Consider the following 57,671-nt stretch of genomic DNA (forward strand, 5'->3'; position numbering starts at 1 on the left):
CCGGCCATAGCCCAAGTACGAAACCCAGCGGGACGGCGACGGCTAACGCCAACGTGAAACCAAGAGCCACTCGCCCCATGGAATAGAGCAGGTGCCATGCGATGCCGAGATTGTTGGGGTTATCACGATCCAACGCGTGCGCGATCAGCTCATAACCGCGCAGCGCAACGGCCCAGGGCGAAGGAATTGCGCTGGCCTGCTGCCCTGGTGCACTTTGGCCGGCGAGCCGCGCATACTCGGCGTCAGCGGCGCTGCCTGATCCCGACGTCGTCGTCGTGAACCACGCCCAGATGCAGATGAACCCAACAAAGATCGCGATTGATGCCACCCAGGGCTGCTGCAGCCGATGCAACATTTGCGTCAGCCGGACTTCTTGACCGAGGCCAGGTACTCCAGCGGCCTGCCGGAATCGAAATCCTTCCCGAGGATCTTCTCACTGCCGAACCCGACGACTGGAGGAGAGGCGCCCTGCTCACGCATGATGCGGGCAGCGTCTGTTGCGAGCATCACCCGTTCGGCGAGCGTCTTGTAGTCGACGTCCTCCTTCAGCATGTTCCAGCGTCTGAGTTGCGTCATCAGCCAAACGGCGGCTGAGTATTGCGGAAATGGCTGATAATCGACCCGGCGCGCATCCTTTTTGATCGTTCCGAGGCCGTCCGCGTAGGTGCCACCGAGGACCTGCTCGAGAACGATTTCAGGGGCGTTGAGGTATTGCGGTTCCGACAACACCTTCGCCATTCCAACGCGGTTCTCCGGCTTGGAGACATGGAGACTGGCGGCAATAATGGCGCGGTAGAAAGCCATAAACGTATTCGGGTTCTGCTGTATCCAGCTCTCGGACGCGGTGACAGAGCAACAAGGATGGCCGTCCCAGATCTCCTTCGAAATGAGATGGATGAATCCGGCCCCCTCGTAGACTGCGCGCTGGCCGCCCGGCTCACCACCGAAGAAGCCATCGATGCTCCCGACTCGAAGGCTCGCGACGTACTCGGTTGGAGGAACGATCCGATATTTGACATCCTGGTCCGGATCGAGGCCGGCCGCGGCTAGATAGTTGCGCAACTGCAGGGTCTGGTGACTCTGCTCGAATGGAACGGCGAAAGTAAACCCCTTCCAGTTCTTCGGGTCTCGATTGTCCTTGTGCTTGTTGGCGAGGACGAGAGAGTTTCCATTTTGATTGAGGATGGTAAGCACCTTGATCGATTGGACATTGCCACCAAGCCCTGCGGTCATCGTCAGCGGCACGGGCATCACCTGCTGTGAGACGTCCAGCTCTCCGTTGAGCATTTTGTCTCGAATCAAAGCGATTCCGGCGATCTTCTGCAGGCTGACCTCGAGGCCCTCCCTGCTGTAGCTCCCAAGCTTCTCGCCGTAGATGAGCGGAACGGCGCAGGTAATCGGCAAGAAGCCAACCGCAAGCTTTGTCTTCTCGAGAGGCTTGCGCTCCTGGGCAATCGCCTTGAGCGTCTCGATCGGGAGAATGCTCGAAAGCGCCCCGATGATCGCACCGGCGCCCACGGTCCGCAGCAATTCGCGTCGCAGGATGGGTTGCGGGAATAGACCATTGAGAAGCGCCTGCTCGACCCGGTCCGATACAGCAACCTCAAAGCTCGGCTGCGCCGGACTGTGATCGCAACACTCGCAGCCGAGGCCGTGATGACCAAATGCATCACTCATGTGCTTTGCTCCCCCTTCAGCGTTCCAATCAAAAATGGCGCGCGGCGCCGCCTGGACGAAGATTGGCGTATCGGTCGGCAAGCGGTACTTCGAAAATGTGCAAGGGCCTTCGCGGAAAAGTGATTACCTGCCCATGATCGGCGGCAAAGTGCCGCCGATAAGTTCAACTTCATCGGAATGCCGGCAGAGTACCTGGCTCGCCAAGATCCCAATAGAGCCCCGCCATGATAGCCAGCGCCTCACGCGCGAGCCCGGTCGGCAGGTGCTCGTCGGCTGCGTGCTGCCGGCATCCAGGATAGGCGTGGGGCACCCATAAAGTGGGCAAGTCCAGCAGGTTGGCAAAGATATCGTTCGGAAGTGACCCTGCGAAATTGGGCAACATCGCCGGCGCTTTCTGCGTCGTCCGGATGATCGAGGCTTGGGCCCATTTAGCCCAGGGGTCCTCAGGGTCGAGGCGCGTGGCAAGAAAAACACCATCGTCGGGACTTGGCGCCACCTCAACCATGTCGAGGCCCGACTTTGCGAGGTGGCGGCGAAGCGCCGGCAAAATGTCCTGGTGATCAACACCCACTACGAAGCGCAGCTGACAGCGCGCCCAGGCAGTCGGGGGAATGGCATTGACCGGCGCCTGCGGATTTCCGCAACTCATGGTGAGAATATCGAAAGAGCACCAGCCATACACCTGCTCTGCGGGGGTCAGGCCCGGTTCGCCCCAATCCGGATCAATCGGGGGTCCACCGGGCCCCGCATCAACGATACAGTCAGCAAGCGCCATCCGGACGGAATCGGGCAGCCCCCCTGGAAGCCATTCTGGGATCAGGATGCGACCGCTCGGAGAGACAATCGTCGCCAGGGCATGCGCGAGCTGGATTGCAGGATCGGAAAGCAGGCCCCCCCAATTGCCCGAATGATATGCGCTATCACGGGCTTTAATTGAGACGTCGAATGTGACGCATCCACGCGAACCCAGGAATATTGTAGGCCGATGCTCGGATAACCGCGGTCCGTCGGACGCCATGAAGAGATCTGCACGCAAAAGTCTGCTGTGCGTTGTGCACAATTCGCGGAGACCGGGCGAATCGACCTCTTCACCCATTTCGATTAAGTATTTCAGGTTGAAGCCTAGACGACCTCTCGTCTCGAGCACAGCACGGAGGCTGGCAATGTTGATGGCATGCTGTCCCTTGTTGTCGGCGGCACCACGTCCGTACCAGCGATCATCGAGCTTTGAGAGGCGCCAAGGCGACCTTCCCGCGGCTCACGATCCTTCCATTCCCCGAACCACATCGCCGTGCCCATATCCCAGCACCGTCAGCAATGATGGATCCTCGATGCGTTCTGCATAAAGGAATTGGGCTCCTCCAGCGGCCAAAACCTGGCAGTCGCAGCCGAGCTGTTCAAGCATGCAGCGGAGCTGGTCGAGATACTCGGCAAGCTGAAGCTTTCGCTCTGGGTTTTGACTCTCCGAAGGAATAGCGACGAGCTGCGAGAGCACGGTCTCGAAGTCTCCGCAATCCAAATGGCTTCTCGCACGCGAGATTGCGGCGTTCCGGCTCATTTCGGCTAGCTCCTTGCACGCCAAAGGGAGCTCAACGGGCGGCCGGAAACACGCGGGTATGCGCAGCCTCGATCTCAATGCGGACACGTTGACCGGATTGGAACAGCGGCCGTCCGGGGCTCACTGAAGTCCGCGCGGTCAATCGAATGGACCCCACCTGCACGAGCACGCTTTGGTTCGTGCCCGTGTAGGCAGATTCCAAAACCATCGCGGTGGCGCCCTCGTCGGGTGTCAGGCCGACATACTCCGGGCGAACAGCCAGCAACCCTCGGTCGTCCGACGTGAGCACCTGAGTGGCTTTCTGCATAACCTCAAGCCCGAGATCAGCGCTACGGGCACAGACCTCCCCTCCAGATTGCAGCAACTCGACCGGCAGAAAGTTCATCTCGCCGATGAAATCCGCGACAAATGCAGTCGCCGGCTGCTCGTATAGCTCACGCGGGGTCCCACACTGCTGTAAGCGGCCTCCCTCGAGAACGGCAACGCGATCGGCCATGGACAGCGCTTCCTCCTGGTCGTGGGTAACAAAAATGATGGTGCTACCAACCTCCTTATGGATCAGCTTGATCTCCATTTGGAGTTGCTGCCTGAGCTTGCGATCAAGGGCGCCGAGCGGTTCGTCCATGAGCAAAAGCGGCGGACGGAAGACGAGAGCGCGGGCCAAAGCGACACGCTGCTGCTGCCCTCCCGACAACTGGCTTGGAAGTCGCGCACCATACCCGTCAAGTGCAACGAGCTTCAGGGCTTTTGAAACTTCACGCTCGACGTCACCGCCACGCAGTCCCCGGCGCCGAAGCGGATAGGCAATGTTCTCAGCAATGGTCATATGGGGAAACAAGGCATAGCTCTGGAAAACCATGCCAAAGCCGCGACGATAGCTCGGAACATCATTGATTCGTACGCCATCGAGCAGGATATCGCCGGATGAGGACGCTTCGAACCCGGCGATCATCATCAGCAAAGTTGATTTCCCTGACCCGCTCGATCCAAGCAGGGCGACGAACTCTCCCGGCTCGACCGACAACGAGACGTCGTCGACCGCCGTGACCGGTCCAAACATTTTGGTCAACGACTTGACCGAGACGGAGCCCCGTTGACTGTGGGCCGTAGCTGCACCGGCCGTCGCCTTCTCGCTCACCGCTGCTATGCTGACGCTCATTTCGGCCCCGTCTCAAATATCTTGCGCGGTATCGAGGTCAATCGTTTTCCACCCGAACTAGTCACCACGACGGACTCGCTGAAGGCAAGACCGGCAGCGGACGTGTACATGTGAAAAACCATTCCCTCCTCAATGGCCCACTCCGAACGAGGCGTGAAACAGCGATATAGGTCGCTCGTGTGCTGGGAAACAAGCGGAGCGGTACCAAGCGTATACCCGGTGATATTGTCGTAGGTCTCGCGCAATCCCGCCGCGACAACGCCTTCCCGCACGATGCGGTCGACGTCAGCGGCAATCGCGCCAGGCCTGAGCGCTGCGATTTGGCGATCTTGGAGCTCGATCAGAGTCTGGGCTGCGGCGTGCTGCTCGGCGCTTGCTCGTCCGACGATGACCGATCGCATGATCCGGACCGTATAGAATCGCAAGCGCGGCAAGAGCTCGATATGAACGATATCGCCATCGACCAGCGGTCGCTCTGTGAGGAACCCATGCAGCGAATCCCAGCCTGATCCGACATTGAGAGGCCCAACAAAGCCATCGTCAAACCCAAGCTGATAGTAGGCTGCAGCGGCAGCTGCGGCGATATCACGTTGACTCTTGCCGCTTGCAACCTCCCTGACGGTCGTATCGAAGGCCGCATCCAAGAGTGAACCCGCCCGGGACATATGCGCGATCTCTTCGGCCGACTTGCATCGCCTGAGATCCCATCCCGATCGCTCAAGGTCACAAAACTCGGTGTCCGGCAAGAGCTTGCGAAGCGATTTTAGTCTTTGGATGGTGAAAGAGTTCGATTGAAATTCAGCGCCGATCCGAGCAGGCACCGAGCCCGCTTCCCGCAAGGTATTGGCCAGCACTGCCAGCGGGTCGTCCCAATCGTCAAAGCCCACAATCTTATCCAGCCACGTGCGTTGCCGCGCCGGCGGCATGTCAAGCTTGCGAACCAGCAGGAATGGCTCAGACAACGCCGGCACGATGCACGCCCGCCAGAGGTTCTCGGAGACCGTGTAGCCCGACAGCCAGGACATCATCTCGGGCTCGTCGAGGATGACGCAGTCAAGACGACGTTCCGCCATCAGCCGCCGGACAGCGTCACATCGACGCTTGTACTCCTCGATAGAGAATGTGAGATCGCGGCTCATGATCGATGCTCCGTTGCGATTGCGAAACATTGGTCCAGATTGTGTCGAGTGGACCGCTTCAGGAAAGGCGTCATTGGCTTTCTCGTTAGTGATGGAAATCGGACGCGCAGCTCACTCATCGCCTTCCTCACGGATGGACGCCTTCCTGCGGCCGACGACCCGGAACGACCGCGTTGACGAACAGGCGCAGGAGCAGCAGAAGCGCAAGCACGATGAGAAACAGAACGGCGATCACGGCGATCTGGGGACTGATTTCCAGACGGATATTGTCCCACATTCTCATGGGCAAGGGCGTCGCCGTAGGTCCGCTCAGGAATAGACCGAACACGACATCATCAAACCCTACGATGAAAGCAAAAATTGCTGCACTCGCTAGCGTCGGCAACAGCAATGGGAGCGTCACTGTTCTCAGCGTCACGAGAGGGCTCGAGCCCAAGCTCGCGGCGGCCAATTCGAGTGTGCGATTGAAGCGCTTGAGCCCTGCGATCATGACGACGACCGTATATGGCGCTCCAATGATCGTGTAGCTGAGGGCAAATGCCAGTGGATTGCCGATTAGCGAGGATCCTGCGAGAGCGAAGAACAAGGAAACCGCAATTACGACATGAGGAACGATCAGCGGGGAAATCAAAAGAAGATAGACAGGCACGCGCGCGGCGAACCGGTACCGCACAAGAGCGAAGGCAGCGGGAACACCAATGGCCACGCTTAGAAGAGCGGACAGTCCTGCCCACCTCAGGCTGAAGCTTAGAGCATCGAGCCATTGCGTATTTCTGAGCAGGCTTGAGAACCAGCGCAGCGAGTAGCCGGGCGGCGGAAAGGTGAGGTACGGCGCATCGCTGAATGCAAGAGGAATCACGATCACGAAAGGCAATATGAGGAGAAGCAGCGTCAGCGCCGCGATAACGTAGAGAAAGGGCCCGCGGATGACTGTGAGCGCCTCATGTAACTTCAACGACGGGCCATGCAGGATCGCCGTTAACCTCTCCTGGATTGGCCACTGCGTGGAGAGACCGGATGTTGACGTTCCGATCGGAGAGAGGTTGTTGTGTGGGCGATCGTCGAGCTCTTCCGCAATGCGCTGGCGAAATATGAGAAAGACCGCGATTACCGTTAGCATCAAGATCGATGACTGCGCTGCAGCTTCACCGAAATCACCAAGGATCAACACGCGTAGGCTGATGCCCTGAGCAATCAAATAGCTGTCGGGACCACCAAGAAGCTCTGGCGTGATGTAGAAGCCGAGACTGGATAGAAATACAAGTGTGCACCCGCTAATCACGCCTGGCATCGAGGAGGGCAGCGTGACCCTCAAAAATGCGTCGGTAGGAGGACTTCCGAGGCTTTGTGCCGCTTTTGCAAGGCTTGGATTAACCCGCGCCAGCACAGCATAAAGCGGAAAGACCATGAGCGGCAGTTGGACCTGCACCATCCCGATGTAGACGCCAATCGAATTGAACACCATTTGCAACGGCTCGGAGATGAGACCGAGGCGCAAGAACAGCTGGTTGATCGGCCCGTTGGGGCTGAGCAGGACAATCCATGCGTAGGTTCTGATCAAGACACTCGTTAAATATGGAAGCGTGACAATAAGCAGAAGAAGTGCCGCCGCTCGCGGAGGACATTTCGATATGGCATAAGCGAGCGGATAAGCGATGAGGAGGCAAATGATCGTCACGGTCGCGGCGAGCGCGAGTGTTCTAAGGACGATCCAAAGAAACGCAGGCGAGTTGGCGATCTCGATATAGCTCTTGAGCGACCAGGCGCCATCAAGCTGCAGGCTCTTGAGCACGAGTTGCGCAAGCGGCACGACGTAGCCGACCGAGAATACGATTACGATTGGCAAGAGAAGAAGGACGGGCACTAGGCGCGCCCGTCCTAATGTATATCCCCTACGGGGCATTGCCACACTCGCATCCGCCATCTTGCCCTACCGTGCGCCAGAAATCCAACGCTCCCATTGAGCGACGGCTACTTCATTGTTGGCCTTGCCGTTGGCGCCGACCGTGTTCCAGAATTCATAGTCCTGGACGAATTGCAGCTTCCGCGCTTCGGGTGAGGTCGGCAGGAGCTTCGCCCTTTCGGACGGCACAAGGTCGAATGCGCGCGAGTTTGGTGGCGCGTAAAGAATGTGTTGGACGAACTTGGCCTGATTCTCGGCACGCGCTGAGAACGCGAGAAACTTGAACGCGTTGTCTGCGTTCTTGGTGCCTTTCAAAACAACCCAGGTGTCGTACTGCAGCATCCCCTGATTCCAGGTGTAGCCGATCTTGGCCCCCTGCTCGTTGGCCGCCGAAACCCGACCGTTCCAAGCGCTTCCGGCAGTGATCAGCTTATCAATGATCATCTGCGGAGCTTCCGCACCGGTATTCCACCATTTCAGGATGTTCGGCTTGACCCGGCTGAGGCTCTTGAATGCGCGATCCCAATCAAGTGGATAGAGCTTCGCCGGATCAACACCATCCGCCATCAGGGCTGCTTCGAACGTGCCGCCGTCCGAGGCCCAGGTTCCTGCCATGAGTGAGCGCCGTCCGGCAAATTTTTGGGTATCCCACACATCCGCCCAAGAGTTTGGCGCATCGGAGGTAAACTTCGACGCGTCATATGCAATGAACAGGGAATAGATGATCGCGGGCACGGTGAACTTGCCGACCTTGACCGGACTGAACGCGTCGAGGTCCGCCTTGTCGAAGTAGCCGTAGTCGATCGGAAGCAGAAGATTGTCGCGCTCGAAAGTCGGGGCCTTGCCGCCAGGAATAATCGTCACGTCGTATCGGGGGGCACCGGCCAACACGCTCGCTCGCACCGCTCCCGTGTCCGTGCGCGGTTGAGCTATAACCTTGATGCCCGTCTCCTTTTCGAACGGCTCGAAATAGGCGATCCGCTTGGCTTCTCCCCAGGACCCGCCGCCGTCATAGACCACGACTTCACCGGTGCCCTTCGGGATTTGCGCAAGCGCCGGGGCGGGAAACAGCGAGCGCGCGGCCGCCAAGCCCCCAGCCAAAGCGGTTCCCCGAAGAAGCTTGCGTCTGACTACATCGACCATCTTCGCCTCCGTTTGTAGTGGCAAATACTTGCTCGACCCGGCTTCATGCATATAATCCGGCAAGCGAGTGGCTGAATTCGCCGTTTTGCGATCTAAAATGCCGGAAAGTTGCAAGTTGAGGGTTTAAATGGCTGTCACGCGCACGGACCTCGACCGCCTCGATCTGAAGCTTCTGATGCTGCTGCAGGAGAATAATCTGCAGACCTCTGAGGAATTGGCAGAGCGCGTGGGACTTTCCCCGACGTCTTGCCTGCGTCGGCTCAGGCGATTGCGTGAAAACGGGGCGATCATGTCTGACGTCTCGATCATATCGCCTTCGGTGGCCGGGAAACGGGTCACCTCGATCGTGCTCGTGGCGCTCGAGCAAGAGCAGCTCGATCTTCTCCACACCTTCAAGAATCGGATGAGCGCCTATCCTGAGGTTACGCAATGCTACTACGTAACCGGTTCGGCTGATTTCATTCTGGTCGTCAACACTGGCTCGATGGAAGAATATGGCGCTTTCACCGAGCGAGCATTCTTTCCGGACAAGAACGTCAAGTCGTTCAACACCTATGTGTCGATGCAGACGGTGAAATTCACCACTCGCATCAATCTTGACGTATCCTGATTGGCAGCGTTTGGCTCCTGCCTATTGGTTGCCGCTCCAGACCGACAGGTCGGTGGGGCTTTCGGTCGCAAAGAGCAGGACCTTGGCGGACTGATCCAGCCCAAGTCGCTTTCGGTCCTTCTCTTCGGCTGCGCTGAAGAGGCCTGCCAATCCCGCCGCTCCCGACTCTCCGACGCGAAGACGCTGATCGCCTGAAATGCCCTCATTGAGCAAACGTACCGCGTCAGCGGCCTCTTCGTCGGTAACCGTGATGTAGCCGCTGGTCAGGTCTTCGATGATCGGCCAAACCAACAAGGACGGGCTTTGGCATTCGAGCATTGACATGTTGGTCGCGGGCCCCGCCGGAAGGCGCACGGGCATCTTGGCTCGCGCGCTTTCATAAAGGCAGGCCGATCGTTCCGGCTCCACGATCCACAGATGGGTATCGGGCCCGAATAGGCCACGCGCCCAGCCATGCCCGAATACACTTGCGGCAAGTCCTCCAACGCCCGCTTGAACCAGAACATGCGTAAAGGGCTTTTGCTGTCCTGCGGTGGCTGCAACGATTTCATCGGTCAGGATCGAGTAGCCCTGAACCACAAGCGTGCAGGCCGTCGCATCTTCTCCTTCGCCGACGGTATCTGGGACCGCAATCCAACCGTCCTGCGACGCAGCCTTGGCTGCAGCTTCCACCGAGTCGTGATAGTCTCCTGGCACACGTACGATCTCAGCACCGAGCCGTGATATGTGAGCGGCACGCTCGTCACTGACGCCTTGGTGGAGGTACACGACAGCCCGCGCTCCGATGAGCCGCGCTCCGGCTGATACCGAGCGACCGTGATTGCCATCAGATGCACAGGAAAAGGTGAGTTCGGACAGCATGGCCCGAACGCCAGGCTCCATCAGTTCCGCCGGCAGAATTGCTCGTCCCGTCCGCCTCTCGACATGTCGCATAGCAAGCTTCAGCACGGCGTAGGCTCCGCCAAGCCCCTTGAAGCTGCCTATGCCAAGACGCTGCGTCTCGTCCTTGATCCATATTCCGCCAAGACCTAGCCGTTCGGCAGCACCGGGCAGCGAGATCAAATCGGTCGGAGCATAGCGCGGGCAGGCTCGAAGAAGGCGCAGCGGCTCATCTCCTGCGTTGCGGTCGAACCAGGAAGCCGCCTGTTTCAGGCCCGATGACCGGCTGCGCAATAGGATAGGTCGTTGAGTGGCAAGCAACTGTGTCGCGGAGTCGGCGGCCTCAAAAGGGGGTACCAAGGTCATCCTCCAGGCAAGTTCGTTCGATCTTTTCGGACTGTACTGTGCCGAGCCGCGAAGCCGGTTAGTGCAATCTTTGACGCAATCCATGACGGAATTCGGCATTGTTGAGCCTAAAATGGCGGGTTTGGGCTCGTCTGGCAGGCATATTCCAAGAAGATTTGGCGGTCGAAGGCCGCTGACGCCTCGCAAGCTGGCATTCTACCGTGTCGCGAAAGAGGGGATCTCTGGTGCAGGATATCCGGGAGCAAACCGCAAGCTCGATGGAGGATCTTTCAGATTCCGAGGTCGATCGTTTGCGAGCCGATACGGCGGGTGTTGCGCATCGAATCCACCTCAACAATGCCGGCGCCGCGCTGATGCCACGTCCCGTCGTGGACGGCATGATGACATATCTCCGGCGCGAAGCCGAGATTGGCGGCTACGAAGCGCACGCCGAAAGCACAGCGTGCCTCGAAGGCGTATACGATGGCATAGCTCGACTGGTCGGCTCGAAGCGGGAAGAAATCGCGCTGGCCGAAAATGCCACTCTGGCCTGGCAGCGCGCCTTCTATTCGCTGCGCTTTGGCCCAGGAGATCGAATTCTCACCACCTCTGCCGAGTTTGCGGCAAACTATATCGCGTTCTTGCAGGTCGCCCGCCGCACGGGCGCACGGGTCGAGGTTATACCCGACGACGCAAATCAGGTTTTGGACCCTGAGGCGCTCGAGCGCATGATTGATGAGCGCGTCCGGCTGATCGCCATCACGTGGATACCGACCAATGGCGGCTTGGTGAACCCAGCTGAAGCCGTGGGACGCATCGCGCGCGCTCATAATGTTCCCTACCTGCTGGATGCATGCCAGGCGGTTGGGCAGATCCCCGTCGACGTCCGTGCACTTGGTTGCGACATGCTTACGGCGACGGGGCGTAAATTCCTGCGCGGTCCGCGTGGAACAGGCTTCCTCTACATGCGCGAGGATTTTCTGAAGGACATTGAACCGGCCATGATAGACTTGTTTGGTGCACCTTGGGTTGGACCTGGCCGCTACGAACTTAGGTCCGACGCTCGACGGTTTGAAACCTGGGAGGCGAATTACGCCGCGCGGCTCGGCCTTGGCATAGCGGTCGACTACGCACTTCTAATCGGCATCAACAAGCTCGAACGACGTTGCCGCCTGCTTGCGAACGAGTTGCGCGCCGCACTCAGCGCGATCCCCGGTTCGTCGATTCACGACCTTGGAGAAGATCGCGCTTCAATCGTCTCGTTCACTCTTCAGGACGTGGAAGCACGCGAAGTCATGCGCCATTTGCAAAGTGAAAAAATCAATGTCTCGGTCTCTCCTCCAACAAGTACGCCATTGGACGCAATGAGGAGAAGGCTCCCGCATGTCATTCGGGCTTCGCCGCACTATTACAATACACTCGAAGAGGTCAACACTCTTGCGTCAGCTGTACGACGAATAAGCCGCTGACGAACGCTCCGCGCGACAGCATGCATCAGATCGTCAGAGCTTACAGTTGTAGCGCTGTGCGATGCCACGGCGGAAGGTGAGCACGCGGGTCACGAAGATCGCGCCCTGAATCACTGTCACCTACTGGCCGAAACTCGCCAGATATTGCTGCATGGCGATGATCATGAAGGTGCCGACCGCGGGGCCGAAGATGGTGCCGAGACCGCCGACCAGCGTCATCAGCACGACCTCGCCCGACATCGACCAATGCACGTCGGTGAGCGAGGCATTCTGCGCCACGAACACCTCAGCGCTCCGGCGAAGCCCGCCAGCGTGCCGGACAGCACGAAGGCCAGGAACTTGTACTGATCGGTCCGATAGCCCAGCGAGATCGCGCGCTGCTCGTTCTCGCGGATCGACTTCAGGACCTCGCCGAAGGGCGAATTGATGATGCGGAAGATCAGCAGGAAGCCGGCAAGGAAGCCGACCAGCACGACGTAATACAGAACCGTCGGCTTGGAGAGATCGAGGACGCCGAACATGCGTCCCCGCGGAATGCCCTGGATGCCGTCCTCACCATGGATGAACGGGGCCTGAAGGTAGATGAAATAGCAGCTTTAGGCAGCGCCAGCGTGATCATCGAGAAATAGATGCCCTGACGGCGGATCGAGATGTAGCCGGTCACGATCGAGAGCGCGAAAGCCGCGGCGACGGCGAGGAAGGCCACGACCATCAGCACGAAGCTCGCCGCACCTGGGCGCTCTGCCACTCGATCGGCACGCATCATGGCCTTGCGATTAACCGCCGTTTGCGGTTTGGCATGCCACGTCGCGAATATCGTGCCGGCAGCAGACATCTTGCTATCGGGGGGGCCGCGCCAAGCTACATAAGCGATGCGGAAGATCGGGGCGCTACTGGGTGAAATCCTTGCCGTGGTCTTCGAGCAGCGCCTCGAGTGCGATGATCATATCCTTGTGCGGAAAATCGTCGGGCACGCCCCCCGGGAATCCTTGAGCGCAGATGTAAAGCCACGTTTTCCGGCGGTGAGGCAGGCGGGCTCGGCTTTGTCGCGACATGCGTCTATTCCCAGGGCGATGGGGCTGCTGCGCCTTCCGGCGCTGGCTCCGCTTGCTTCAGGCGCTCTAGGTAGCCGCGTGCGCGTGAAATAACCGCCTCGACCACCGTGTCCAGGACGGGATCGCCGCCGGCAGGCATGGCTTCGACCTCGGCCTTGGCCGCCATTGCATGGTGCGTCACGGCCTGAGCAATCTCGGAGACGCGCCGGATCGTCTGCGCTGGAGAGAGCTTGCAGTCGATGGCGAAGCGCTCCCAGTGGTTGCGTCCGAGCTGGTCAGCCTGCTTTTGCCCGCCGATCTTCTGCGCCATATTGCGGGTGATCTTCGGATATGGCGCCGCACAGACGATGTCGTAGCCTAGCGCCATGGCGGCGCCGCGCGCCGATAGCATCAGCGAGTAATTTTTGGCGTGGGAATCCGTGTTCCACACCATCGGATTGAAGATGGCAAGATCGACGAAGCGGGCGGTCTCCTGTGCTGTCATGTGGCGCTGGGTCACGCCGACCATGTCGGCCAATGATGGTCCTTTTAGGCCTCTATCGTTGTTCTGGTACTTGGCAGCTGGCGGCAGGCCCAGGGCTTGGCAGAAGTCCTCCTGATGCAGCCGCCGCCACCTCTTGCCGTCATGACGGCGGTCATAGCGCTCAACCAGCAGGTAGCTACGTTCGCCTGCCCTCCCTGTCGTCACCTTTGGCGTCGGGATTCCGATCATGCGCGCGAGCGTCAGGCAGAATGCCTCGTTCTGGACGGCGCCAGGCAAGCGCTCGCCATCGGGCTTGATGATGTAGGTCGATGGCGCGCCGTCGATCGGTATGTACAGGGTGTCGCCATCCAGAGCGACGGCGAGCTTTGTCTGCACACCGGCAAGCGACATCGACACGCCATCTTCGCCGACGAGGAAAGGCTTGTGGGGTAGCTCATTGAGGATGCGCTCGAGCGAGGCCTTGTCGGGGATCTCTCGCCATTTGCCGGCGATCAGCCCGGTGCCAGGTTGTCCGACGGAGAGCGCGCCGGCGGTGTCGCGGCCCATCTCGGCAAGAAGACCGATGACATCGGCCGGCGACTTGCCGAGCATATGACCTACGGTCCCGAGAGTTGCGTTCTCCGGCAGCAGATTTGCCGCCCATACCAGAATTGCCGAGGCATCATGCGACGCCCGCGCGAGCGGCATGGTGAGCGACACAGGGAAGGCGCCGGTCAGCCCGCGCCAGGATTCGGCATAGGTGAAGCCTGACGCTTCGTCGGCGGTCGTGATCCAACCGACCTCTCGCGTCTCAAAGTAGACCGGAAGACGGTCCATGAGGCTCCTCCTCGTCGCTGTCGGGAATGTCCGGTGTCTCGGAAGTGTTCGCGCGGCGGGCTTGCGCATCTTTGAGAACATCCTCGATGCGCAGCCCGAGCACGTTTGCCACGTGCAGGCTGCGCCCGAGCTGACAGGTGCTTTTTCCGGCCTCGAGGTCGACGATGAAACGCTTTCCTGTCCCGCTCACCATGGCCAGCTCGTCCTGCCGGAGGCCCTGGCGTTTGCGTTCTTCCTGGATGAGGCGACCGAATGCTGCAGCGAGCTCGGCGGCTTGGCGCGCGACACCGGTCTCGCCAGGAGCCTCGTATCCGCCCGAGGGGGGAGTACCCTGAGGGGTGTTCATAGCTCTCTCGTCATAAAGTTACCGAGCGGGAACTTTAGGACTTGAGATAGCCACTGTCCAGTAAAAAGTTACCGAACGGGAACTTTCGTGGTATTCCTGATGTACGGAGAATAAAAGTTACCGATCGGGAACATTTTCTTCAAGCCGAGGCTAAGCGACCCAGAAAGTTACCGATCGGGAATTCTGCTCCCAAGCAACCAATTGAAAAGGAGATCGACGACGACCGGCGGGAAAATCCGCGCTAATCCCCGTCGAGCGAAGCATGGTCCTTAAGCGTCCGCTCGGTGTCGAGCGGCGCTGCCGGCCCACAACGATCTCTGCGATTTTGTGGGCGGCGGCAGCTCACGTGATCGGGACGCCGGTTTCGGTTGCCATTCTCATGGAATCGAACCTTTTTCGGCGACGGCGCTTCTGATGGGTGTGATCAGCACCACAGCCATTGCCGCCCATCAGATTGCCTTCCAGGTCGCAACTGCCCTTTGCATGATTCCGTTCTGCATGGACATGGCGGTGACCGTGCGTGTCGGACACGCACTCGTCCGGAACGATTTATCCGGCATCAGGCGAGCAGGTGCTGCCGCCAGGCTGCTCGGTCCTGATAGCGGCGATTGATACGATTGCGGTAGTCGGCACTCGGTTTGAAATCGCCGAGCTCTTCGTCGGCCAATCGGCCAGCGGCGCCGACGCCACGATCAAGCTGACTGCAACTCTCATCCTTGTTGGCGCGAGCTTCTTCATGAGTGATGCCGTCCAAAACATCGCGGCTGGCAGCCTTCGTGGCTCAAAGGACACACGCGTGCCGCTCCTCTGCTGATTGGCTTTGCGCTCAGTTGCGTGTTCGGCTTAAAAACTGGCCTCGGCGCAGTCGGTATCTGGATTGGCCTATCGATCAGCAAGGCCGTCTACGCGGCCCTTCTTGTACTGCGCTTGCAGCTATTGGCGGACAGACCTCCCGTTGCAAGCGCGAGCGATGCTCCAGCCTGAGCCTTGAGCCATCGATCGCGCCTCCGCGCCAAGCACGTCGAGGCGACGCCGAATCTCGCTATAACAAACTTAAGTTCATTCAAGTGATTGGTCGATGGGGCTCGACCTTCAAGGAACCGGCTCGCGTCATTCGATGGCGTGGTTAGAGGATTTCCGCCGTGCCATTGCAGACATTCCGGAGATCGTCGAAGCCTATCGCTTGACGGGCGAACCGATTATCTGCTCCGCCTGGTGGTGCCAGGCGTAGAGGTCTATGATGCGATCTACAAGAAGCTGATCAGTCGGCTCGACTTTGCTGACGTCAGCTCGTTCATTGGCATGGAAGAGCCGAAGTTTACGGCCACGGTACTGTTGAGCTATGTTTAAGGTGCGCCTTCCGGTGCCTCGGGGCAAAGCCGCCTGGATGCATAAGTGTATTCCAGAGCCAGCCGGCGTGCACGTTCGATGAGATTTGCGGCAGTGCTGTGCCCCCCATCGATATTCTCAAAGTAGAAATAGGATTGGCCGAGCGCAGCGAGCTTCGCGGCGGCCTTGCGGCCGTGCGCAGGATGCACGCGGTCGTCCTTGGTAGAGGTAAAAATGAAAGGCTCCGGGTAGGTCTTGCCCGGTACCAGCATTTGGTACGGCGAGTAGGCTTCGATCCACTCCCGTTGTTCGGGAATGGCCGGGTCGCCATACTCGGCGGTCCAGGACGCGCCTGCGCCCAAGTAGGTGAAGCGAAGCATGTCGAACAGCGGCGCCTCTATGATCGCCGCGTTGAAAAGCTCGGGGCGCTGGGTTATTGCAGCGCCGACCAGCAGGCCCCCTTGGCTGCCGCCGATCACGCCGAGCCGGCGCGGACTTGTGACGTTCCGACGGATCAGATCGTCGGCGACCGCGATAAAATCATCCCATGTCTTTTGCTTCGTTGCCCCCTGGCCAGCCCGGTGCCATGGTGGACCGAACTCGCCGCCTCCCCGCAGGTTGGCAATGACGTACGCATTGCCCTGTTCGAGCCATAGTCGACCCAAAGCTCCTCCATAGGAAGGCAGACGCGGAATCTGAAACCCGCCATAACCATACAGAAGCGTCGGGGTCGAGCCGTCAAATCTTGCGCTCCTGGGCCGCACCAGAAAGTACGGGATCCGCGTGCCATCGCGCGAAGTCGCCTCGAGCTGCTCCACGACGTGCTTCGATGCGTCGAACGTCGCAGGTGCCGTCTTCAAGAGCTCGAGCCGTTTGCTTTCTGCATCAAAGTACCAAAGCGATGTTGGCGTGAGATAGTTAGAGACGGTAAACGTCATTTCGTCGTTTTGTGCGGAAGTGGCTGATAGGCTTACGGTCGCATTCTTCGGCAGCGGGACTGGTGTGGCATGCCAGGTACCTTGATCGTACCTGTAGACGAACGCCTTGCTTTGAAGGTTGTCAAGAATGGTCAGGACCAGGAAATTCCTGGTGCTGCCAAATCCGCTGAGTGCCTGCCGGCAGTTGGGCTGGAAAACGACAGAGGGTTTCGCGCGCAGCGGATCCTGCCTCCATTCGGCCAAATCATACGAGATCATTGAGCCGGCCTTGAAGCTGGTATCACCGGAGCGGATCCAGTCTTCGTCCAGTTTCACAAGCAGCCGGCCACTCGCGATGCCGACGATCGAGGCCTTCTTCGGCAGATCGAGCTCGATCGGCCCGGCGGGCCCGAACAGCACATACTGCGACTCGAAGCCGTTGATGCGACGGGCGACGCCGGTCACATGACTCCGCCGTTCACCAAACACCAATGGCGCGATCCCGAAGTCGGTGCGCTGGCCGCGAAAAATCTCACGGGCCTGATCGAGCGGCTGAGCGCGCTTGAGTTCCTTCAACACGAAAGGGTAGCCGGCCTCGGTCGTGGTCCCCTCGCCCCAATCACGTGCAACAAGGATAGTGTCGCGGTCAATCCAGCTGACGCTCTGCTTGCCCTCGGGCAGTTGGAATCCACCTGCAACAAAGCTTTTGGCTTCGCTGTCGAACTCGCGTATGGACACGGCGTCCTTGCCACCGTCGGAGAGTTTGACGAGGCAGCGCTGCCCAAGGCAGCTGCGACCCTTGTAGACCCAGTTCTTGTTCTCGGCGAGAGCGAGCGCGTCAATGTCCAGGATGGTCTCCCATCGGGGATCCTGACCGCGGTAGCTCTCAAGCGTGGTGCGCCGCCAGATGCCGCGCACGTGGCTCTCGTCTTGCCAGAAATTCTCGAGACCTTGCCGTTCCAGCCAAACGGACGGAATCCGGTCTTTTGCCTGGAGGATCGTCAGCGCCTCCCGGTAAAAGCGATCGTAGCGAGGATCCGACTGCAGCAAGCCGAGCGTTTTTTCGTTCTCGGCCTGTGCCCAGGCCAATGCGCGCGGCCCCTCGACCTCCTCGAGCCAGAGGAACGGATCGTCCACTGGGGTCGCACCAGACTGCCCGTGGAGCAGCGCGACTGTGAAACACATCATCGAGAGCAACGCGGCGCGCACAAGGGACTTTTTCATTTGGCTTATCCTCGGACCAAGCACGCAGGCCGAGCCCGCAAGTTCTTGCGAGTGGGCGAACGCAGCGAAATTCGTGTTGCAGACGTGCACGCTGTGTCGCGCCGCCCGCAGCTCGATCTGTGCAAGCAGCATGCCGGCGGCAAACAGCAGGTTGCCGCCTCATCGTGCCGCATCGCCATGCCAGCTTCCGGACATTGGCTCTGAAGCTGACAATCAGGTGTCCGCGGACTAACGTTTCGGCATCACCCTTTGAGGCCGCCGGTTCGACCGCGGAACCGCATCAGCAGTGCGATACTGCGGCGGGGCTGCTTCTCGCTTGCGTTCGGACAGAGGGGGTGTGAGCTCTTAGCCGCCAGAGTGTTGGCAGCGTGATTTGCGAGCGGGCATCATCGACAAAGAAGAACTCATTGAGCGGTACCCAAATCGCGTCAGGTAAAAGGCCGTGTTCATGGCACACCTGCGAACGCTGATTTGACGAATCGCAACAGGACACTACCAGCTTGATTTCATTGGGACGCTGGGAGGTCACAGCGTGAATAAAAGGGGGGCTTACCTATGCCCTTTGATGGCGAGCCGCAGCGACGTAGGGATGCATCGAGCCAAACGCCGCGCGTACACGCTCCGTGACTTGGAGTTCGTCACTTCGACTGCATTGCTGCAGCAAGGCAATTGACGCGCCCCTTACCTCTTCTGCGACCCTGATCACGTCAAGCAGGTCGTCCAGGACCGCCGGCTTTAGAAAATCGATTGCCATCGAACGGACAACGAAAGAAGAAGCCGGGCGCATCGTTTCCATTTAACCGACGCCCGCACTAAGTCCGCGGTAGTAGGCCTGAGCCGAAAAACGCTCATGCGGTTCGACCAGCGAATGGAAGATTTATCGACCGTCGCCATCGTCGTTCTTCTCCCGAGCTGACAGCATCACCTCGCAATGGTTGTCGCGACGCACCTCCGGTGCGGTGACGGTCGCTTCGCACCTTTTCCTTGTGGATCACGTTAAGGACGCCAGGTCGGCAATTTTGCGCCCCGTCAACTACCAACGCTAGTGATGGATCGAGATGAAAGATACGGACACAATCGGTTAACGAATCTTGGGCCGATCAGAATGTCGGTCGGGTCAACATGCTGGTGCCCGGGGAATCGCGGTGGTCCTTCATGGGCGGGCTTGGTCCAGCGAGAAGCTGTCACCATCATGCGACCTTAAGGTATTTTGAGTTCCAAGGAAACGAGGCGAGCGACATCATACTCGTCAATTACCTCGCGACTGCGGCGGGCGATCGAGCAGGTCTTCGCCAAACTCAAACATCTCATGCGAGCTGCCGAGCCCCGTGACGTGGAGGCAACCTGGAGAAAGGTTGGTGAACTCCTCGATCTCTTCTCCAAGGAGGAGTGCACCAACTACTTCAAAAACTCAGGCTATGTTTCCGTATAAAAACATCATGCTCTAGCAGGCCGTTGAAAAAGGTGCTCGCCGCCGACCAGCGACCGTGATTCATTGGCTCCGACGAGATTCGGAGATGATGCGTGCGCGGCGGCGACAATCGAACGGGCGAGCTGTTCAGCTACGTCGATCTAGAGGCTCGGGTGCGGCGTGACCATCCGCTGCGAGCGATCCGGACGATCGTGAACGAGGCGCTGTCGACACTGGAGCGCGAGTTTGCCGCGGTCTCTTCGCCGATTGGGCGGCCGTCGATCTCGCCGGAGAAGCTGCTGCGGGCGTGCTGTGGCCTCAGCGCAGCCGGCCAGTATGGTCCATAACGGACGAACCCGGTTGTGCGAACACCTTCATGAGCTACATGCATCACGCCTGGACAGGGGAGCACCAGCCCGGCGGCGTGCACTTCCCGGCGTTGGTCACGAGCGTACGGTTCGGGGCGCAGGAATATCTTGCCACGCCCACACTGCGATCCGCTCGCAACTCTTATAACTCTGAGAACGGCAGTGATCGGTCGACGGCCTCGGGAGATCAACGCTGTCATGCGGTTTGCGAGACAGCCTCATGGCTGGAAGAAACCGTCGAAAAGCCAAACGCCTGGCGCGCCGTGACAAGGCATCGTCGGACAGGTGCGAGAACACGCTTTGCAGAGAGCAGTTTCCGGAGGCGAGTCGGATCAGCCAACCCGAAGATCCTCAGCTGACATCTTGCCCGAACGCCCGGCCTTGAGCTCATAACTTACCCGTGCCCCCTCTTCGAGAGTGGTGTAACCGGCCCTTTCGACGGCACCGATGTGCACGAAGACATCGGGACCTCCGTCCTCAGGCCTGATGAACCCATAACCTTTGGTCGAGTTGAACCACTTCACAATACCCATTGCCACGGCGGCATCTCCATAGTGAACCACTGTGATCTAGCGAAGAGTCTGCCGGCCATCAAGATGGTCGGCAAGACGCCAGTGTCGCTGCGCTGGTCACGTGCTCTTTTTTATCGCATGGTCTATCTGCAGCCGCATTGTGCAAACGACCGAAAGCGCCGTGACGTCGACCACACTTCGCTTCAAGGCTTCAGGATCCGGATGACGTTTTGACCTTCGCTTCACTCGTCGCGCGCTAGCGGCTTACAGAAGAGTTGCAGAGCCTCGAACACGCCGCGCTCATCCGGAGCCGAGCTAAAGTGAATGGGATTGATCGTCGTTGAACAACAGGGCGGCCGTGAACTCGTTCGCGCAGCCTGGATCAGGATAATCAATCCGCGCCATGCCTGCATTGAGCTACGTGACATGCTTTCTCAAGCACGAAGACAGTCCCAGAGCTGCGCTTTAGCTGTTCCCGTTTAGATATTAGCCGCACGCCGGCCATGTCGGACGAACAGGGGTCTGCGAGACAATCCTCAAGGAAGCGCATCTGGCAACTTACCGCCCGCTCGTCATGTTGTGGTTGGACGCCAGGAAACCCGCTCGCCAGCGGTGGAGGCTGGTCAAACCGGTAACTTGCGCATCTGACGACCTTCATCGCGTCTGCCGGCGGCTCATCAGCTCTCTCGCCGTGGGTTCGATGAATTCAGCTGAGCACCGTGAAGACGTTGAGATAACCAATGGTCTCTCATTTTATCTGCTTCGATCAGCCCGCTGACCGAATTTTACTCAGAACAAAGCCGGCTCGATGCATAGGTGTATTCAAGGGCCAGTTGACGCGCATATTCCCTGAGGTTGGCGGCGGCGCTGTGCCCCCCGTCGATGTTCTCGTAATAGAAGTAAGGCTGGCCCAGCGCGGCGAGCTTCGCGGCAGCTTTGCGGCCGTGCGCTGGATGCACGCGGTCGTCCTTGGTGGAGGTAAGAATTAGGGGAGCGGGATAAGTCTTGCCCGCCATTAGCTTCTGGTAGGGCGAGTAGCCTTCGATCCACGCACGCTGCTCGGCAATGGCAGGGTCACCGTACTCGCCGATCCAGGAGGCGCCTGCGCCCAGTTTGGTGTATCGAAGCATGTCAAACAGTGGCACCTTGATGATGGCCGCGTTGAAGAGTTCGGGACGTTGGGTGATTGCGGCGCCAACGAGCAGGCCGCCCTGGCTGCCGCCAATGATTCCTAGCCGGCGCGGACTTGTGATCTTCCGGCGAATCAGGTCCTCGGCAACGGCAATGAAATCATCCCATGTCGTCTGCTTCGTTGCCGTCTGGGCCGCTTGATGCCATTGTGGGCCAAACTCGCCGCCCCCACGCAGGTTCGCCACGACATAGGCATTGCCCTGTTCGAGCCAGAGCCGCCCCACCGGTCCCAGATAAGAGGGCAGAAGCGAAGCCTGGAAACCGCCATAGCCATAAAGAAGTGTCGGGGTCGTCCCGTCAAACCTTGCGCTCTTCGGCCGCACCAGAAAATAGGGAATTGACGTGCCATCACGCGAAGGGGCTTCGAGCTGCTCCACGACATGGTTGGACGCATCGAAGGCAGCCGGTGTCGTCTTCAATTCCTCAAGGCTTTTGCTTTCGGCATCAAAATACCAGACTGAGGTTGGCCTGAGATAGCTCGAGACCACGAACATCGCCTGGTCCGCTTCATCGGACGTGGCTGACAGGCTGACATTTGCATGTTCCGGCAGCGGGATCGGCGTCGCCGACCAAGCTCCCTGGTCGTACTTATAAGCGAACGCTTTGCTCTGAATGTTCTCAAGGATCGTCATGATCAACAAATTCTTTGTAACGCCTAACCCGCTCAGGGCCTGGCGGGGCCCAGGTTGGAAGACGAGCGAGGCTTTGGCGCGCAGCGGATCCTGTTTCCATTCGGCCAGACCATACGAAATCAGCGATCCCGCGGCGAAGCTGATATCGCCTGGCGGCCTCCAATCTTCATCAAGCCTTACAAGCAGGCAACCACCCACTAGACCGATCATCGCGGCCTTCTTCGGCAGATTGAGCTTGACGGGCCCATCGGGGCGGAAGACCACATACTCGGACTCGAAAGTGCTGATTGCGCGGATCGCGCCGGTCGCATGAATATTGCCCTCGCTGTCACGAAGCACAAAGGGGGACGCCCTAACGTCGGTGGGCTCGCCACGAAACATCTCGCGAGCCTCACTGAGCGGCTGAGCGCGTTTGAGCTCCTTCACCACAAAGGGGTAGCCGGCTTGCGTCACAGTCCCCTCGCCCCAGTCCTGTGCAACAAGGAGTGTGTCACGATCGACCCAGCTGACGTGCTGCTTGCCCTCTGGGAGATAAAAGCCATCCGCAACGAAGATCTTGGCGTCGCAGTCGAACTCTCGTATGGACGCGGCATCCTTGCCGCCATCGGAAAGACTAATCAGGCAGAGGCGCTCTTCAGGCGGAAGGCAGCTGCTACCTTGAAAGATCCAATTCCTGTTCTCGGCGACCGCCAAGGCGTCCACGTCGAGAACGGTTTCCCACTGTGGGTCTTGGCTACGATAGCTCTCAAGCGTGGTGCGCCGCCAGATGCCGCGCACGTGGTTCTCGTCTCGCCAGAAATTCTCCAAAGCTCGCCGATCCAACGAAACGTATGCGATCCGATCCTTGGCCTGCAGGATGGAGAGCGCCTGTTCAAAGAAGCGCGGATAGCGAGGATCTGACTGGAGCACCCCGAGCGTTTTCTCGTTCTCGGCGCGGGCCCAAGCCACTGCGTCTGGCCCTTCGATCTCCTCGAGCCAAAGGAATGGGTCATCAGTCACCGTTCCGTTCGCTCCTGTGAAAGCCCAGTGGAAGTGAAGCGGGCCAGCTGGCGTACAAGAGTGATGTTTTCATGGACTTGCTCCGGCTGAGGTCCAGCGGGCACGCTCGCGGGCCCTGGCGCGTCAAGCAGACGCGGCGGAAAGCACGCAAGCGCGTGACACAGCGCCGCTTGCGCTATGTCGCGGACCATTCACTGCAAGCTGCGTGCCGGCTAAAGAGCCACAAGTTTCAAGTGCTCCCGCTGCAGTACGATGTCCGCTTCCCAACACTGGTTGCCAAGCAGACACCGCCGGACAGTCCGTCAGAACCGCTCTTTTCGGCGGCCAAGAACGGATGCCCCCGCCCGTGTAGATCACTTCGAGCGAGTTCATAGACTTGTCGACGGGTCATCATGACAAAGAGCAGCGCCTTTCCCAGGGGTTTGCACTCAAGACAATGAGGGCAGAAACAAGGACTACGGCTCTTAGTTAGCAACGCATCTTGAGGTGGAGGCTCCAACCAAACGGGTTCAAGTGCCGGGTCAGGTTCAATCTTTCGATAAGAGCGAAGGCCCTCTGCGATTCGGGCTGTACCGGAGCGGCCGCAGTTGGTGCATGCACCATCGCAGTCATGATTTCATGTTGCGGCTGTTATCGAGCTGGAAGACGAAGTCGCCCCAAAGGTTCGCCTCTCAGAGGCAAAACGGCGCCATGGCGCGCGCTCGTCAGGGGCGAGTAGCTGGATGGCCTCAATCAAGATGCAGTTTCCGCACGAATTTATCACGCGGCATGGCCCGATTGCGTTTGGGTTTCGCTTTGGTTCATATCTTTGTCGAAAACGAAGGCCCAGATCTCATCCGAAAGGCCGGCTTTGCGGCTTCGCTGCCAATGGCAACGCTCCTTTCCCTACCTTGATAAAGTTGGGCCTTTGTCACGGAAGATTTCGTCGTATTTTTCACCTTGAGGATTTCCTGCACGGAGCGGTGATCTCGCGGCGGAATTCGTCTCAGGCGGGAGGTGATTATGCAGTACGATCGGATAGATGCCCGGATCCTCGAGATCGTGCAAAAGAATAACCGTCTGACTTCAGACGTGATTGGCGAGATGGCCGGGCTTTCTGCTACCGCGTGCCAACGACGGCTGAAGAGGCTCCGCTCGGAGGGCATCATCCAGGCCGACGTGTCGGTTGTATCGCCAAGGGCGGTCGGACGACCTATTCAAGTGCTTGCACTGGTAACCTTGGAGCGGGAAAGTGCCGACATCATCGATAGATTCAAGAAGGCCATCAAATCGTCAATTGACGTCGTCAACGGCTTTTACGTCACGGGCGATGCCGACTTCGTCCTGTACATTACTGCGCGGTCCATGGAGGAGTACGAGGAGTTCACGCGGCGCTTCTTCTACGAAAATCGCGATATCAAGGGCTTCAAGAGCATGGTCATATTGGATCGCGTAAAGGTTGGATTTGCTGTTCCTGTTGAGCTTCCCCCAGACGATTGACTGCAACGATGCGGGCGATCGTGTCGCGCCCTCAATCGAGGTGTTGACCTGGCCGTTCCACTCTTTTACGGCTTCTTGGGATTTCAGTTAGCGATAGAGAAGAGGTGCACGTAGAATCCGGTTATACGGCGATGCCGTGGACGCAATCAATCGCACCGCTAATGGCAAGTGCAAGAGCAGGAATGTGGCACGTTGAGTCCGAGCCAGCGCGAGCGCCTCCATTCGCTTGGTCGAAATTCGTCGAAGATGAGCCTCTCAACGCGGGATTTTGGCGCCCTTGAGCTACTCGTTGCATCAATCAAGATGAAAACGTTGCTATAGTCGTAATCATGTTCTCGTTACGGTCAGGCGCAGGCGAGCAAAGGCCTCCTGCCGGGAGAGGGACCATGATCGATCGCGTGCCCGCCGTCCTCGAAGTGCTTGACTGTTCTCAAGATAGAGCTGTCAGGCAGCTGCCTGGCCCACGACCGCAGCCTGTTCGTTCTCTTCCGGTGCGTCCTGCAAAACGGCCCTTTGTGAAGAACGAAATCTTGGCGCGTCTTTCTATCCAACAGCTCGCGGCAATAGGGGAGTGTCTCGAGACGGTCGTCTTGAAAGAACGGATGGTTCTGCAAGAGCCAAAAAAGCCGGTCGAGCACGTTTACTTCGTAGAGAGCGGCCTCGTCTCGCTCCGAGTTGTTGCCGCGGAAAGTATGCTCGAAACGGCAGTCATAGGCTATCGGGGCGCAGTCGGCACCTCCTTCTTGTGGGGAGGACATCTTTCAACGCATCAATCTGTCGTCGTCTTTCCCGGAAGCGCGCACAGAATTCGCCTCGAGGATCTTCGTCGGATCATGAAAGTGCATCCCGAGATCAGAGACCATCTGTTCGAGTACGTGCAAGCGCTGACATTTCAGTGCGTCCAGACAGGATTGTGCGGGGTACGGCACCATCGTGAACAGCGCCTCGCGAGCTGGATTTGCCTTGCTGGTGACGCTATTGACTCCAGCGTGCTGCCAGTCACCCACGATTACCTGTCCTCGGTGCTGGGACTGCGCCGCGCGGGGGTGACCGAAACTTTGATCCGCTTCGAGGAGCAAGGCCTGATTCGCAAGATGCGGGGCGTCTTGCAGATCGATGAGCACAAATTACTCGAAGATAAAGCATGCTGTTGCTACAAGCTCGTCTCAGCTGCCTATGCTCCCTCCTTATCAGTCCGCGCTCTCGGTGAAGAACAGCCGAGCTAGCAACTCGCCACTGGCGTTCTGCGTCCTTCGGGTGCTTGTGACCGCGAAGTTGAGATAATTCGCCCCGAGAAGGTCACACCGTCACCAATCAATCGCTCCCCTTCCGCCGTGTAGCGGGCGGTGGGTAACCGGTCGTCGGCGATACCTGGCTGGTCAGCTTGCGGTGGTCGCAACGCTGACGCGTCGTCGTTTAGCCGCGCGATGCGTCCGGCCATTAGCGGGCGGCCGGACGATGAAATACAAGTCAAGGTTGATCATCAACGCAAGATCCTGATGCCTTGGCCCAACGAGTTCGGCCGTTGCCGACCACCCGAGGCCTGTCGTATCTTGTATATTGATCATGACATTTTCCACGGCGCAGCCCGCCAGCCAGCTTCGTCAATTGGGTGCCCGGCGCATGGATGATGTCCCTTCCGAAAATTCCTGCCAGCCAAGACAAGGCCCGGCGAGTCATCTCACGCTCAGAATTCCGATTGTCGCCTACGCCACCGCGACCCGCAGCGTTACGTTCCATCGATGTCACCGACCAATTCTCGAAATTGATCACAACGTTGACACTGCGCTCCGACCGGCAGTCAAGCTTTCAAGAGCGTTATGCGTCGATGATCTCACCTCGCCCAGTGGTCTGCGGCCCCCAAAGTGACGATCGGCGACCAAATAAAAGCACGCCCTATTCATAGTAACAGCGCCTGTATTACGGCTATACAGCTGCGGTCGCGTAATTCGCTTCGCATTACGCCGGAGCAACCCACAGTCGCCCCTTACATTTCGCTAGATCTGCATCAGCGGCAACGGAATGGCGGCCGTTAGTCAATAAGACGCAAACGCCGCGCCTTGAGGACGCATTGGATACGGGTGGTCGTTTCCAGTTTTCGCATTGCGTTTTTGACATGAAAGTTGACGGTGTTCTCGCTCACTTTCAGGATGACTCCGATGGCCCAGGATGACTTCCCCTCCTCGACCCATCGTAAACACTGTCTTTCCCGTGCCGACAAAACAATCTCTTGCACATCCGCCATGAGTTTCTCCTGGAGCAGAGAGGACGTGGAACGAGATCAGCAAATGCCATACCACTCAGTGGCATCGCAAACTCTCGCGGCAGGACATGATCTTGGGAGATTGCCGGTTCACTTTTCCGGAGACTGCCACCCAGCGGCAGCCCTATCGAGGGATTGCGACATTATGTCGAAAACGCAACAGCAGTAACTACGACAACCGTAGCAGTCGATATTTGCTCAACATCTGTGTGAGCTGGATATCATCTTTTGGCCAGGCGTCCTCCCGCAAGGGGTGAATGCTCTGTGAAGGGGCCGTAGCACCCGCTTGAGCCGAGATCCTTCATTTGCACCAAAGCTTTCCTTTCCAACGTGTCCGCTCGGATCCACCCATCACAACAGCCCCGCGTTCGGTGCCCATCCTATGGCGATCATGCAAGCTTTTACGCCCCAATCAACTACCAATGCTGGTCATTGATCGACATCACAACAAATAGGTATGAGCAGTGCGGTCTGCGCCAGTCGAAGGCCGGCATCCAGGACTTCTGTATGAAGTATCAACCACAATCCGCTCGGCCCAACGCAGGTCATGAATGCACTCGGCCGTCGCCTGTCGAAATGCTTCGTGCCCAGGTCTGCTCGAATGGCGAGCTCTCGTTTCTGATGGAGGCGCATGACGGCCTGTCCGCTACAATCGCCCAGCGCTCAGGATTCAAGGGGCTCTGGGCGTCCGGTCTGTCGATTGCGTGTTCTCTAGGTTACCGCGACGCGAACGAAGCATCGTGGAGCCAGCTTGTCGACGCCGTTGAGCGGATCGTGGATTCAGGCCCACTTCCTGTCCTGGTTGACGGCGACGGCGGCTTCGGGAATTTCAACAATGCTCGCCTGCTGGCGCGCAAGCTCCTCCAGCGCGGCGCCGCCGGCGTCGCACTGGAGGACAGCTGTTTTCCGAAGATGAACTCGTTTGTTGGGGATCGGCACCCCCTCGCCGACATCGACGAATTCTCGGGCCGCCTCCGTGCAGTGAAGGATACGGTCGCAGACGACTTGGTTCTGGTGGCAAGGATCGAGGCGTTGATTGCTGGGTATGAGATGGACGAAGCACTGTTGCGCGCTCACGCCTACGCCGACGCGGGAGCCGATGCGATCCTCATTCATTCGCGAAGGAGCACTGCGGACGAAATCCTTTCGTTCGCGCGCGCTTGGCAGAACAGATTACCCGTCGTGATCGTTCCGACGAAATACTACCGAACGCCGATCTCTGTATACCGCAAAGCCCGCATCTCCACGGTGATCTGGGCCAACCACTCCATGCGAGCGGCAATAGCGGCAATGCGGCAAGTTTGCCGTCGCATCCTCGCTGAGGAAAACACCGCGAGCGTTGAGCCGAATATCGCTACTCTCGACGAAGTCTTCGAACTTTTGAAGTACGACGAACTCGCCCGTGCGGAAGCGTTATATCTGCGGCCCGACGCTGAATTGCGCAAATAGGGTTTCGTCGACACAGGAGCATATTCGTTGCCGAAGACCTACCGTCCTCGATTTCCTGCTAGCTGGCCAGGTGCGACTTCAATCTCAAATGGCTTTCGTTGTATCGAGATGTCCTTAGATGGCGTAGCACGCCTCACTCGGCCGAAATACGCATTTTGCCATCTGGGCAGCAGTTCGAGGTACCGGATCCATGGCCTCCCTCCTCTTTGGAAAAGGACCGACGAGGACCATTTGTCTGCCTTCACCCTTGGAGTTGATTTTCAAGGCTCCGGCAGGGTTGATTTCGCTTCAGCAAGCATACGTTGCGGCCGAAGACATTCGTCGGTGTTTCACCTTAGCGGAGCGACGAAAAGGAACTAAATGGTGACTGATGCTCCCAAGAACGCCGTTATTCTCGCCGCTGGCTGCGGCTCTCGCCTGCGTCCTTTGACAGATTTGCGGCCGAAGCCGCTCATCGAGGTCAACGGCACTTCGATTCTTCACAACGCGCTTCGCAATCTGGAAACTGTCGGCGTGGAGGAGGTGACGATCGTCGTGGGTTACCGCAAAGACGCCATTCAGTATGCCTGCGGCAGCCGCTTTGGTGGGCTCAGAATCAAATATGTCGAGTCGACTGTTTTTGACCGCACCGGAAGCGCCTATTCTTTGTGGCTGGCGCGCGACGCTCTTCTCTCCGGAGACTGCTTTCTTCTCGAGGGCGACGTCTTTTTCGAAGAGGATGCGTTGCGATATTTGATTATCTGCCGTGGGACTGACGTGGCTGCAGTCGTTCCCTTCGATGATTCCATGGAAGGATCGGCCGTTCTGTTGTCGCACAACGGATTCATCTCAGGCTTTCGAATGAAGCAAACGGCGTCAAATCTTGTTGCGGATGGCCCAAAGCTGTTCAAGACGATGAACCTATTACGTCTCTCGGCGCCGACACTCAAGGCAGCGATCGTTCCGACGCTGGACGATATCATCGCTGCCGGGGCTAGGCAGACCTACACCGAAGAACTTTTGGGTTATCTGATAGAAAGACGAGGTTTACAGCTCGCCGCGGCGCGATGCGATGGCCTCAACTGGTACGAAATTGACAATGCTGAGGATTTGCAAATTGCCGAGCGGATTTTCAGGAACCGAATGAACGCCTATACGCCGACACGCGATTTGCAGACTAGGTGAGAGTCCAATGTTAAAATACCTTTGGGATCCAGCGAACGCCATAACAATCACAGGTCTCCTCTTTTCCTGCACCAGCCTATTTCTGGCTCTCTCTGAGCGCCTTGAGCTATCTGTGGCAGTAGCGCTTTGGGCTGTTCTATCGGACCACCTCGATGGGTTTGTGGCAGGTCGTACGAAGGGTCGCGATCCAGATGTTGCAAAGATGGGAGCGAGCCTCGACGGGTTTGCCGATATTGTCTATGGAGCCGTTCTGCCTGCGGTAATTGTGGTACAACTCAGCCAAGCCTCGGCGCTCGCCCTTGCGACCGCAACCACGCTACTCGTTGCTGGTGCAATAAGGCTTAGCTACTTTGCGAACTTTGGCCGGTCGTGCGATGGATGCTTCTTAGGCGTCCCCTTGTCTTACGACGTGCCGTTCCTGGCGCTCTTATTTCTTCTTAAGCCTCTCATTCCTGCTGAAGCATTTGCTGACGTCGTGAGCATTGGCTTCTTGCTGCTCGCCATGGCGCATGTCGCGCCTGTTCGTGTGCCCCCACTCAGCGCAATAATGTATGCGGCAATAAGCATCTTCGCAGTCGCATCATCGGTGGCTTTGGCCAGTCGGTCCCTTTGATTGCGGATGCAAGTATGATCCAGCGAGTGAGCTGCTGCGTGTTGCAGGCTTCCCTACCGTGTAGGTGGCGTAATGACGTGTAGTCTCGCCAATCGCAATGTACGCGCACCAGTCTTATTCCCGCGCAGATTTCGCGAATCGGCGCTGCCAGATGGTTGTTCGCCGTGAGCTAGTCGAGATAACGCGATCGTTCTAGAATTTTCGTCAGGCCTGAAACGCTTCAGCTAGTCGCAAACATGAACAGCACTGCACAATACAACGTACCGCTTAGGTCGGGCGACGTCTCTGACCTCGTCAACCGATTCCCCGGCGGCTATTGGAAATATGACATCAAGGACTTCGTCCTTCTGGTGAATCCTTATTTTCCGCCGCAAGCGTTCCTCGACGAACTTAAGGAAGCTCTACCGCGGCTTATCGCCTGCTATCCCTCTCCTAATGTGCAGATGCTTCAGCTTCTTGCGGATGTGGTGAAGATTCCGGCGCATAATCTTGTCATTTGCAATGGCGTGGCTGAACTGATTCCCATCCTTCTTGGTCGACTGGGTATGAGGATTGCGGTCCCGGTCCCAACCTTCAATCCCTATGAAACCACAGCCTTGCCCGGGCGGTTGTCGCGCTTTATCCTGCCACCGCCACATTTTGAACTCGATGTGCACTGTTATGCAGCGTTTGCCCGCGCAAATTGTGTCGACGCCGCGGTCGTGATATCGCCGAATAATCCAACTTCGCGGATCGTTCCCTATGAGGATTTGCTGTATCTCGCTTCCGCGCTTCGAGATCAACAGCAACTCCTATTGATCGATGAGTCATTCATCGAGTTTAGTGAAGTCGGACGAAGTGCGAGCCTGGAAAATCACTTGATCGAATTTCCCAATGTGATCGTTCTCAAAAGCCTGGGAAAGATTTACGGGACATGCGGTTTGCGGATCGGGTATGCGGCATCGTCAAATGCACAGACGATGAACGAAATTAGAGCTGCCCTGCCCGCGTGGAATGTGAACACGTTTGCGGAGTTTTTTCTAAGCAAGCTTCCTCACCTGGCGCAGGCGGCGAAGCAGAGCTGGATAAGGGTGGGCAGCGACAGGGACAAATTGTACGCAGACCTGCGCAGCATTGACGGAATGAGAGTTTTGAAGCCCGATGCTAATTTCGTATTCTGCGAACTCCCGCCCCATTTTCCCGATGGGGACGTGATCGCCTCAAAGCTCTTGAAAGAGAGACGGATATTGATTAGGCACAATGGCGGCAAGACGATTCAGAATGGCAAACGATTCTTGCGCATCGCAAGCCGCACTGAAGACGACAATAGGCTTTTGGTGGAAGCGCTGAAAGTCATTTCTGATTAGCGCCCCCCCGGTACCGAGCCTTCGAATTCGCCGGGACAGCTCCCCCAGACTTTCTTTGGCACCGCGCGAAAGGCACAGGCCGCGCGGAGCCGGCCAAGCAAACTCCATTACGCTGATCTTCTATTTGGTCGGTCGAGCGGAATCAAAGAAGGTCAAGGCGCTGCGCAATCACATCGCGGCTCGACGCACGGTCGGCGACCACAATCCTCTGGCGGGGATCGACTGTGTACAGCACGGCGGCTGCTCATGGAGAATGACGGCTTCCAGTCCCAGCAATCCCAGAAAGCGAGCCACCGTTTCTCGGTGTTCACCATCCCGACCGTGGACAAGGAATATTCTGTTGGAAAGCTCGGCAGGCCCTTCTTCTGCATAATCGCTAGATACGTTGGGAGAACTACCCGCAAGGTCCTCGCGACGTTCAATCAACCCTTGGACAGCCTGCTCCAGAAGAGCAATCGAGGACAGACGGCTTCGTTCGAAGTAGGGACGGTGGTCTACCGACGATCCTCGGCCGATCACAATTGGGCCGCCCGACAAAATTGCTGCGGGATGATACCTCTTGTACTCTGATGAGGTGCCACCGAAGACGTCCTCCAAGGTCTGCTCAATCGAAACCTTGATTGCCTGGATCGCTGGCCCTCCCCGCTCATGCATTCCGGACGTGTTCAAGTTCTTGAGGTCCTCTATTCGCTTTTGTAGGCGCGGAATGGCGCGCTCGATTTGCTCAAGGCTTAGCTCTGCGGACTGACGAAACGGTTCGGACGTGGGCCGTTTTGGCATCGGATTTCAAACCCTCTTCGAACTAGCGCCGACACCTACCCGGCGAAGCGCTCTCTTTCCATGTATTCGACAAGCGCGTTCACACGCTTCGGTATCAAAGGATGATCGGGATACAGCTCGATACCCTCCGCCTCTGCCTTCAGGCGCGCATAACCGCGCATCATCTTCTCTGTGTACTCGTACCAGCCTCTACCGTTGCCTGAGAGAATATGGCCGTATTTGTCTTTGCAGAGATTGTAAACGCGGGCCCTAAATTGAGGCTCCGTTAGCGTGCGGCAACGCCAATCACTCGCGGACAGATTGCCTGCTCCCGGCTCCCGGCCATTGGCCTGCATGATGCGGCGATAGGAATCGTACATGTCTCCCGATTTCCGTCGTAGCTCGTGCCCATCAGCGGCGGCCCACAAGATCACTTCAGCGTTCTTCGAATATTTTCGGACCGCGTCATCGTAGCCCTTCCGCAGCTCTTCGCTCGCGGATTGCACCGCAATTGCAGTTCCTGCGCGATAGTGTTCCAGCTTAACAAAGCCGTCCTCTAGCCATTCTTTGTTGGGATCGTTGTACATGGCCCAAAGTATCTTTTCGCAGAGCAAATGCACGAAGTGAGGAAACCCGTCGCTGATCCGTGTAATACGCCAACCCGAGGTGGGGTCAATTTTGACGTCGAGCGCGTCGAGCGCCTTCAGTACGATTAGACCGCAAGAGCTAAGGTCCAGCCTGTCTAGCTTGATTGTATGGAAATAGCGGTAGGTAGACATGTGTGCCGCAAATAGGCTCTCAAGGGTTTCCCCTATGCCGCACATGATGATCTTCAAAGGCAGGTTGTCGACCTCCGCGAGCTTCTTGATCAGCAGGTCTACGTGAATGTGCTCACTCTTGGGCATATGATCGAATTCATCGATGATGATCACCGGGCGTTTGCTGTGTCGCTCCATAGCAAAGCACAGCAGTTCAACAGCATCATTGATGGATTCAGGTTTGGGCAGCTTTCCCTGCTCAACCGTGCTTCGCATCCCAGCCGAAAGGTTGAACTTCCAAAGCCCTACTCCGCCGCTCTTGCTGGTTTCGGTCACCGTCTTGCCTTGCAAAGGGTCGGACGGCAGCGCTTGTTTCAAGATGTCATAGACAAGGCTCGCAAGCGTCCCATCAGGGCTGCATTGCACATAGATTGGGGGCTTGTCCGGCGATTGGATGAGGTTAGCAGCAGTGTAGGCCAAGGACGTTTTGCCAACACCTCGGAAGCCGTGAATGAACACGTGCCTGCCCTTCATGGCCAGCGATTGCCTAACCTCCGTGAGCTGCGTATCGCGCCCCTGAAGAAACTCCGGCGACTTAATGGCGTGTGCGGGCGATAAGACGGCATTAAGCCGCTCCCCAAATTCTTCCAGCGGAAGACCAAAGGCCTCTTTCAAAACCGACATAGGGCAGCCTCTCGAATCACCCCTTTAGAGTACGGCCTCAGCCATGCAATTTCGAATCGCAGGGATCCAAATCAGTAGACTGTCCAAAAAAGAAGCTTTGGAGAGGACCTCGACCATGCCCGCAGCTCCCCTGATCACCTACATCCGTGTCAGCACCTCCGGCCAAGGCCGCTCCGGTTTAGGCATCGAGGCCCAGCGGCAAACGCTCGGCCACTTCGCGTCCTCCGAGGGATACGAAGTGGCCCGCGAGTTGGTTGAGGTGGAGATGGGCAAGGGCTCGGATGCTCTCGACCGTAGGCCGCAGCTGAAGGCCGCCCTGGCCGCCGCGCGCAAGCTCAAGTGTCCTGTAGGTGTGGCCAAGCTCGACCGGCTCAGCCGAGACGTACACTTTATCAGCGGGCTCATGGCTCATAAGGTGCCCTTCGTGGTCGCTGAGCTTGGCCCTGACGTAGACCCGTTCGTGCTCCACCTCTTCGCGGCGCTGGCCGAAAAGGAGCGCGCGCTGATCTCCACGCGCACCCGGCAGGCACTCTCGGCGGCTAAGGCTCGCGGTGTCACCTCGGGCAAACCCCGCAGGAGCGCCGTGGAAGCCGTCAAGGCCGAGGCGGACCGCTATGCAGCCAACGTCCTGCCGATCATTCGCGAGGCTCAGAAGGCCGGCGCAAGCACGCTCAGACAATTGGCGGACGCATTGAATGCACGGGGTATCCCCACGGCCCGCGGTGGCCAATGGCACGCCCAGTCGGTGCGTTGCTGCAACGCCTGCCAAAAGAAGGCATCGCCGACAAAGAACTTTCGGTACTCCTGCATGGTGCGCGTCTCGTTCCCGTTGTGCATCAGACGACGTATGAGGCTCTCCGGGAAGTCAGCCCTATGCTCGCCTCGCGAACGGGCCTCGACACTGCAGAAGAGTCGATGGCGGACGTCGCGGCCAAGCTTGTCGATTTGGTCGCCCTCCCTTATTCCGGCCGGGCCCAGAAGGTTGCGGCGGGTGGCTCTTAATGGGTCCCCTGGTTCAACACTGGAATTCTCGTAGGTCCCATCGGGCCCTCGTGCAGACCGCGCCCGAGCAACTTGACCGCGTGTCCGCTTGACTCTACGTTCTCTCTTCGTTCTATTGGGCGAAATCCCAGGTTCGGACATGCCCACACTCGAATTCGTCCGCTCGGAAATCGAGCGCATGCGCACGCAAATGGGACGGCAGCGCAAGGAAATCCTCCAGCTTCAACGCGCCGGGATCGGTACGGCCTCGGCCGAGGCTCTCTTGTCCCGGATGCAAGCGAAGGTGGACGACCTCTGCGCATAGCGAAATCAGCAAAAGAAGGCAGGACCGCGCGAGCCGCGGGTTCTGGGGGAACGGAAATCGTAATCGAGCGGCCGAGGTATTTCAGCGACATGCAGGACCCGCCGGAATTCTTGAGGTCACTCGACGAAACGAGGCGGCTTTCGACCCGAGGCGGAGTCGGCAAAGTGCGCAAATCCCGGCGAGTTCCACCCGGGAGGTGACGCCTGTTTTGAAGTCCCTGTAACTTAGGCCGAGGGGCCCAGCCGGATTGGCGTCCAAATGGCGCGACCAATTGGCGCTGGTCCTTCTGGCGGTCTGACGCCTCGACGGTCGGCAAAGAACCAATCAGGACTTCTAAGCCGCAGTCCGGCATAGAAGGTGTTGAAACCCTGCTCGGCTATCCCCTAGATTGTGCGACAGAGCGGCAGGACGTTTGGGTGGCGCAAAATCCGAAAGTAGTACTGGAAGAAATCGAGAAGGTGCTTAACAGGGCGCCTGACGCCAAAGTTTTGCGCGAGATCCGCAAAACCCTCGACGAGCCTGCTTTTTTTGCCGTTTTGAGTGAATATCTGAGGGGGGTGAACGCCCCCGACACCAAGGCGCAGATCCTAAGCGCCCTCATCACGATTTCCCGGCACTGTAGCGACAAAAGTGCAGAGAGAAAAAACCAGCTTACCAATATCAGATATGGTATTGGTAGTGGAACTGCATTAGCCGCGTCCGGATTAATCGGCTTGGCCGCTGGAGCACCAATTCTCCTGATTGCCGTCTTTGCAGGTGTCTGGATTGCTGGAATGTCGGTGTCGAAAACCGGCGCCTTAAGCGAGGAAGAACAAATCTACGCGGACATCGCCGGGCGAACTACGAAGATTCGGGAGAAGTTCGATGCTACGTGACTTTCAGTATTACTTCTGGGACGGGTCGGTTACGAGCGTCCTATCGCTCTTTGCGGCTTTCCTCAGTGTAGCAGCGGCAGCATATTCAACTCTTCTCCTCAGAAAGATGACACTCCGTAGTCACGGGCTTGAGAATGAGTTCGAGGCCGAGGTCGGCGCGTGGATGCACGACGCTCGAATTAATTACGCAAAAGAGCAGTCCGGTAATTCCGATAAGAAGTCTCGTAAGTCGCCGACTCGCCCTTCCCCGACGTCCTAATGGCGGCGGCTCGCCCCATATCGTGTTTACGGTGACAGTGCACTCAACTGAGCGCCTCGCCCGGCCAGTCGAATTCTGTGCCGTCCATTGCTGACCTATTTGAGCGGGATGCTACCGGCCCGGCTCTCGTTGTCGCCTGAGCCGGCCCGCGATCGTTCCGCCAAACTAACTATGGGGGCATTCCGGGTCGAGCGGCTATCCCCCTTGATGAGCTTTGCGGATCGACGCTCATTTCATGTGAGGTTACTGGGACAAGCTACGACGTCAGCAGAATCAAGATAAACGACCTCGCCGACCTGCACACGACGAAGATACTGCCGGTATGTGCCGCTGCTGGTCTCGTATATCTTCTCAAGCGTACCAGGCAGCTCCTCTCCATTATGGATAAAGACCTCTGCGAGGGGGCGACCGGTCATCGTTGCCGACCGCGAGAGGCCCAGAAGACCGAGCACTGTCGGCGCAAAATCGCAAATGCTCGAGGGGATTTGTGAGGCGAAGCCGCCTTTGATCAGCGGTCCGGCCAAAATGCCGACCGACGACATCTCCTTGGCATGCAGCCCGCCGTGCACTCCGAAGCCTACAGGCCCATCCGCACTCCAAGTGCGGCCGCTAAGGCCAAATGGATCGAGCCTGTCATCCGACCGAAACGAGAACAGGATGTCCGCCGATCGGGCATGGTCGGCGAACACCAAATGGCGGGCAAAGCTGCCCGGTGCAATGCCATCGACCGCCCCACCCGCGGTGAACACCGGCCCACACCAGGGCCTTTCGATCATCGCCCCGACCGCGCGGCGGATAACGTGTTCCGATGGCTCGGTGAGGTAAATTGCTCCGACCTGCCCAGGTATGACGATGGCATCGATCCCGGCCGCCGGTGTCGGGCCGCAGCACAGCCCCGCAGCCTCAAGCGTCTCGAATAGATCGGCCTGCGCATGCACCGTCACGTGTCCATGATCGGAGGCGGCGATCAGGTGCACGCCTTGGTACAAGCCCTCAGCCTCCCACCAATCGAGTACGCGGCCAAACTGCCGATCGACAAAGCTGATTGCTTCAAGCGTCTTTGGCGCGCCGGTCCCACAATCGTGCGAGGAGATATCGGGCTCGCCGAAGGAGAGGATTGCGACGTCGGGCCGAAGCCGAGGCCAGATGACGTCGAGAAATGCTGAAGTCAGAAAGGCTTGAGAGGCAAGGTCTGGGGTGCCCCTGGGCGGGGGCGCCGGCGTCGGCCCCAGCAGAGTCTCCACATCTCTGAGCATCTCGGCCGAGGTCGCGATGCAAGGGAAGTGACCGGAGAGCGTCACTTGGCCGAATTTTCGAGCCTTATGGTTCAGCAGGCGCGTTGCCCCCGCCGAGTTGGAAGCCAGGACCGCGAAGGTCCTGCCGTTCGCCGCTAGGATCTCGCCAAGTGACGGCACACCTAGTAGATGGCCGCAGCTCGCGGCATCAAGATCCTCGATCATGCGCGCGTCACTCGTGTCGACGGAGCGCGGAATCGACGACTGGCGGTCGAGATATGAGTTTCCAACGATGCCGTGGCGATCCGGCGTCGCGCCCGTGACGAGGCTCGTGAGCGCTATTCGTGTTTCGCTGGGATAGACGGTGCGCTGCCGGGCCAGCACCGCACCGCGGCGCTGAAGCCTGACCAGATTCGGCGTTAGTGACGGCTTGACGAGATCGGGTCGAAGCCCGTCGAACAGCACGATGAGAACCCGATTGCGGTGCGGTCCTTCGAACATGATCGTAAAGCTTTCGTCTAGTGGGAGGTAGCGGATCGGGACCGCCCAGGACTTGGCTGACTCGCCAGCGCCATCGACTTGGAGCCGACGCTGATTGCTAGCGCTAGCGCAATGCGGGTACGGAGCTCCCGACTATGCTGACCAACGCCCGGCCAGCGTGTCGACCGGTCCCGAGCCGGGATTAGCGGCTCGCGAGCGCCAGCAGCTCTCCTCAGCCGTAGGCTGGGCCGAGTTGGATTGGACACCGGCTGCACTGTCAGCAATTTGGTCTGAGCAGGTCGCCTGATGCACATCTCCGGGCGCAGCGCAAAGCCTCTGAATTCATCGCAAGCCCCGAGGACCGCCGAGCCCCGGCGGGACGTTAGGCAGGACATCGAACAAGCCGAGGTAACCTTGGCCTCGCAAGCAGCATTGGCAAATGCCGCGTCCAACCGAACCTGCTCGCCGCCGTAGCCGATCCTGATCAGGTCGCCATCGCGATTGAGCCAGGAATCGTCTCCGATGTGGGTTGTTTCGCGTGGCGGCTTGAGTCCAGCGATGCATCTCGTGTGCTTGGGAGGAATTCCGCAGCTGTGGAGCTTGCAGACACCGGTCGGCCTGTTGAAATTGATATGCCCGACTAACGGTGATCGCATCGACGCCCGGTGGGCGCCGCTGGGCCGCACGATTTGCGGGCTTTGGTCTCGAAGGGAAGGAGCCGTTGAGCCATTCTGCCAATGGTGACAAGTTTGAAAGCCTGCAAGTCGTCAAAGGACACTTGAGGATTTCTACGCGCCCTCAAACGAGCTAACCACTTTGGTTATCGTTTTTTGAAATGAAATGATCAAATAATACGATGCTAGTTGCTATCTCTTCTTATCTATCTTTGCAGTCGCGCCATGAAGCGCAACGTTCAATTTTCAGCCAGTCTTGCGTTCGATCCCGTCGCATCGGCACTGGCAAGCATGTTGGCGTTTGGTCGCCTTTTGGCATCAATGATGCGCACGCATCAGTGAGCGCGGCTTGTCAAGTGGCGGAACCGCAGGACGAGGAGCGCCGCATAGATGGTCGTTCCGATCGACAAGCCAATCCATATACCAATGGCGCCCAGACCGACCTTCAGACCGAGCCAATAGCTGAGGGAAAAACCGATCAGCCACCAAGCAATGGCCGCAAACAGAAGCGGCACCCGCGTGTCCTTCAGTCCGCGCAGGCCGCCTGCCGCAATGCACTGGGCGGCGTCAGCGATAGAGAGGGTTACGCCGACGATGAGGAGCTTTGCAGCAAGCCCGATCGTTTCCTCGGAATCGCGGGCCGATCTGCCCAGGAACATCTCGACGATCTCAAAACGCCCGGCGATCAGCGCGAGGGCTAGCATTGCAGCTATGACAATACCGATCAGCATCGCGGCCAGATTTGCCCGCTTGACGCCTGCGCAGTCGTGGCGGCCGGCTGCATGGCCAACGCGCACGGCTGCGGCCGTGCCGACGCCGAGATAAATCATGAACAGGATCGCGGCGATCTGAACAACGATCTGATGAGCGACTAGTGCACTGGTGCTGATCAAGCCCGCCAGCAGCGACGTGGCCCAAAATAGTCCCGACTCAATCAATGACGCGATGGAGATCGGCGTTCCAATTGCGATGAGCTGCCGCATTGCGCGCCAATCGAAACGCCAGAGTTGCGCAAGCACATGGTAGTCACGGAACGGCTGGCGCAGCGCAGCGAACCACAAACCGGCCAAAAACATGCCGCAGTTCACCAGCGTGGTCGCAAGCCCTGCCCCGAACAGCTCCAGCCGGGGCAGCCCAAGCTTTCCATAGGTCAGCATATAGACCAGCAAGGCATTGAGGGGGATGGCTGATAGCGTAATCCAGAAGACAGGCTGCGGCCGATGGACCGCCCCCATGAAACTGCGGATAGCCAAAAACGCCAGTGCCGGAGCCGCGCTGAAGCCTAATCCGAAGAGGTATTCCTGGGCGAGCCGCGCCACATCTGGGGCCTGGCCTAACGCACGCAGTATTTGCTCTGCTCGCAGCGCCACAGCAATGATCGGGAACGACAGGACCAGGGCCGTCCATAAGCCCATGCGCAGCGTACGCCGTACCGCGGCTAGATTATTCGCCCCAAACGCCTGCGCTGCCAAAGGCGCGATGGCACTTAGTAAGCCCACGCCGAAGGTGACGCTGATGATATAGAACCGGCCTGCCAGCGCTGCCGCGGCGAGAGCCTCAGTGCTGATGCGCCCGATGAAGGCAAGATCGGTCGTCATCATTGCGATCTGCCCAACCTGCGTCAGCACCATTGGCCACGCGAGTTTCGCGGTTTCGCTGAGCTCGACAGCGAAACGATGGATGGCCGTCCGTGCATTCACTTCTGGTCGCGAGATTAATAGCGGCCTTGTCTTGGTTATCTTGTCCATAATCATGCCGCCGTTTGCGTCGGCGAACGACGTGCCGCCTCATTCACGGGTCGCTTTCTGACCGGAATTCGCGGTCAGCCCGCATGCGGGCTCACAGGCAGCCTTGTGCGGCCGCACGTTTGGACGCGAAAACGGATCGCGGCTTGGACGCTGGGTTTCGACCATCGCGGCCTCGATTTTTGCAGATGCCGCCGCAGACTTGGCCAATCGCCGCAATCGCGCAACGGTGACGGCGTGCATCGGGCTCGAGCGAGGTCGATCACAGAGGTAAAGTCATACGCGAGCCACTGCGTTGATGCGAAGATTGGAGGACGCGAACTCGGACCCGATCCACGCCATGAACTGAGAGCCATCATCGCGTAAGCCATACCTGCACTCCTGAGCAATCGACGAGATTCTCCCCTTCAAAGCACATGCCAACTGCGACAGCTTGATTATAGATGCTTGCTCGTCCAAGCGGACGCCTGCGGATCGACAGCATGTCGCGAATAGGACAATCGGCATTGCACGCTCCAGCCCCTGAAGGCGGCGATGCGACCACACGATGAGTGGCGATTTCATCGGTGATGAAGATCTGGGATTATGAAGATCTTGCGGGATGATTCGTCACGAGCTCTGTACACTCTCGCCTGATCGCGACTGAATCACGGACATCGATATGTAGTCACATATCAAGAGCAGCGCAGCCTCGATCCCAGTGTCGGCGCATTGCAAAATGAAGTGGTCTCGGCATTGGGTCAGAAGGCAGGAAGCCATGGACGTCAATGGTGACTTTCCGTCCCGTGGTCTTGCGCAAATTTGTCCAGTTCGTCCACAGCGGACACATTCCGCTCGGCGGCTGCAGCCCTTTCTTCCATCTGTTTTGGTGAGGGCATGCGCCAGCTTGCAGGTCGATCGCGCGAGAACATAACAGGGACAGCTAGTCGACTCCCGATCGGCAGTTTTGTGGGCGGCGAGCGGCACAGTGCGATCCGAGCTGCGAGGGCACATGAAAGTGGCGAATCCGAAGGCTGCATATGGACTACAATAATTTGCCCCCTTTGTTCGCCTCACCCGGCAAGGTTTCCGTTTGAAAAGCGATGATGTGCGCTAGCCGGTCTTGGGTAGCGCCGGTATTGTTGTGTTTTCATTGAATTTTTGCGCGCGCAAGTGAGCTTTCAGCTGTCCATACTGAAGATAATAGCCGGGCAACCGGGCGGCCGAGCCAGGCTTGAACTCGTCAAACAGCACTTGGCCATTTTTTAAACCAGCGGCCCCGAGTGGCAGGAGCGCATGAAGCGCATCGCGAGCCGCGGGCCGCGGGCCGAACCTCGATATCTTCGGACAAAAGCTCATCGACCGGGAAGTGGGATACTGGACCATCACTGAGGAGGGACGGAATTTCCTTGACGCCCTCGAGAAGCTAGATCGATGTGTGACGCAAAGCCGGCCCGCGGCACAGGCCGAGGAGCCAGCTGGCGATGAGCGACCGCCATTGCTGGCTGCGCCGCCACGACCAATCGCCCGCAGGAACCGTCCTCGGCGAAAACGATTGTGGACGCGTGAGGGGCGCTCAGCGTGAGATGTACCTATCGCGCGCACGTCCTTACAGGCACCCCTTCGATGAGACCGCGCACGTTCAGTTTGGAGATATGCAATGGCAATGGGGACTGTGAAGTGGTTCAACGCGGCCAAGGGTTACGGCTTCATCCAGCCGGAAGACGGAGGAACTGACGTTTTCGTCCACGTCAGCGCGGTTGAGAAGGCCGGCTACACCAATCTCGCGGAAGGCCTTCGGGTCAGCTATGAGCTGATGGCAGATCGTTCGGGCAAGATGAGCGCCGAAAATCTGCGCATCAGCTGATCGACTTGCCCAGCGGAACCTGCCGGGTTCTTTAGCGTTCTGAAATCGCCTCTGGCTTGCGCAGGAAGCATCGACACGGCTTCAGCACATCCCCCGGTGCCCCTGCGGGCGGTTTCCTGTCCGACGGACGACCAGCGCTGTCATCCGCATCTGAGCGCCGTGCAAGGCGCGTATCGGGATCGCATTCTCAAATAGACATTCCAGCGAGGGAACGGGACAAATCTCTCGGCTGCTTCAACGCGTTCAAACAAACGCGATGCCGAGCCGCTTGCGGTCGACTCCGCTGGGCCATGCGCCAGCACGCGGTGACAGGAAATGAGCCGGTCCACCTCAGTGTCCTCAATTTGTGTCTTGAGGATCCTGATCTCGGCCTTCGGACTGGAGAGAGCACAGCAATCGGGCGATCCCCGCTCGAGCCGCGGACCGGGTGGATTGCCGCCCCAATAAATAACCCCTTGAGTTCAGTTCGAGGCCCCCTGGTCCGTTTTCAATCAACATTCAACAGTTGCGGCCTGCAATCCATAAACTGGCGCACTCGATCTCCCAAGTGCCTTCGGTGTCTCGCCGTTCAGATTGAAGCCTTTATCTGCGCAAAAGGACCGGGCGTGCCCCCTCTGACCAAGAGTTGCCATACATGTAGGAGGCCCTCGGCGGGCATGCCGAAGGCCTCCTTGGAGGTTAATGTGGATCCATAGAGCCGTTTCTTTTCTCCTTATCGCTGGTGTTTGGCAGAGACTCACCAGTTGCGCTGAGCTCGGAGCAGCAGTGTCAGCGTGCTCTGATCCTTTAGCTCGTACGTCGCAGCTGGTTTGGCGACAGCCGAAAGCAGCGGTAATGTTACCGTGCTTCCGCTCGCGTATTTTTGGTCGAGCATGGTGTAGGCGAGGTCGGCCGTAAAGGTCAGATTCCTGATCGGGGTCCAGCGCGTGACGAGGCCAACAGCCCCGTAATTGAAGTCGGGATTACAGCCAGCCATGCCGCTCGAAAGCGCAAGTCCCGCAACGAACGCACCGCAGATATAGCCCTTGGCGGTGCTTCCATGCCGAACGGCTGCCCACGCGCCATAAACGGCCGTATTCCACTGTGGATCCCAATTGTGGGTGTAGCCACCACGAAAGCCGTAGGTCGTGGTCAACTCCTGACCGGCGCCCGCAACGAACACGGAGTCGGACAGACCGGCCAGGCCGACGCTCTGGTAGCCGCTAGCCAGGCCCGTACCGCCATACATCGCGTACGTGGTCGACATCAGGTCATTGAAGTTGTAGCGGGTCGCACCATTCGTATAGGCGGCGGACAAGTTGATTGTGTCACCTATCCCTGTCGGGATGTTTTTGAGTGATAAGGCCAACTGAGCAGCCCAGCCCCATTTGTCGCCTGGATGGCCGGTGGTTTCGTCAACGCCGTAATAGGCCGCATGGTTATCATGCGCAGCAAGCGACGCCTGAAAGAGGCCCCAGGCCTGATCGATGCGGGCCATCGCGATAAGGTCAGGAGATCGCGACGCGCCGATGTCGTTGGCGCCGTACGCCCCCGTCGCGAGGCCGGCAGCCGTGGCGCCGCTCACGTTCCAGATATTGGTTGTATCATAAACGACTTGATCCTGGGCCGAGAGCGACGCTGTGATGCCTTGGCCGAAATCGGCGGTATAGGTCAACTGGTTCACGCCAGTGACCCAGCCGCCGCCACCGGGTAGATCGTCATATTCGTTCGCCGGATAGTTGGTCCAAGGCGCGGAGAACTGCGAGACCGCCTTTCCCACGGTAAAGCCGGCGAACTGGATAAACGCGGAGTAGACGCCGAGCGATCCCTGTGCGATCGCTCCACTGCCCTGTCCTCCGGACACAGCTGCGTTATAGGTGGTTGCGCCTGCGACCTCGCCTGACCCGGCCCCGGTATAGCCACCCGAGGTCCAGCTGAACACGCCTTGGAAGAAGGTGCGAACCGCTCCGTACTCGGTCGCAGTCCGCGTGTCGATGCTCAAGCTCTCCCGCGACCGCCAGGTGTAGGAATTGCTCAGGCGATTTCGAGCTCCCGCAACACCATTAGCAGCGGGGTCAAAGTCACTGTTGCTGTTCAACACCAAGTCAGCCCGCAGATAACCACCCAGCTTCATGCACGTGTCCGTGCCCGGAATGTAGTAGAAGCCGGCGCCATAGAGCGCGCAAACCCTCACGTACTCGATCGCTTTGGACTTGGCGGGAAGATCGGCTGCTTGTGCAGCTTCCAACGCGAATAAGCTTGCCGCTGACGTCAGTACAAGTCGTTTGATCGTTCGATGTGGAGAGCTCAAATTTGAGAATGTCATTGCCCTATCCTCTTGGTCAGAACTTGTGCGGGCGAGGCTGTATCGTTGGGACGCAAACATTCGGTGACAGACATCAAATCGTGCGATGAGGCGTTCTGATTTGATGATGGAATTCTAAGAAAACGCGATCGGCTCAAGAAACAGGCGCAATATTGATCGCGGGTCGACGCCCAAAGTGACCCAAGAAAATCCGTTGAGAGCTTGACGGAGCTTTCTGGCTCCTCGTTTTGCGTTCGTGATGCAGCACCTCAGCGGATAGAATGTGGGCACAATGCATCTGCAGCTAAAATCTCAGCCACTTTTGTCGCGTTTGCGCGCCTATAGCGCCGAGATGGCTCGATCAGAGCTAAGCTGCGTTAGGCCGACACTTGATGTGGGTCTATGGAGTTGACATGGTGCTTTATTATTGCCGGCCGCGCTGAATGCCAAAGGAACGACCTTGAAGCCGAGCCGATCGTCGATCAGGTCACACAGAGTGAGCGCCGCAGGTGGGCGGTCACCGGAAATCGGCTCATTAAAAATCAGCCGGAAAGTGCGCAAAGTTCGACTCTTTTTCCCAGCCGACTTCCGGCCAGTAATGAGCTTGAGACAGGCAGTCCACGATCAAATCGCCAAACGCGACCTTTTCGTCGTTGAGTAGTCAGGTCTTAAGTACGGCGTAGACTCAGTCAAACATGCACGCGCGAGACTCGATATAAATTCACGCCCACGAGCACCGATCGTAAGTCGCGCTACAAGCCTAGCGTCCCGGCTCGGGTCAACTTCCCGATCCCGCGACCAGCGCGATCCGTATCCTCTCTCGTGTTCCGAGCAGAGAGAGAGAAGCGCCGCCATTGACCCGTCAGCCGCAGATTCAAGATCAGGAATTCAAAGTGATGCTCGCGCGGAGCGACCCATCGTCAGGTGCCGATATTTATTCTTGAGCTCATCATCAAGCCCGCATGCAGCAGACAGAAGATTATGGCCTGCTCTGAAGTTTCGTCTTCACGACCAAGAGCGCGCGGTGTACGTCACCGCATGATTAGCTCATGCAGCCGATCGGTGATATCGCCACACTCGCGGACGTTGGCACACAGCTTGATGTATCGACTAGCAACAGCTCAAATGCCCAGCTGGTCCATCAACCCAGCCGCTGGGGCCTCGCTGCGGATGTCGGCTCCGGGGAACGAGGTGCCCTTCCCTATTCGAATGCGGCGGCTGCGGAATCGGCGCAGCTAGTCGAGAGGCAGGATGTCGCGGGCTGACGGATCGACAGCAGGGTTCTGGAGGACTCATGATAATGTCTTGTCGATCCGCTCGCGCAGCCAATCGCCGACGAGCGAAATTGACAAAGTCGTGAGCGAGATGACCAGCGAAGGGAGCGCAAGGATCCAGGGAGCACGGGTCAGATAGTCACGTCCATAGCCGACCATATTGCCAAGCGACGTAAGAGGCGGCTGCACTCCAAGTCCAAGAAAGCTAAGACCGCTCTCGAGCAGAATGATGTCCGGAAACGCGAGCGTCATGGTGACGATCAAGGTCGACGCGATGTTCGGCATGATGTGGCGCAGGTAGACGCGCCATGGCCCTGCGCCAAGCTGGCGTACGGCGATCACATAGGCATGCTCGTTGGCACTCATCGCAAGCGCGCGGGTGACGCGGGCGTAGCGTTCCCATCCGTGCAGACCAATGAGCCCCACGAAGAGGAGCAGAGAGTTGCCGAAGAAGGCAAGCACTGCGAGTGCCAAAACGAGAAACGGCATGCTTGCCTGGAAATCAATACAACCGAGGATGACCTGCTCTACCCAGCCGCGGAAGTGAGCGGCCAATATGCCAAGCGTGATCCCAAGGACGGCGCCTATCAACGTCGCCCCGAAGGCGATAAGGAGGCTGATGCGGATCGATATAGCCAGGCGCGACAGCACGTCCCGGCCGAGCTCATCCGAACCGAAGGGATGCGCGATGGTTCCGCCGAGGCCAAGAGGTGCAGCAAGGCGATGATGAAGGTCGAGGGCTGCATAGTCATAAGGGGCGAGGCGATCAGCAAAGATTGCGACAAGAAGCATGAGGCCTAGCCAGGCAACCGCTATTCCGATCGCGCGGTCGCGCCACCACCACATTCCGCGCATACTCGAAGACGGCAGAACTTTTTCTGCGGAGATGCTCGACACTTATCGCCTCCCAGAGCGCAAGTCGCGCAAACGTGGATCGAGCATGCCATAGAGCAGATCGACCGTGACATTGGTGGTAATCATGGCGGCAGCTACGACGAGCATGATGCACTGGACGACAGCCAAATCACGACTCGCAACTGAGACGACCAGGAGGCTACCAATGCCTGGCCACGAAAAAACGCTTTCGACGAGCACGGTTCCCGCGATGAGATTGCCAACCATGAAGCCGACGATTGTCAGCACCGCTATGGCCGCGTTCGGCAGAGCGTGGCCGGTCACGACGCGGGGCCAAGGCACACCCTTGGCGCTGGCCGCACGAATATAGGGCTGCCCAAGCACCTCGAGCATGGCGCTGCGGCTGAAACGCGCCAAAACGGCCGCGCCCCCCAGACCGAGCGTGATGACAGGCAGCACCAAATGCTGCCAACCGCCGGCGCCGCCCGAGGGGAACCAGGGAAGCTCGACCGCGAAAGCCAGTACGAACACGAGGCCAAGCACGAAGGATGGCACGGTGAAGCCCACGACCGCGACCATCATCACCAATCGATCCGCGATGCTATCTCGTTTGAGAGCCGCGTAGATGCCGGCCGGAATGCCGATCAACAGATTGAGGATCAGCGCCGGCGCAGTCAGCATCAGCGTGACAGGAATGCGCTCCGCGACGACGGCGATCGCGGAACGCCCATCACGCATCGATTGGCCGAGATCTCCATGAACGACCGCAAAGAGGTATCTGGTGTATTGCACCCAGAGTGGCGCATCGAGCCCCCAGGCCTTTCGGAAGGCCTCGACCGCTTCCGCCGGGGTTTCCGGCGACAGCAACGCGCGGGCCGGATCGCCAGAGGCGCGCAGCACCACGAATGCGAATGTGACCACAACTCCGACGGTCAGCAACGCGCGCGCCAAGCGGGCCGCTATGAAGCGAACCATCATGCCTCCTTGTCGAGTTGGGCGCCATGATCGCCGACCAGATGGCAGGCGACGCGGCGCCCGTCAGGAGCGGATCTGAGCTCTGGGGCGAACCGCGCGCAAAGTGGAAGCGCGACCGGACAGCGAGGATGGAATGCACACCCGCCCGGTCGCGCAGCCGGATCGGGCGGATCTCCTTGCAGGATCGCGCGAGACCGATGTCTCCCCGGCCTGGGCACCGCGGAAACCAGCGCCCGCGAGTAAGGATGCAAAGGATCCAGAAGAACCGCCTCAGAGGCGCCTTCCTCGACGATGGCGCCGAGATACATCACAGCGATCCGATCGCTGATCAGCCGGACTACTCGCAAATCATGGCTGATGAAGATCATCGCCATGTGCCGCCGCTCCTGCAGCTCGCGTAGAAGATTGATCACTTGCGCCTGGATCGAGACGTCGAGCGCCGATACTGGCTCGTCGCAGACAATGAGATCTGGATCGGTCGCAAGAGCACGAGCCAGGACGGCACGCTGGCGCTGGCCGCCTGAAAGCTCGTGCGGATAGCGCCGGAGGTGATCGGTCCTGAGCCCCACATCCGCGAGAAGCGCATTGACCCGCCCGTCTCGTTCCGACTTGCTGCCAAGCCGATGAATGTCGATTGGCTCGGCCATTTGCGCGCCGATCGTCAGGCGGGGATCGAGCGCAGCTAGCGGATCCTGAAACACCATTTGGATTCGCATCCTGAGCCGGCGCCATCGAATATCGCCCATAGCAGGCAAAGCTTCTCCGCCGAAGGTCACCGTGCCGGCATCCGGTCGGTCCAGGCCGATCAGGAGCCGGCCCGTAGTGGACTTACCGCAGCCCGATTCGCCAACCAGTCCGAGCGTTTCGCCGCGCGCCAGCCGCAGAGAGAGCCCATTGACCGCGTGGACCATCGCTGGACGGTGGAAAAGGCCGTGTCGCAAGCGATAACGGCGGACAAGCCCATCGGCTTTTAGGATCGGCGGAGCAGTCCCGGTCATGCAGCCGCGACCTCGCCCGCGGGCGGTTCGCTCGTGACATGCAAGCAGGCGGCTCTGTGCCTGATGTCGCCATCCACCGAGGCGAGCTCAATCGCCCATTCACTGCAGCGTCCGATCCGCCGATCGCAACGAGGGGCGAAAGGACAGCCTGGCGGAAAATCGGCTGCGTTCGGCACGACACCCGGAATGGCGAAGAGGCGTTGCGGCGGCGCATCCAGACTTGGAAGAGCCGCAATAAGGCCTGTCGTATATGGATGAGCGGAATGCTCAAAAAGACGGTCGGCGGGCAATTCTTCGACGATGCGCCCCCCATAAAGAACCATGACGCGTTCACAGATTTCGCTGACGACGCCGAGATCATGCGAGATCAGGACCAGCGCCATGCCTGTCTCGCGTTGGATCTGCCGCAGAAGCTCAAGGATCTGCGCTTGAATGGTGACGTCCAAGGCGGTGGTAGGTTCATCAGCGATCAAGATATCGGGCTGCCCTGCGAGAGCCATGGCAATCATGACGCGCTGGTTCTGCCCGCCGGATAATTCGTGGGGATAGGCGCCAAGGCGGCGCGCTGCATCGGGGATGCCGACCTGGTCGAGCAGACGTCGCGCTTCGACAAGCGTCGTGCGGCGGTCCATGCTGCGATGGAGGCGAAGGGCTTCAGAGATCTGATCGCCCACCGTGCGAACAGGATTAAGCGCGCTCGCCGGATCCTGGAAGATCATGGCGATCTGCCCGCCGCGCACCTTGTCGAGGCGAGAGGCTGGCGCATGGAGCAGCTCCTCTCCGGCCAGGCGTACGCTGCCCGTGATTTTAGCGCGCGGCGTCAGCAGTCCGAGCGCAGCAAGCCATGTCACGGATTTGCCGCAACCGCTTTCGCCGACCATGCCCAGCGACTCGCCACGCCGTAGAGTGAGATCGATTCCGCGCAGCGTCGGCACACCGTCGAACGCCACACGCAAACCCGCGATCTGAAGAAGCGCCTCCATGGAAGGTCCCTGCCCTTCCCGCATCATAGGCATTGCACCAGCTCGGCTGGAACGGCGCCCTTGCCACGGCAGGAGAGAAACGATGCTACAGCGTCATCCTGGGGTGGCAACTCCGCCGACATTCGGCGATCAGCGGCAAGCGGGCCTACCCAGTGGCACAATTGCGCGACAGGTGTGCGCGCGCGCCTGGAACTGCTGGCATCGACAACGTCTGCAAAGGAGCACGAATGCTCCCCAAATGAGATCGTACCATGCGCCTCGGAACGACCGATGTTCGTGCAGCTTTCACACATGGGCCGGGCAGCCCCGACAGTCTTGACCTCGCATCCGATCACAAGGCGCTCCTTCACTCGCCGGCGCGCTGTCAGATCGTCGGTCGCCTGGCTTCGATGAATGCGGCGCAGCGTCCGCGCCTTCCAGGCGGCGCGGCGCTCCCCATGGATCGTCCGCGAGACTTTGAACAGGATTGCAAGATCGCCAGTGGCGAGGTTGTCGTCAAACCAGGTCATCGCCAAGACCTCTGGCCGAGGGCTAGCTCCAAGGGGGGATTGCTATCGCACAATGGTCGGTTCAAGGTGTGCCTCATCGCGATCAGGTCCGGATCAGAGCCCTGTTGAACGGGCCGAAATTGAGATCGAGCGTCAGCCCCGGCAGCCACGGTACGTCGCGACGCTTGCCATAGAACTGGCCCGACACGTGCAGGATCACGCAAGGCGGATCGATCTCGTTGATGATCTCGAGCATGCGACGGATGATCGGCCGGCGCTGTTCGCCCTGGACGGTGTCCTGGAGCTTGGCGCCGAGCGCGAAATATTCCTCGTTCCTCCAGATTCCAATTGACTTTGGCAGGGTGCCGCTCGGACCGTATTCACGCCAGGGATGGCCGAGATGATCCAGAAAGAGTGCCGTATTGGACGTATCAAAGATGGCACGCACCGGCTGGCGCTGAATTTGCGCGAAGTTTTCCATCATCTGAAGTTTGACGTTCAGGCCAACCGCACGCCACATCTCGATCATGGTCTGCGCGCCAGAGACCTGATTGGGGTAGTAATTGTTGAGCAGACGATACGTGATCTGCTCTCCCTTGTAGCCCGCTTCGGCCAGCAGCTCCTTTGCTTTGTCGGGATCATAGGCAAGCGAGGGGAACTCGTGGATGTAGCCTTCGCCGTAGCTCGGCAACTGGTAACCGTTCGGAATCGGGAGCCGGTCCTCCCACAAGCTCCGCACGATCAGCTTGCGGTCGAGCGCAAGGCTCATTGCACGGCGAACACGCGCATCCTTCAGAAGGGGGTCGGTTTGATCGAAGACGAGCGAGCGGATATTCTGCACGGCACCACCCACGACCTCGAGATCAGCACGCTTCTGGATGCCCGCGAACTGGTCCGGCGGAATGTCAGTGGCGATGTCGAGCTCGCTGGCGAGCAAGCCGTTCACGCGCGCGGAAAGTTCGGGTATGATGCGGTATTCGATGCCATCGAACGGCGGCCGCCCGCCCCAATACGCATCGTGGGCGGTCAACGAGATACGAATATCGAGCTTGTGATCGACGAGCTTATAGGGACCGCTTCCGACAGGGGCTGTGATCCAGCGCTCCCACGAGCCCGCCGCCACGAAGGCGCGCTGGCTGACGATCTCCGATCCCCAAGCAGCCAGACGTTGCTCCAGGAGCGCGTCACCGCCCTTTGCATGCGCAATGACGGTGTAAGGATCGACAATTTCGACCTTCTCAAGCCGATCAAGCGACTGAAGCGCCTCGGACATCCCGCTGCGTCCGGGTCCCAGCAGGTGGTCAGGACCAAGGCTAAAGGCAACATCTTCGGCCGTCAAAGGCGTTCCGTCATGGAAAACCACTCCCTTGCGCAAGAACAGCCGCAACGACTGCGCATTGATCCGCTCCCAACGCTCAGCCAAGCTGGGCCGTAGCGCCATGTCATGGGCGTGGTCGAAGGTGATCAGCGTATCAAAAAGCTGCGGCATGACCCGGCGAATGGCAGTATCGGTCGCGATGACCGGGTCGAAGGATCGCGGAAATCCGGACATGCCGACCCGAAGGCGCCGACGCGTCAATGTCTTAGGCTCGCCCTCCGCAGCGCCGGCGCCTGTGCTGGCGAACACGCTTGCGGTAACGGCGCCTGCAATGGCTTGCCGTCTCGTCAGATCAATACGGGTCATCACCGCCTCCGGTTCACTTCCATTGATGCGAATGCCACAACCGTGAATTCTTAAGATCGGCACGGCCCTTGGCGGACCACCGAAAATTGCCGCTGATGTCAGTCAGGCATATTCACGATTGTGCACGACCTTAAGAACCCGAACTGCTACGGCAGGATGACGTTCATCGAATAAGTCGATGTAAGCTTGCGAACATGCGATGGTCGGCGATCCCGGGCAGGCTGATGAAGAGGAAACGGTGCGAGGCAACGCACTGCGCGAGCGCCCAACAGAGCCGCACGAAGAAGCAATACAATTATCGCAATCTTCGATGATTTTATCCAAAGCCGCGATCACCCGGTTCGTTTGGCCGTTCGCGTTCGGATAGATCCCCACGAGACTGCTCATTCGAACTCATAGGATATTGTGTCTTGTCTCTGGTTTCAGAACGGCTCAAGGTCGTCCGCCCCTCTCAAACCAAGGTCATGACGGCTCGCGCCGCCGAGCTGCGCGATCAGGGCGCCGATGTGATTACGCTCAGCCAGGGCGAGCCGGATTTCGACACGCCGTCCGCTATCTGTGAAGCTGGCATCCGGGCAATCCGCAACGGACAGACGAAATACACGGCGATCCCCGGAATCAAGTCACTGCGGGAAGCGATTCGCGAGAGCCTGCGTCGCGATCATGGGCTCGACTACGGCATTGACCAGATCACGGTCGGCTGCGGCGCCAAGCAGGTTGTGTTCAACGCACTCTTCGCCAGTCTCGATCCGGGCGACGAGGTTGTGATCCCGACGCCGTGCTGGGTCTCCTATCCCGACATGGTGGCCCTGGCCGGCGGCAAGCCGGTGCTCGTCGCCTGCCATGAATTCGAAGGCTTCAAGCTGCGCCCCGAGGCGCTGAAGAAGGCGATCACACCGCGCACCAAATGGTTGATGCTGAATTCCCCATGCAATCCGACCGGTGCGGTTTACAGCCGAAGTGATTTGCTAGCGCTTGCCGCGGTGTTGCGCGAGCATGCCCAAGTGCACGTGCTATCCGACGACATCTATGAAAAGCTCACCTATGATGCCGACTTCGCAACGATGAGCGCAGTCGCGCCGGACCTCTACGAGCGCACCTTATTAGTCAACGGCGTATCCAAGGCAGACGCAATGACGGGCTGGCGGGTCGGTTACGGTGCAGGACCTCTGGCGCTGATCAAGGCCATGAACCTCATCCAGGGCCAGACCTCCTCGCACACCAGCTCGATTTCTCAATACGCCGCGCTCGAGGCGCTGTCAGGAAGGCGGGGCCATATCAAAGAGTTCGTGCGCGCGTTTTTGGAGCGACGCGATCTTGTCGTCGCCAAGCTGAATCGGGCCAAGGGGCTTTCTTGCGGTGTACCGGACGGCGCTTTTTATGTTTTCCCCTCCTGCGCGGGTGTCGTCGGCAAGCGCACGCCAGAGGGCAAGGTGATCGAAAGCGACACCGACTTTGCCATGTATTTGCTTGATGCTTTCGCCGTGGCTGTCGTGCCGGGCAGCGGCTTCATGGCATCACCCTATATCCGGATTTCCTATGCTTCCTCGCTCGAGGAGCTCACCCGGGCTTGCGACCGTATCATCGCAGCCTGCGCGACCCTGTCCTGAAAGATCTTCTGATGTCCCCCAAAAGCCTGCGCGCCCGCATCGCCGAGACCGGCCTGGTCCACATCATGGCCGCCCACAGCCCGTTTTCAGCTATCCTCGCGGAAGAAGCTGGATTTGATGGACTATGGGCGTCCGGCTTCGAGCTGTCAGCGCTTTATGGGCTGCTGGACATGAGCCTGATTTCGATGACACAGCATCTGGACATGCTGCGGGCGATCGCCGGACGCACGAGGCTGCCGATTGTCGCCGACATCGATACGGGCTATGGCAATGCGATCAACGTCATTCACTCTATCACGGAATATGAGCGGGCCGGCGCCAGCGCCGTTGTCATCGAGGACAAGACTTTTCCAAAAGTGACGAGCCTTGTTGCCGACGGCCGTCAGGAGCTGTTGCGCATTGAAGAATTCCAGGGAAAGATGGAGGCGGCCATCACGGCAAGATCGGATCCGGATTTCCTCGTCATTGCCCGCACCGAAGCGTTGATCGCGAGCCTCGGCGAAGCGGAGGCCTTGCATCGGGCATACGCTTATGCGGAGGCTGGCGCGGACATGATTCTGATCCATTCGAAAAGGAAGGCTCCTTGCGAAATCGAAAGCTTTTCGCGCGCCTGGACCGGATCGGTTCCGCTGGTGATCGTACCAAATGCCTACCCTGAGCTCGACGCCAAGCGGGTCAAAACTCTGGGCAATGTTTGCATGATGATCTATGGCAACTACGGCATCCGTGCTGCCGCAACCGCCATGCAGGAGACTTTCCGCCGGATCATCGCAGACGGCGGCGTCCAGAACGTCTACAAGGATATTGTGCCGGTGGATGAGATTTTCAGGATCCAGAATATGCGCGAGGTTAAGGCGGCTGAAGCTCGCTTCCTTCGCTGAACGCTGCGATTGATGCCTAAAGTCGGGCGCCGGCACTCAGCAGCGAGTCCTGCCCGGGCGCAATCCTGACGCTGTCGGCAAGATAGCGGGCCTGTCATCTAGACAGCCCGAAATGTCGATTGCGACATCAGCGACCGGTCACCCTTGCTGACACCTGGAGATCCACCTCTTAAAAAGACGTAGAAAGCAATCGACGTCGTTCGCGGGCCCGGACGCACGGACCATACCGAGAAGGCGGATTTTGTGCGCGAGATATCGTTTATACGCGGTAATCCGGCTATACACATCGAATAATGTGATGGAGCATTCATGACTGGCAATGGGCCGCCGTGACAATCAGCGGACAATCCAGAAGCTACCGGAGCAGAAGATGGCCGCCCAAAACGATGACGTGCCTCTCAATGCTATCCGGGCGTTTGTGACCATTGCGCGCGAGGGAAGTGTAACGCGTGCAGCGAGCTCATTGGGAACGACACAGAGCTCGGTCAGTCGTTATTTGGCTGTGTTACAAGACTACTTCGGTACGGATCTTGTACAACGGCGAGGCCGGCGGAGCGAATTGACAGAATTCGGGAGGCTCTTCGCGAACGCCGTTGCCGAACCGCTCGACACAGTGTGTTTCACCGCGAAGAGAATGCGGCGTAAAAGCCGAACGGACGCTAATCGAATCGTGGTCCGCACGTCTCTTTCCACCTTCGCATACTCCTTTCTGATTCCAAATCTCCAGGCGTTCTCTGCTGAGATGGGCGGCATAGTCGTCGACGTGATCAGTTCATTGTCTCCGCCGAGATCCTCCGACAATTTCGACATCTTGCTTACTCGCGATCTTTGTGTCGTTGAACCGGCCGACGATTGGGCAATCCACAATGAGACGCTCGTATGCGTAGGCTCGCCAAATCATGTCATGGGAAAAACGCTCGCAACTGCCCGTTCGATGCCAATTCTGAACATCACATCGCGGCCGGACATACTGCCCACATGGCTCAGGGCCATGAACCTGACCGCAAAGGACATCAAGTCGGGGGCGCGATACGATCATAATTACCTTGCTTTGCCGGCCGTCATAACCGGGAAATGCCTGCTGGTAGCCCCTGAAATCATTGTCAGCGATCTCGTGCGCACGGGGACGCTCCATGTGATACCGGGCTCGCGTACTCCAAGCGGCATGCAGTATCGGGCCTATGCGGTGGACCGAAGTGACAATCCCGAAGTCGCTCGTGCCTTTTGCCGATGGGTCGCTCGGCTCTGTAAAAAGGCCGTAATTCCGGAAGCCTAACCGCGTATCGGTGCTAGCAGAAGTTCGATCGATGCTTTGAATATTGCAAGCGCGTCCAATTGCACATGCAGACCGTTCCCGATCGACGGCGAGACTCGCTTTTTTGGCGAGTACCGCGGCCAAGCCGCAGTCCAGAACGCTAACCGCGCCCGCCAGAACCCTTTCCGCCTTCAAACCGGGCAACTACAATCGTCTGAGATATCCGGACCGTACCATCGATATAAAAACGTCGGGCCCCCTCGCCCCTGTCTTTGCGGTTACGACGGAGCAATGCGCGATAGTCGCCTCGCATGAGACGCAGTCCCGTCTGAACTAGGCAAATGGTCCGGTTGCGGGGTCTGTTCTTTAAGCCGCGATCGGGAGTACGATGCTTGCCGAAGAGACCTTGCGCGATCTCGCGATAGCTATTTCCTTTCAGCGACCCATCGACTGCACGGAGGCAAGGGTGAGCCGATGACGCGTCAGGATTGGCGGCGCCAGAGGAGGTGGTCCAATGGGCCGCCGTTCGAGTGCCAGCGAAAGTCGATGAGCTGCCCGAAAACGAACCTCGAAATTGCGGGTCGAGCGGCAGGTCGACAGCAACCGATGAGGCGCCCGATGGAAGTTCGCTTAGCCACACGGACGCTTCGCTCCTCCCAGCGCCACGATGGCATGCCATCCATCCAGCGCGCAACGAAGCTCCCTGCCCGCTAGCTTGCTGAAATCCAGATCGTACGGTTGGGACGCCGTCGAGCCGACAGCCGCGCGCACGGACAGCACGGTCGACAGCACTTCAGGCGCTCAGAAAATGGCTTGTTGCTCGAACGTCTCTTGCGGATTAGCTGCAAAAAGACAGCCCCCACTGCTGTCGGACGTGGTCCGCCATCGCGACGGATCATTCGCTGGCGGTCAGGGCCATATAGTCCTTTTGGTACTCGCAATTGCGGCGCAGCCACTCCCAAGCTAGGTCCGCAGCTTCTGCTTTCCTGGCATCAGGATAGGCTTCCTTTGATTTCCAGCCTGCACCCGGCATCGTACTACTCTCCCCGTATGTTTTTAACGCATGCAAAGGAATTGCAGGCCGAGAAATGCGACTATTTCTGATTGTCAGATGCAAATATTCGCTCTTTATGCAGTTCCGCGATGGGACGATCTAGTTTTGCGATCGGACATCAACAGAAGTGACGCCCTTTTCAAATGCATTCATTCCTCACTCTTCGACCAACCGCGCTGCAGGAGATGGCGAAAGCCCTGACGCGCCGCCCACTTGGCGCGAGCCAGATGACTTTCAAAACTACCGCGGGCCCGATCCGGATCAAGGGTGGGATCAATACCAAGCACAATGCGCGCAACTTCACGCCAATCAGCGTTATCGGCCTCGGCATCCAGGAGACGCATATAGGTGACGGCATGTTGCTCGTCATACGGCGTGAGCTGGGGCCCGTTAGGCGCGGAATCTGCGATCTTGGGATCGGGCGGCACTGCCTGAAAGTCCTACCAGATTGAGAAGCATCGATTGAAGCGAGGTAGCCGTGTTCAGAGCCTCTTCGTAGAGAACCGATTGTCGCGGTCTGCAGGAACAGTCCTTGCCAAAGCCAATTCGTGGCTTGCACCGCCCGTTCCGTTCCCTTCGATTCGCTCGCTCGGACCGCCGCCAGAATGCATTGATCGCGGTCCGTTACGCAGGGCGCGATCAGCAGAACTGCCGTACTGCGTGCGGTCGTCGTCGGCCCGAACCAAGAGATCGACCTCGGATGTTTCTCTGCATAACTCGTCGGCATTGGCTCGCCCGTCGCGACATAACGACGCCTGGATCCAGTACCAGCTCTTTCACTTAGCTTACGCGCGGACTCTGCTCATCTGTATTCGAGGCGAACCTACCGCAATAGGCAGGTTATAGCCAGTGGTTTGATGGCCGTCAGAATGGCTGCTTTAGCGCATGAAAGCTCGTGCGCTTGTCGCTTGGAATGTGCGCCGGATCCGCGTAGATCGCGGTATTTCGCAAGAGGGGTTGGCCTACGATGCACGGGTTGACCGCTCCTATTTGGGCGGTATCGAGCAGCAATCGGAGAACCCGACAATCGATATTCTCGAGCGCATCGCAAAAACGCTTGATGTTGATTTGTCTGAATTCTTTCTTCAACCACCCAAAGGTGCGGCGCCGCCAAAGACCTTGCGTAAGGGTCGCAAGCCGGTGCGTTCACGTCGAAAAACCAAATAGTACTCCTCGACGACGGGGTTTATGCTTGCTGCCCAAGCGACAAATATCAATGATCGCAATTG

The 57,671-nt window shown here is 58.7% G+C and carries 47 protein-coding genes and 3 pseudogenes (1 of these 50 only partly in view); 19 read left to right on the forward strand and 31 right to left on the reverse strand.

Annotated features, from left to right (window positions below; genetic code table 11):
• The 7 genes and pseudogenes from XH88_RS06490 to XH88_RS06520 all read right to left on the reverse strand — a co-directional run.
• On the reverse strand, positions 1 to 355 hold the 5' portion of the coding sequence (locus XH88_RS06490; protein ID WP_271614586.1) for an ABC transporter permease. The gene continues 488 nt to the left of window position 1, outside the view; the window shows 355 of its 843 coding nt (coding positions 1-355); it begins with the start codon at positions 353 to 355; its stop codon lies beyond the left edge, outside the window.
• 5 nt (positions 356 to 360) lie between these two features.
• A complete protein-coding gene (locus tag XH88_RS06495) occupies positions 361 to 1,758 on the reverse strand; it encodes a CmpA/NrtA family ABC transporter substrate-binding protein (protein WP_271614587.1) in 1,398 nt (465 codons plus the stop codon).
• Positions 1,759 to 1,846: 88 nt separating this feature from the next.
• Positions 1,847 to 3,235: pseudogene (locus XH88_RS06500) on the reverse strand (M20 family metallopeptidase).
• Positions 3,236 to 3,266: 31 nt separating this feature from the next.
• Positions 3,267 to 4,394, reverse strand: a complete 1,128-nt coding sequence (locus XH88_RS06505; RefSeq protein ID WP_271614588.1) for an ABC transporter ATP-binding protein — start codon at positions 4,392 to 4,394, stop codon at positions 3,267 to 3,269.
• Entirely contained in the window at positions 4,391 to 5,533 is a 1,143-nt protein-coding gene (locus XH88_RS06510) for a M24 family metallopeptidase (RefSeq protein WP_271614589.1), read from the reverse strand. Before XH88_RS06510 ends, XH88_RS06505 begins: the two co-directional genes overlap by 4 nt.
• Positions 5,534 to 5,660: 127 nt before the next feature.
• Positions 5,661 to 7,397: an ABC transporter permease subunit gene (locus tag XH88_RS06515; protein ID WP_271614590.1), complete on the reverse strand. Its 1,737-nt coding sequence runs from the start codon at positions 7,395 to 7,397 to the stop codon at positions 5,661 to 5,663.
• A gap of 66 nt (positions 7,398 to 7,463) precedes the next feature.
• On the reverse strand, positions 7,464 to 8,579 hold the full coding sequence (locus XH88_RS06520; protein ID WP_271614591.1) for an ABC transporter substrate-binding protein: 1,116 nt from the start codon (positions 8,577 to 8,579) through the stop codon (positions 7,464 to 7,466).
• Between the two features lie 127 nt (positions 8,580 to 8,706).
• Here XH88_RS06520 and XH88_RS06525 point away from each other — a divergent pair, with 127 nt between their 5' ends.
• Entirely contained in the window at positions 8,707 to 9,189 is a 483-nt protein-coding gene (locus XH88_RS06525) for an Lrp/AsnC family transcriptional regulator (RefSeq protein ID WP_128930938.1), read from the forward strand.
• Between the two features lie 21 nt (positions 9,190 to 9,210).
• Here the strand turns inward: XH88_RS06525 and XH88_RS06530 are convergent, their stop codons facing one another.
• Positions 9,211 to 10,428, reverse strand: coding sequence for a diaminopropionate ammonia-lyase (locus XH88_RS06530; protein ID WP_271614592.1), 1,218 nt, complete (start codon positions 10,426 to 10,428; stop codon positions 9,211 to 9,213).
• A gap of 263 nt (positions 10,429 to 10,691) precedes the next feature.
• Between XH88_RS06530 and XH88_RS06535 the strand changes: the two genes are divergently transcribed.
• On the forward strand, positions 10,692 to 11,882 hold the full coding sequence (locus XH88_RS06535; RefSeq protein ID WP_271614631.1) for an aminotransferase class V-fold PLP-dependent enzyme: 1,191 nt from the start codon (positions 10,692 to 10,694) through the stop codon (positions 11,880 to 11,882).
• 33 nt (positions 11,883 to 11,915) lie between these two features.
• Here XH88_RS06535 and XH88_RS06540 read toward each other — a convergent pair.
• From XH88_RS06540 to XH88_RS06555, 4 genes and pseudogenes are all read right to left on the reverse strand, one after another.
• A pseudogene (locus tag XH88_RS06540) lies at positions 11,916 to 12,579 on the reverse strand (branched-chain amino acid ABC transporter permease); the annotation flags it as partial.
• Positions 12,580 to 12,772: 193 nt separating this feature from the next.
• Positions 12,773 to 12,937 (reverse strand): hypothetical protein, encoded by a 165-nt coding sequence (locus XH88_RS06545; RefSeq protein ID WP_271614593.1) that lies wholly within the window; start codon positions 12,935 to 12,937, stop codon positions 12,773 to 12,775.
• Between the two features lie 4 nt (positions 12,938 to 12,941).
• Positions 12,942 to 14,237, reverse strand: a complete 1,296-nt coding sequence (locus XH88_RS06550; protein WP_271614594.1) for a type II toxin-antitoxin system HipA family toxin — start codon at positions 14,235 to 14,237, stop codon at positions 12,942 to 12,944.
• The gene (locus XH88_RS06555; protein WP_442868417.1) at positions 14,212 to 14,583 is read right to left on the reverse strand and encodes a helix-turn-helix domain-containing protein; all 372 of its coding nucleotides are present in this window, start codon (positions 14,581 to 14,583) and stop codon (positions 14,212 to 14,214) included. Before XH88_RS06555 ends, XH88_RS06550 begins: the two co-directional genes overlap by 26 nt.
• Before the next feature lie 414 nt (positions 14,584 to 14,997).
• Here XH88_RS06555 and XH88_RS06560 point away from each other — a divergent pair, with 414 nt between their 5' ends.
• The 3 genes from XH88_RS06560 (at position 14,998) to XH88_RS06570 (ending at position 15,814) form a co-directional block, all read left to right on the forward strand.
• Positions 14,998 to 15,195 (forward strand): MATE family efflux transporter, encoded by a 198-nt coding sequence (locus XH88_RS06560; RefSeq protein ID WP_271614595.1) that lies wholly within the window; start codon positions 14,998 to 15,000, stop codon positions 15,193 to 15,195.
• A complete protein-coding gene (locus XH88_RS06565; protein ID WP_271614596.1) occupies positions 15,155 to 15,397 on the forward strand; it encodes a hypothetical protein in 243 nt (80 codons plus the stop codon). The genes XH88_RS06560 and XH88_RS06565 overlap by 41 nt, the downstream gene beginning before the upstream one ends.
• A 264-nt stretch (positions 15,398 to 15,661) precedes the next feature.
• On the forward strand, positions 15,662 to 15,814 hold the full coding sequence (locus tag XH88_RS06570) for an Lrp/AsnC ligand binding domain-containing protein (RefSeq protein WP_271614597.1): 153 nt from the start codon (positions 15,662 to 15,664) through the stop codon (positions 15,812 to 15,814).
• 115 nt (positions 15,815 to 15,929) lie between these two features.
• Here the strand turns inward: XH88_RS06570 and XH88_RS06575 are convergent, their stop codons facing one another.
• Positions 15,930 to 18,053 carry a prolyl oligopeptidase family serine peptidase gene (locus tag XH88_RS06575; RefSeq protein ID WP_271614598.1) on the reverse strand — a complete coding sequence of 708 codons (2,124 nt, stop codon included), beginning with the start codon at positions 18,051 to 18,053 and terminating at the stop codon, positions 15,930 to 15,932.
• Positions 18,054 to 19,577: 1,524 nt separating this feature from the next.
• On the opposite strand from XH88_RS06575, the pseudogene XH88_RS06580 reads away from it, so the two are divergent.
• Positions 19,578 to 19,772, forward strand: a pseudogene (locus XH88_RS06580) (IS5/IS1182 family transposase); the annotation flags it as partial.
• A 392-nt stretch (positions 19,773 to 20,164) separates the two neighbouring features.
• Here XH88_RS06580 and XH88_RS06585 read toward each other — a convergent pair.
• Together XH88_RS06585 and XH88_RS06590 are read right to left on the reverse strand one after the other, a co-directional pair.
• Positions 20,165 to 20,371: a cold-shock protein gene (locus tag XH88_RS06585; protein ID WP_271614599.1), complete on the reverse strand. Its 207-nt coding sequence runs from the start codon at positions 20,369 to 20,371 to the stop codon at positions 20,165 to 20,167.
• 758 nt (positions 20,372 to 21,129) lie between these two features.
• Entirely contained in the window at positions 21,130 to 23,166 is a 2,037-nt protein-coding gene (locus XH88_RS06590) for a prolyl oligopeptidase family serine peptidase (protein WP_271614600.1), read from the reverse strand.
• Between the two features lie 1,002 nt (positions 23,167 to 24,168).
• Between XH88_RS06590 and XH88_RS06595 the strand changes: the two genes are divergently transcribed.
• Together XH88_RS06595 and XH88_RS06600 are read left to right on the forward strand one after the other, a co-directional pair.
• Positions 24,169 to 24,645, forward strand: coding sequence for an Lrp/AsnC family transcriptional regulator (locus XH88_RS06595; RefSeq protein WP_271614601.1), 477 nt, complete (start codon positions 24,169 to 24,171; stop codon positions 24,643 to 24,645).
• Between the two features lie 386 nt (positions 24,646 to 25,031).
• On the forward strand, positions 25,032 to 25,871 hold the full coding sequence (locus tag XH88_RS06600) for a Crp/Fnr family transcriptional regulator (RefSeq protein ID WP_271614602.1): 840 nt from the start codon (positions 25,032 to 25,034) through the stop codon (positions 25,869 to 25,871).
• An 806-nt stretch (positions 25,872 to 26,677) separates the two neighbouring features.
• Here XH88_RS06600 and XH88_RS06605 read toward each other — a convergent pair.
• Entirely contained in the window at positions 26,678 to 26,890 is a 213-nt protein-coding gene (locus tag XH88_RS06605) for a response regulator transcription factor (protein WP_271614603.1), read from the reverse strand.
• 594 nt (positions 26,891 to 27,484) lie between these two features.
• Here XH88_RS06605 and aepX point away from each other — a divergent pair.
• The 4 genes from aepX to XH88_RS06625 all read left to right on the forward strand — a co-directional run bounded on the left by aepX (position 27,485) and on the right by XH88_RS06625 (position 31,480).
• The gene (gene aepX, locus XH88_RS06610; RefSeq protein ID WP_271614632.1) at positions 27,485 to 28,357 is read left to right on the forward strand and encodes a phosphoenolpyruvate mutase; all 873 of its coding nucleotides are present in this window, start codon (positions 27,485 to 27,487) and stop codon (positions 28,355 to 28,357) included.
• Between the two features lie 360 nt (positions 28,358 to 28,717).
• Positions 28,718 to 29,521 carry a phosphocholine cytidylyltransferase family protein gene (locus XH88_RS06615; RefSeq protein WP_271614604.1) on the forward strand — a complete coding sequence of 268 codons (804 nt, stop codon included), beginning with the start codon at positions 28,718 to 28,720 and terminating at the stop codon, positions 29,519 to 29,521.
• A 7-nt stretch (positions 29,522 to 29,528) separates the two neighbouring features.
• The gene (locus tag XH88_RS06620; protein WP_271614605.1) at positions 29,529 to 30,134 is read left to right on the forward strand and encodes a CDP-alcohol phosphatidyltransferase family protein; all 606 of its coding nucleotides are present in this window, start codon (positions 29,529 to 29,531) and stop codon (positions 30,132 to 30,134) included.
• Between the two features lie 236 nt (positions 30,135 to 30,370).
• Entirely contained in the window at positions 30,371 to 31,480 is a 1,110-nt protein-coding gene (locus XH88_RS06625) for a pyridoxal phosphate-dependent aminotransferase (RefSeq protein ID WP_271614606.1), read from the forward strand.
• A gap of 168 nt (positions 31,481 to 31,648) precedes the next feature.
• On the opposite strand, the gene XH88_RS06630 is transcribed toward XH88_RS06625, so the two are convergent.
• Both XH88_RS06630 and XH88_RS06635 read right to left on the reverse strand, forming a co-directional pair.
• Positions 31,649 to 32,260 carry a hypothetical protein gene (locus XH88_RS06630; protein ID WP_271614607.1) on the reverse strand — a complete coding sequence of 204 codons (612 nt, stop codon included), beginning with the start codon at positions 32,258 to 32,260 and terminating at the stop codon, positions 31,649 to 31,651.
• A gap of 35 nt (positions 32,261 to 32,295) precedes the next feature.
• The gene (locus XH88_RS06635; RefSeq protein WP_271614608.1) at positions 32,296 to 33,681 is read right to left on the reverse strand and encodes an ATP-binding protein; all 1,386 of its coding nucleotides are present in this window, start codon (positions 33,679 to 33,681) and stop codon (positions 32,296 to 32,298) included.
• Positions 33,682 to 33,796: 115 nt separating this feature from the next.
• Between XH88_RS06635 and XH88_RS06640 the strand changes: the two genes are divergently transcribed.
• Positions 33,797 to 34,717 carry a recombinase family protein gene (locus tag XH88_RS06640; protein WP_333909236.1) on the forward strand — a complete coding sequence of 307 codons (921 nt, stop codon included), beginning with the start codon at positions 33,797 to 33,799 and terminating at the stop codon, positions 34,715 to 34,717.
• A gap of 686 nt (positions 34,718 to 35,403) precedes the next feature.
• Positions 35,404 to 35,862 (forward strand): hypothetical protein, encoded by a 459-nt coding sequence (locus tag XH88_RS06650; protein ID WP_271614609.1) that lies wholly within the window; start codon positions 35,404 to 35,406, stop codon positions 35,860 to 35,862.
• Positions 35,863 to 36,354: 492 nt separating this feature from the next.
• Here XH88_RS06650 and XH88_RS06655 read toward each other — a convergent pair whose 3' ends face one another.
• Both XH88_RS06655 and XH88_RS06660 read right to left on the reverse strand, forming a co-directional pair.
• Entirely contained in the window at positions 36,355 to 37,857 is a 1,503-nt protein-coding gene (locus tag XH88_RS06655) for an alkaline phosphatase family protein (protein ID WP_271614610.1), read from the reverse strand.
• A gap of 988 nt (positions 37,858 to 38,845) precedes the next feature.
• On the reverse strand, positions 38,846 to 40,264 hold the full coding sequence (locus tag XH88_RS06660) for an MATE family efflux transporter (RefSeq protein ID WP_271614611.1): 1,419 nt from the start codon (positions 40,262 to 40,264) through the stop codon (positions 38,846 to 38,848).
• 1,630 nt (positions 40,265 to 41,894) lie between these two features.
• Between XH88_RS06660 and XH88_RS06665 the strand changes: the two genes are divergently transcribed.
• Complete coding sequence (locus XH88_RS06665; protein ID WP_271614612.1) at positions 41,895 to 42,101, forward strand: cold-shock protein; 207 nt, start codon at positions 41,895 to 41,897, stop codon at positions 42,099 to 42,101.
• 736 nt (positions 42,102 to 42,837) lie between these two features.
• On the opposite strand, the gene XH88_RS06670 is transcribed toward XH88_RS06665, so the two are convergent.
• From XH88_RS06670 to XH88_RS06705, 8 genes are all read right to left on the reverse strand, one after another.
• A complete protein-coding gene (locus XH88_RS06670; protein ID WP_271614613.1) occupies positions 42,838 to 44,406 on the reverse strand; it encodes a porin in 1,569 nt (522 codons plus the stop codon).
• 1,271 nt (positions 44,407 to 45,677) lie between these two features.
• A complete protein-coding gene (locus tag XH88_RS06675; RefSeq protein ID WP_442868418.1) occupies positions 45,678 to 46,505 on the reverse strand; it encodes an ABC transporter permease in 828 nt (275 codons plus the stop codon).
• Positions 46,506 to 46,556: 51 nt separating this feature from the next.
• A complete protein-coding gene (locus tag XH88_RS06680; protein ID WP_271614614.1) occupies positions 46,557 to 47,489 on the reverse strand; it encodes an ABC transporter permease in 933 nt (310 codons plus the stop codon).
• On the reverse strand, positions 47,489 to 48,487 hold the full coding sequence (locus tag XH88_RS06685) for an ABC transporter ATP-binding protein (RefSeq protein WP_271614615.1): 999 nt from the start codon (positions 48,485 to 48,487) through the stop codon (positions 47,489 to 47,491). The genes XH88_RS06680 and XH88_RS06685 overlap by 1 nt, the downstream gene beginning before the upstream one ends.
• Positions 48,484 to 49,470, reverse strand: coding sequence for an ABC transporter ATP-binding protein (locus tag XH88_RS06690; protein ID WP_271614616.1), 987 nt, complete (start codon positions 49,468 to 49,470; stop codon positions 48,484 to 48,486). The genes XH88_RS06685 and XH88_RS06690 overlap by 4 nt, the downstream gene beginning before the upstream one ends.
• Positions 49,471 to 49,493: 23 nt before the next feature.
• The gene (locus XH88_RS06695; protein ID WP_271614617.1) at positions 49,494 to 49,979 is read right to left on the reverse strand and encodes a hypothetical protein; all 486 of its coding nucleotides are present in this window, start codon (positions 49,977 to 49,979) and stop codon (positions 49,494 to 49,496) included.
• Between the two features lie 82 nt (positions 49,980 to 50,061).
• On the reverse strand, positions 50,062 to 51,642 hold the full coding sequence (locus XH88_RS06700) for an ABC transporter substrate-binding protein (RefSeq protein WP_271614618.1): 1,581 nt from the start codon (positions 51,640 to 51,642) through the stop codon (positions 50,062 to 50,064).
• Positions 51,643 to 51,744: 102 nt separating this feature from the next.
• Complete coding sequence (locus XH88_RS06705) at positions 51,745 to 52,029, reverse strand: hypothetical protein (RefSeq protein WP_271614619.1); 285 nt, start codon at positions 52,027 to 52,029, stop codon at positions 51,745 to 51,747.
• Between the two features lie 23 nt (positions 52,030 to 52,052).
• Between XH88_RS06705 and XH88_RS06710 the strand changes: the two genes are divergently transcribed.
• From XH88_RS06710 to XH88_RS06720, 3 genes are all read left to right on the forward strand, one after another.
• Positions 52,053 to 53,252, forward strand: a complete 1,200-nt coding sequence (locus XH88_RS06710; protein ID WP_271614620.1) for a pyridoxal phosphate-dependent aminotransferase — start codon at positions 52,053 to 52,055, stop codon at positions 53,250 to 53,252.
• Positions 53,253 to 53,263: 11 nt separating this feature from the next.
• Positions 53,264 to 54,133, forward strand: a complete 870-nt coding sequence (locus XH88_RS06715) for an isocitrate lyase/phosphoenolpyruvate mutase family protein (protein WP_271614621.1) — start codon at positions 53,264 to 53,266, stop codon at positions 54,131 to 54,133.
• Between the two features lie 370 nt (positions 54,134 to 54,503).
• Positions 54,504 to 55,409 carry a LysR family transcriptional regulator gene (locus XH88_RS06720; RefSeq protein ID WP_271614622.1) on the forward strand — a complete coding sequence of 302 codons (906 nt, stop codon included), beginning with the start codon at positions 54,504 to 54,506 and terminating at the stop codon, positions 55,407 to 55,409.
• Positions 55,410 to 55,548: 139 nt separating this feature from the next.
• Here XH88_RS06720 and XH88_RS06725 read toward each other — a convergent pair whose 3' ends face one another.
• From XH88_RS06725 to XH88_RS06735, 3 genes are all read right to left on the reverse strand, one after another.
• Positions 55,549 to 56,067: a DUF2285 domain-containing protein gene (locus tag XH88_RS06725; RefSeq protein ID WP_271614634.1), complete on the reverse strand. Its 519-nt coding sequence runs from the start codon at positions 56,065 to 56,067 to the stop codon at positions 55,549 to 55,551.
• 216 nt (positions 56,068 to 56,283) lie between these two features.
• Complete coding sequence (locus XH88_RS06730; protein WP_271614623.1) at positions 56,284 to 56,421, reverse strand: transcriptional regulator domain-containing protein; 138 nt, start codon at positions 56,419 to 56,421, stop codon at positions 56,284 to 56,286.
• A 170-nt stretch (positions 56,422 to 56,591) separates the two neighbouring features.
• The gene (locus XH88_RS06735) at positions 56,592 to 56,870 is read right to left on the reverse strand and encodes a DNA -binding domain-containing protein (RefSeq protein ID WP_271614624.1); all 279 of its coding nucleotides are present in this window, start codon (positions 56,868 to 56,870) and stop codon (positions 56,592 to 56,594) included.
• 457 nt (positions 56,871 to 57,327) lie between these two features.
• Between XH88_RS06735 and XH88_RS06740 the strand changes: the two genes are divergently transcribed.
• Positions 57,328 to 57,609: a helix-turn-helix domain-containing protein gene (locus tag XH88_RS06740; protein WP_271614625.1), complete on the forward strand. Its 282-nt coding sequence runs from the start codon at positions 57,328 to 57,330 to the stop codon at positions 57,607 to 57,609.
• Positions 57,610 to 57,671: the final 62 nt, after the last annotated feature.

The organism is Bradyrhizobium sp. CCBAU 51627 (genome assembly GCF_028128765.1).
Classification (GTDB): domain Bacteria; phylum Pseudomonadota; class Alphaproteobacteria; order Rhizobiales; family Xanthobacteraceae; genus Bradyrhizobium.

Coding starts and splice junctions, on each gene's coding strand:
- XH88_RS06505 (WP_271614588.1), bottom strand. CDS start 4,394: ATGAGCGTCAGCATAGCAGCGGTGAGCGAGAAGGCGACGGCCGGTGCA.
- XH88_RS06510 (WP_271614589.1), bottom strand. CDS start 5,533: ATGAGCCGCGATCTCACATTCTCTATCGAGGAGTACAAGCGTCGATGT.
- XH88_RS06520 (WP_271614591.1), bottom strand. CDS start 8,579: ATGGTCGATGTAGTCAGACGCAAGCTTCTTCGGGGAACCGCTTTGGCT.
- XH88_RS06525 (WP_128930938.1), top strand. CDS start 8,707: ATGGCTGTCACGCGCACGGACCTCGACCGCCTCGATCTGAAGCTTCTG.
- XH88_RS06535 (WP_271614631.1), top strand. CDS start 10,692: ATGGAGGATCTTTCAGATTCCGAGGTCGATCGTTTGCGAGCCGATACG.
- XH88_RS06545 (WP_271614593.1), bottom strand. CDS start 12,937: ATGTCGCGACAAAGCCGAGCCCGCCTGCCTCACCGCCGGAAAACGTGG.
- XH88_RS06550 (WP_271614594.1), bottom strand. CDS start 14,237: ATGGACCGTCTTCCGGTCTACTTTGAGACGCGAGAGGTCGGTTGGATC.
- XH88_RS06555 (WP_442868417.1), bottom strand. CDS start 14,583: ATGAACACCCCTCAGGGTACTCCCCCCTCGGGCGGATACGAGGCTCCT.
- XH88_RS06560 (WP_271614595.1), top strand. CDS start 14,998: ATGGGTGTGATCAGCACCACAGCCATTGCCGCCCATCAGATTGCCTTC.
- XH88_RS06570 (WP_271614597.1), top strand. CDS start 15,662: ATGGGGCTCGACCTTCAAGGAACCGGCTCGCGTCATTCGATGGCGTGG.
- XH88_RS06575 (WP_271614598.1), bottom strand. CDS start 18,053: ATGAAAAAGTCCCTTGTGCGCGCCGCGTTGCTCTCGATGATGTGTTTC.
- XH88_RS06595 (WP_271614601.1), top strand. CDS start 24,169: ATGCAGTACGATCGGATAGATGCCCGGATCCTCGAGATCGTGCAAAAG.
- XH88_RS06600 (WP_271614602.1), top strand. CDS start 25,032: ATGATCGATCGCGTGCCCGCCGTCCTCGAAGTGCTTGACTGTTCTCAA.
- XH88_RS06605 (WP_271614603.1), bottom strand. CDS start 26,890: ATGGCGGATGTGCAAGAGATTGTTTTGTCGGCACGGGAAAGACAGTGT.
- aepX (WP_271614632.1), top strand. CDS start 27,485: ATGCTTCGTGCCCAGGTCTGCTCGAATGGCGAGCTCTCGTTTCTGATG.
- XH88_RS06615 (WP_271614604.1), top strand. CDS start 28,718: ATGGTGACTGATGCTCCCAAGAACGCCGTTATTCTCGCCGCTGGCTGC.
- XH88_RS06620 (WP_271614605.1), top strand. CDS start 29,529: ATGTTAAAATACCTTTGGGATCCAGCGAACGCCATAACAATCACAGGT.
- XH88_RS06625 (WP_271614606.1), top strand. CDS start 30,371: ATGAACAGCACTGCACAATACAACGTACCGCTTAGGTCGGGCGACGTC.
- XH88_RS06630 (WP_271614607.1), bottom strand. CDS start 32,260: ATGCCAAAACGGCCCACGTCCGAACCGTTTCGTCAGTCCGCAGAGCTA.
- XH88_RS06635 (WP_271614608.1), bottom strand. CDS start 33,681: ATGTCGGTTTTGAAAGAGGCCTTTGGTCTTCCGCTGGAAGAATTTGGG.
- XH88_RS06640 (WP_333909236.1), top strand. CDS start 33,797: ATGCCCGCAGCTCCCCTGATCACCTACATCCGTGTCAGCACCTCCGGC.
- XH88_RS06655 (WP_271614610.1), bottom strand. CDS start 37,857: ATGTTCGAAGGACCGCACCGCAATCGGGTTCTCATCGTGCTGTTCGAC.
- XH88_RS06660 (WP_271614611.1), bottom strand. CDS start 40,264: ATGATTATGGACAAGATAACCAAGACAAGGCCGCTATTAATCTCGCGA.
- XH88_RS06665 (WP_271614612.1), top strand. CDS start 41,895: ATGGCAATGGGGACTGTGAAGTGGTTCAACGCGGCCAAGGGTTACGGC.
- XH88_RS06670 (WP_271614613.1), bottom strand. CDS start 44,406: ATGACATTCTCAAATTTGAGCTCTCCACATCGAACGATCAAACGACTT.
- XH88_RS06675 (WP_442868418.1), bottom strand. CDS start 46,505: ATGTGGTGGTGGCGCGACCGCGCGATCGGAATAGCGGTTGCCTGGCTA.
- XH88_RS06680 (WP_271614614.1), bottom strand. CDS start 47,489: ATGGTTCGCTTCATAGCGGCCCGCTTGGCGCGCGCGTTGCTGACCGTC.
- XH88_RS06685 (WP_271614615.1), bottom strand. CDS start 48,487: ATGACCGGGACTGCTCCGCCGATCCTAAAAGCCGATGGGCTTGTCCGC.
- XH88_RS06690 (WP_271614616.1), bottom strand. CDS start 49,470: ATGGAGGCGCTTCTTCAGATCGCGGGTTTGCGTGTGGCGTTCGACGGT.
- XH88_RS06695 (WP_271614617.1), bottom strand. CDS start 49,979: ATGACCTGGTTTGACGACAACCTCGCCACTGGCGATCTTGCAATCCTG.
- XH88_RS06700 (WP_271614618.1), bottom strand. CDS start 51,642: ATGACCCGTATTGATCTGACGAGACGGCAAGCCATTGCAGGCGCCGTT.
- XH88_RS06705 (WP_271614619.1), bottom strand. CDS start 52,029: ATGAGCAGTCTCGTGGGGATCTATCCGAACGCGAACGGCCAAACGAAC.
- XH88_RS06715 (WP_271614621.1), top strand. CDS start 53,264: ATGTCCCCCAAAAGCCTGCGCGCCCGCATCGCCGAGACCGGCCTGGTC.
- XH88_RS06720 (WP_271614622.1), top strand. CDS start 54,504: ATGGCCGCCCAAAACGATGACGTGCCTCTCAATGCTATCCGGGCGTTT.
- XH88_RS06725 (WP_271614634.1), bottom strand. CDS start 56,067: ATGGCATGCCATCGTGGCGCTGGGAGGAGCGAAGCGTCCGTGTGGCTA.
- XH88_RS06730 (WP_271614623.1), bottom strand. CDS start 56,421: ATGCCGGGTGCAGGCTGGAAATCAAAGGAAGCCTATCCTGATGCCAGG.
- XH88_RS06740 (WP_271614625.1), top strand. CDS start 57,328: ATGAAAGCTCGTGCGCTTGTCGCTTGGAATGTGCGCCGGATCCGCGTA.